This window comes from Mucilaginibacter gossypiicola (genome assembly GCF_900110105.1).
Lineage (GTDB): Bacteria > Bacteroidota > Bacteroidia > Sphingobacteriales > Sphingobacteriaceae > Mucilaginibacter > Mucilaginibacter gossypiicola.
Map to the genome: position 1 here is coordinate 288358 of NZ_FOCL01000005.1, position 57671 is coordinate 346028.

General features: G+C 44.8%; 49 protein-coding genes (2 of these 49 only partly in view). 32 read left to right on the forward strand and 17 right to left on the reverse strand.

Annotation, left to right across the window (positions count from 1 at the left end):
• From BMX50_RS18755 to BMX50_RS18770, 4 genes are all read left to right on the forward strand, one after another.
• Nucleotides 1–191 carry the 3' portion of a hypothetical protein gene (locus tag BMX50_RS18755; protein WP_091212079.1) on the forward strand. Its footprint begins 22 nt before the window's first position, so 191 of the gene's 213 nt are visible here — the last part of the coding sequence; its start codon lies beyond the left edge, outside the window; the stop codon is at nucleotides 189–191.
• On the forward strand, nucleotides 188–640 hold the full coding sequence (locus BMX50_RS18760) for a macro domain-containing protein (protein WP_091212080.1): 453 nt from the start codon (nucleotides 188–190) through the stop codon (nucleotides 638–640). The genes BMX50_RS18755 and BMX50_RS18760 overlap by 4 nt, the downstream gene beginning before the upstream one ends.
• 14 nt (nucleotides 641–654) lie before the next feature.
• The gene (locus BMX50_RS18765) at nucleotides 655–1851 is read left to right on the forward strand and encodes a hypothetical protein (protein ID WP_091212081.1); all 1197 of its coding nucleotides are present in this window, start codon (nucleotides 655–657) and stop codon (nucleotides 1849–1851) included.
• A gap of 418 nt (nucleotides 1852–2269) precedes the next feature.
• Entirely contained in the window at nucleotides 2270–2911 is a 642-nt protein-coding gene (locus BMX50_RS18770) for an HAD family hydrolase (RefSeq protein ID WP_091212589.1), read from the forward strand.
• Nucleotides 2912–2998: 87 nt separating this feature from the next.
• Here the strand turns inward: BMX50_RS18770 and BMX50_RS18775 are convergent, their stop codons facing one another.
• Both BMX50_RS18775 and BMX50_RS18780 read right to left on the reverse strand, forming a co-directional pair.
• Nucleotides 2999–3352 (reverse strand): hypothetical protein, encoded by a 354-nt coding sequence (locus BMX50_RS18775; RefSeq protein ID WP_091212082.1) that lies wholly within the window; start codon nucleotides 3350–3352, stop codon nucleotides 2999–3001.
• Nucleotides 3353–3699: 347 nt separating this feature from the next.
• Complete coding sequence (locus BMX50_RS18780) at nucleotides 3700–3897, reverse strand: hypothetical protein (RefSeq protein ID WP_091212083.1); 198 nt, start codon at nucleotides 3895–3897, stop codon at nucleotides 3700–3702.
• A gap of 212 nt (nucleotides 3898–4109) precedes the next feature.
• Between BMX50_RS18780 and BMX50_RS18785 the strand changes: the two genes are divergently transcribed.
• Nucleotides 4110–6146, forward strand: a complete 2037-nt coding sequence (locus tag BMX50_RS18785; protein ID WP_091212084.1) for an alpha-amylase family glycosyl hydrolase — start codon at nucleotides 4110–4112, stop codon at nucleotides 6144–6146.
• A 60-nt stretch (nucleotides 6147–6206) separates the two neighbouring features.
• Nucleotides 6207–6821 carry a DNA/RNA non-specific endonuclease gene (locus tag BMX50_RS18790; RefSeq protein ID WP_091212085.1) on the forward strand — a complete coding sequence of 205 codons (615 nt, stop codon included), beginning with the start codon at nucleotides 6207–6209 and terminating at the stop codon, nucleotides 6819–6821.
• A gap of 81 nt (nucleotides 6822–6902) precedes the next feature.
• Here the strand turns inward: BMX50_RS18790 and BMX50_RS18795 are convergent, their stop codons facing one another.
• Nucleotides 6903–7799: a hypothetical protein gene (locus tag BMX50_RS18795; RefSeq protein WP_143065215.1), complete on the reverse strand. Its 897-nt coding sequence runs from the start codon at nucleotides 7797–7799 to the stop codon at nucleotides 6903–6905.
• Between the two features lie 284 nt (nucleotides 7800–8083).
• On the opposite strand from BMX50_RS18795, the gene BMX50_RS18800 reads away from it, so the two are divergent.
• From BMX50_RS18800 to BMX50_RS18825, 6 genes are all read left to right on the forward strand, one after another.
• Entirely contained in the window at nucleotides 8084–8968 is an 885-nt protein-coding gene (locus BMX50_RS18800; RefSeq protein WP_143065216.1) for a hypothetical protein, read from the forward strand.
• 333 nt (nucleotides 8969–9301) lie between these two features.
• On the forward strand, nucleotides 9302–9637 hold the full coding sequence (locus tag BMX50_RS34320; protein ID WP_143065217.1) for a hypothetical protein: 336 nt from the start codon (nucleotides 9302–9304) through the stop codon (nucleotides 9635–9637).
• Nucleotides 9610–10389: a sensor histidine kinase gene (locus BMX50_RS18810; RefSeq protein WP_091212089.1), complete on the forward strand. Its 780-nt coding sequence runs from the start codon at nucleotides 9610–9612 to the stop codon at nucleotides 10387–10389. The genes BMX50_RS34320 and BMX50_RS18810 overlap by 28 nt, the downstream gene beginning before the upstream one ends.
• A 1-nt stretch (nucleotide 10390) precedes the next feature.
• Entirely contained in the window at nucleotides 10391–11029 is a 639-nt protein-coding gene (locus BMX50_RS18815; protein ID WP_091212090.1) for a response regulator transcription factor, read from the forward strand.
• 176 nt (nucleotides 11030–11205) lie between these two features.
• Nucleotides 11206–12507 (forward strand): hypothetical protein, encoded by a 1302-nt coding sequence (locus BMX50_RS18820; protein WP_091212091.1) that lies wholly within the window; start codon nucleotides 11206–11208, stop codon nucleotides 12505–12507.
• Nucleotides 12508–12577: 70 nt separating this feature from the next.
• The gene (locus BMX50_RS18825; protein ID WP_091212092.1) at nucleotides 12578–13060 is read left to right on the forward strand and encodes a hypothetical protein; all 483 of its coding nucleotides are present in this window, start codon (nucleotides 12578–12580) and stop codon (nucleotides 13058–13060) included.
• 69 nt (nucleotides 13061–13129) lie between these two features.
• Here the strand turns inward: BMX50_RS18825 and BMX50_RS18830 are convergent, their stop codons facing one another.
• Nucleotides 13130–14491, reverse strand: a complete 1362-nt coding sequence (locus BMX50_RS18830; RefSeq protein WP_091212093.1) for a Dyp-type peroxidase — start codon at nucleotides 14489–14491, stop codon at nucleotides 13130–13132.
• 5 nt (nucleotides 14492–14496) lie between these two features.
• The gene (locus BMX50_RS18835) at nucleotides 14497–15726 is read right to left on the reverse strand and encodes a hypothetical protein (protein WP_091212094.1); all 1230 of its coding nucleotides are present in this window, start codon (nucleotides 15724–15726) and stop codon (nucleotides 14497–14499) included.
• Between the two features lie 553 nt (nucleotides 15727–16279).
• Here BMX50_RS18835 and BMX50_RS18840 point away from each other — a divergent pair.
• The 3 genes from BMX50_RS18840 to BMX50_RS18850 all read left to right on the forward strand — a co-directional run bounded on the left by BMX50_RS18840 (nucleotide 16280) and on the right by BMX50_RS18850 (nucleotide 18738).
• Nucleotides 16280–17545 (forward strand): aminotransferase class I/II-fold pyridoxal phosphate-dependent enzyme, encoded by a 1266-nt coding sequence (locus BMX50_RS18840; protein ID WP_091212095.1) that lies wholly within the window; start codon nucleotides 16280–16282, stop codon nucleotides 17543–17545.
• Between the two features lie 63 nt (nucleotides 17546–17608).
• Nucleotides 17609–17845, forward strand: coding sequence for a hypothetical protein (locus BMX50_RS18845; RefSeq protein WP_091212096.1), 237 nt, complete (start codon nucleotides 17609–17611; stop codon nucleotides 17843–17845).
• 2 nt (nucleotides 17846–17847) lie between these two features.
• Nucleotides 17848–18738: an SOS response-associated peptidase gene (locus BMX50_RS18850; RefSeq protein ID WP_091212097.1), complete on the forward strand. Its 891-nt coding sequence runs from the start codon at nucleotides 17848–17850 to the stop codon at nucleotides 18736–18738.
• A 159-nt stretch (nucleotides 18739–18897) separates the two neighbouring features.
• Here BMX50_RS18850 and BMX50_RS18855 read toward each other — a convergent pair whose 3' ends face one another.
• From BMX50_RS18855 to BMX50_RS18870, 4 genes are all read right to left on the reverse strand, one after another.
• Nucleotides 18898–19296: a response regulator gene (locus BMX50_RS18855; protein ID WP_091212098.1), complete on the reverse strand. Its 399-nt coding sequence runs from the start codon at nucleotides 19294–19296 to the stop codon at nucleotides 18898–18900.
• 338 nt (nucleotides 19297–19634) lie between these two features.
• The gene (locus tag BMX50_RS18860) at nucleotides 19635–23906 is read right to left on the reverse strand and encodes an NACHT domain-containing protein (RefSeq protein WP_091212099.1); all 4272 of its coding nucleotides are present in this window, start codon (nucleotides 23904–23906) and stop codon (nucleotides 19635–19637) included.
• Nucleotides 23907–24086: 180 nt separating this feature from the next.
• A complete protein-coding gene (locus BMX50_RS18865; RefSeq protein ID WP_091212100.1) occupies nucleotides 24087–26474 on the reverse strand; it encodes an nSTAND3 domain-containing NTPase in 2388 nt (795 codons plus the stop codon).
• A gap of 308 nt (nucleotides 26475–26782) precedes the next feature.
• Nucleotides 26783–27049, reverse strand: a complete 267-nt coding sequence (locus BMX50_RS18870; RefSeq protein WP_091212101.1) for a hypothetical protein — start codon at nucleotides 27047–27049, stop codon at nucleotides 26783–26785.
• A gap of 90 nt (nucleotides 27050–27139) precedes the next feature.
• Here BMX50_RS18870 and BMX50_RS18875 point away from each other — a divergent pair, with 90 nt between their 5' ends.
• Genes BMX50_RS18875 through BMX50_RS18885 form a run of 3 tightly spaced genes read left to right on the forward strand, consistent with a single transcriptional unit; the run spans nucleotide 27140 to nucleotide 32569 of the window.
• On the forward strand, nucleotides 27140–27865 hold the full coding sequence (locus BMX50_RS18875; protein WP_091212102.1) for an ImuA family protein: 726 nt from the start codon (nucleotides 27140–27142) through the stop codon (nucleotides 27863–27865).
• Nucleotides 27858–29360, forward strand: a complete 1503-nt coding sequence (locus tag BMX50_RS18880; protein ID WP_091212103.1) for a Y-family DNA polymerase — start codon at nucleotides 27858–27860, stop codon at nucleotides 29358–29360. Before BMX50_RS18875 ends, BMX50_RS18880 begins: the two co-directional genes overlap by 8 nt.
• Complete coding sequence (locus tag BMX50_RS18885) at nucleotides 29357–32569, forward strand: error-prone DNA polymerase (RefSeq protein WP_091212104.1); 3213 nt, start codon at nucleotides 29357–29359, stop codon at nucleotides 32567–32569. The genes BMX50_RS18880 and BMX50_RS18885 overlap by 4 nt, the downstream gene beginning before the upstream one ends.
• Before the next feature lie 355 nt (nucleotides 32570–32924).
• On the opposite strand, the gene BMX50_RS18890 is transcribed toward BMX50_RS18885, so the two are convergent.
• From BMX50_RS18890 to BMX50_RS18900, 3 genes are all read right to left on the reverse strand, one after another.
• Nucleotides 32925–33164: a hypothetical protein gene (locus BMX50_RS18890; protein ID WP_091212105.1), complete on the reverse strand. Its 240-nt coding sequence runs from the start codon at nucleotides 33162–33164 to the stop codon at nucleotides 32925–32927.
• Between the two features lie 3 nt (nucleotides 33165–33167).
• Nucleotides 33168–33638 carry a hypothetical protein gene (locus BMX50_RS18895; RefSeq protein ID WP_091212106.1) on the reverse strand — a complete coding sequence of 157 codons (471 nt, stop codon included), beginning with the start codon at nucleotides 33636–33638 and terminating at the stop codon, nucleotides 33168–33170.
• A 138-nt stretch (nucleotides 33639–33776) separates the two neighbouring features.
• The gene (locus BMX50_RS18900) at nucleotides 33777–34673 is read right to left on the reverse strand and encodes a DUF72 domain-containing protein (RefSeq protein WP_091212107.1); all 897 of its coding nucleotides are present in this window, start codon (nucleotides 34671–34673) and stop codon (nucleotides 33777–33779) included.
• An 85-nt stretch (nucleotides 34674–34758) separates the two neighbouring features.
• Here BMX50_RS18900 and BMX50_RS18905 point away from each other — a divergent pair, with 85 nt between their 5' ends.
• From BMX50_RS18905 to BMX50_RS18920, 4 genes are all read left to right on the forward strand, one after another.
• A complete protein-coding gene (locus BMX50_RS18905; RefSeq protein ID WP_091212108.1) occupies nucleotides 34759–34986 on the forward strand; it encodes a hypothetical protein in 228 nt (75 codons plus the stop codon).
• 12 nt (nucleotides 34987–34998) lie between these two features.
• Nucleotides 34999–35772, forward strand: coding sequence for a DNA-formamidopyrimidine glycosylase family protein (locus tag BMX50_RS18910; RefSeq protein ID WP_091212109.1), 774 nt, complete (start codon nucleotides 34999–35001; stop codon nucleotides 35770–35772).
• 161 nt (nucleotides 35773–35933) lie between these two features.
• A complete protein-coding gene (locus BMX50_RS18915; protein ID WP_091212110.1) occupies nucleotides 35934–36962 on the forward strand; it encodes a DUF5677 domain-containing protein in 1029 nt (342 codons plus the stop codon).
• 157 nt (nucleotides 36963–37119) lie between these two features.
• Nucleotides 37120–38457 carry a hypothetical protein gene (locus BMX50_RS18920; RefSeq protein ID WP_091212111.1) on the forward strand — a complete coding sequence of 446 codons (1338 nt, stop codon included), beginning with the start codon at nucleotides 37120–37122 and terminating at the stop codon, nucleotides 38455–38457.
• On the opposite strand, the gene BMX50_RS18925 is transcribed toward BMX50_RS18920, so the two are convergent.
• The gene (locus tag BMX50_RS18925) at nucleotides 38454–40436 is read right to left on the reverse strand and encodes a DUF4365 domain-containing protein (protein ID WP_091212112.1); all 1983 of its coding nucleotides are present in this window, start codon (nucleotides 40434–40436) and stop codon (nucleotides 38454–38456) included. The genes BMX50_RS18920 and BMX50_RS18925 overlap by 4 nt on opposite strands.
• A gap of 160 nt (nucleotides 40437–40596) precedes the next feature.
• Between BMX50_RS18925 and BMX50_RS18930 the strand changes: the two genes are divergently transcribed.
• The 7 genes from BMX50_RS18930 (at nucleotide 40597) to BMX50_RS18960 (ending at nucleotide 48294) form a co-directional block, all read left to right on the forward strand.
• Nucleotides 40597–41898, forward strand: a complete 1302-nt coding sequence (locus BMX50_RS18930) for an AAA family ATPase (protein ID WP_091212113.1) — start codon at nucleotides 40597–40599, stop codon at nucleotides 41896–41898.
• The gene (locus tag BMX50_RS18935) at nucleotides 41879–42475 is read left to right on the forward strand and encodes an RloB family protein (RefSeq protein WP_091212114.1); all 597 of its coding nucleotides are present in this window, start codon (nucleotides 41879–41881) and stop codon (nucleotides 42473–42475) included. The genes BMX50_RS18930 and BMX50_RS18935 overlap by 20 nt, the downstream gene beginning before the upstream one ends.
• A gap of 358 nt (nucleotides 42476–42833) precedes the next feature.
• On the forward strand, nucleotides 42834–43949 hold the full coding sequence (locus tag BMX50_RS18940; protein WP_394332322.1) for an SAVED domain-containing protein: 1116 nt from the start codon (nucleotides 42834–42836) through the stop codon (nucleotides 43947–43949).
• On the forward strand, nucleotides 43936–45276 hold the full coding sequence (locus tag BMX50_RS18945) for an SMODS domain-containing nucleotidyltransferase (RefSeq protein ID WP_091212116.1): 1341 nt from the start codon (nucleotides 43936–43938) through the stop codon (nucleotides 45274–45276). The genes BMX50_RS18940 and BMX50_RS18945 overlap by 14 nt, the downstream gene beginning before the upstream one ends.
• A gap of 59 nt (nucleotides 45277–45335) precedes the next feature.
• Nucleotides 45336–45941, forward strand: a complete 606-nt coding sequence (locus BMX50_RS18950; RefSeq protein WP_091212117.1) for a hypothetical protein — start codon at nucleotides 45336–45338, stop codon at nucleotides 45939–45941.
• A gap of 37 nt (nucleotides 45942–45978) precedes the next feature.
• On the forward strand, nucleotides 45979–47064 hold the full coding sequence (locus BMX50_RS18955) for a hypothetical protein (protein WP_091212118.1): 1086 nt from the start codon (nucleotides 45979–45981) through the stop codon (nucleotides 47062–47064).
• A gap of 582 nt (nucleotides 47065–47646) precedes the next feature.
• Nucleotides 47647–48294, forward strand: a complete 648-nt coding sequence (locus tag BMX50_RS18960) for a TetR/AcrR family transcriptional regulator (RefSeq protein WP_091212119.1) — start codon at nucleotides 47647–47649, stop codon at nucleotides 48292–48294.
• A 10-nt stretch (nucleotides 48295–48304) separates the two neighbouring features.
• Here the strand turns inward: BMX50_RS18960 and BMX50_RS18965 are convergent, their stop codons facing one another.
• The gene (locus BMX50_RS18965) at nucleotides 48305–48922 is read right to left on the reverse strand and encodes a helix-turn-helix domain-containing protein (protein ID WP_091212120.1); all 618 of its coding nucleotides are present in this window, start codon (nucleotides 48920–48922) and stop codon (nucleotides 48305–48307) included.
• A gap of 780 nt (nucleotides 48923–49702) precedes the next feature.
• Here BMX50_RS18965 and BMX50_RS18970 point away from each other — a divergent pair.
• The 3 genes from BMX50_RS18970 to BMX50_RS18980 are packed head-to-tail and all read left to right on the forward strand — an operon-like array spanning nucleotide 49703 to nucleotide 55878.
• Nucleotides 49703–52984, forward strand: coding sequence for a SusC/RagA family TonB-linked outer membrane protein (locus BMX50_RS18970; RefSeq protein ID WP_091212121.1), 3282 nt, complete (start codon nucleotides 49703–49705; stop codon nucleotides 52982–52984).
• 16 nt (nucleotides 52985–53000) lie between these two features.
• On the forward strand, nucleotides 53001–54425 hold the full coding sequence (locus tag BMX50_RS18975) for a RagB/SusD family nutrient uptake outer membrane protein (protein ID WP_091212122.1): 1425 nt from the start codon (nucleotides 53001–53003) through the stop codon (nucleotides 54423–54425).
• Nucleotides 54426–54447: 22 nt separating this feature from the next.
• Complete coding sequence (locus BMX50_RS18980) at nucleotides 54448–55878, forward strand: TlpA family protein disulfide reductase (RefSeq protein WP_167668013.1); 1431 nt, start codon at nucleotides 54448–54450, stop codon at nucleotides 55876–55878.
• A 36-nt stretch (nucleotides 55879–55914) separates the two neighbouring features.
• On the opposite strand, the gene BMX50_RS18985 is transcribed toward BMX50_RS18980, so the two are convergent.
• From BMX50_RS18985 to BMX50_RS18995, 3 genes are all read right to left on the reverse strand, one after another.
• Nucleotides 55915–56208 carry a hypothetical protein gene (locus BMX50_RS18985; RefSeq protein ID WP_091212124.1) on the reverse strand — a complete coding sequence of 98 codons (294 nt, stop codon included), beginning with the start codon at nucleotides 56206–56208 and terminating at the stop codon, nucleotides 55915–55917.
• A 97-nt stretch (nucleotides 56209–56305) separates the two neighbouring features.
• Nucleotides 56306–56725 (reverse strand): MauE/DoxX family redox-associated membrane protein, encoded by a 420-nt coding sequence (locus BMX50_RS18990; protein WP_091212125.1) that lies wholly within the window; start codon nucleotides 56723–56725, stop codon nucleotides 56306–56308.
• A gap of 9 nt (nucleotides 56726–56734) precedes the next feature.
• Nucleotides 56735–57671, reverse strand: partial view of a lanthionine synthetase LanC family protein gene (locus tag BMX50_RS18995; RefSeq protein ID WP_091212126.1) — the final stretch only. It continues 1643 nt past the right edge of the window; 937 of the gene's 2580 nt are visible here — the last part of the coding sequence; the start codon falls outside the window, past its right edge; the stop codon is at nucleotides 56735–56737.

Genomic DNA, 57671 nt, shown 5'->3' on the forward strand with positions numbered 1-57671 from the left:
GAAAGAAAATTACGGTGGTCAACCTGCAGCTGGCCATCCTGCAGGCCGATGACTATCGCCACTACCAGTTGGGCGGCACGGCATATGCCGAATTCAACCGTAAACAGGAGGCATACTGGGAGGATTTTTACATTAAATTGCTGTTACTTGAAAACGAACTGAATCATAATAAACAAAAACCTGCACCATGATCATGTACCTAAAAGGAAATCTGCTGGAAGACGAGGCCGAAGCGCTTGTAAACACCGTCAATTGTGTCGGCGTGATGGGTAAGGGCATCGCCCTCGCGTTCAGACATGCCTTCCCCGATAATTATCTCCTGTACCGCGCGGCCTGCGTAGCAGGCGAGTTGCAGGTTGGGAAACTTTGGGTTGTCTCAGATTTCAACCTGATCTGCGGGCAGAAGGTCATTATCAATTTGCCCACCAAAAAACACTGGCGCAACCCCTCGCAATATGGCTGGGTGGAAGCGGGCTTGCAGGCATTGGCCGGATACCTCCAATCGAACCCGGTCGGGAGCCTGGCGATGCCGGCCCCGGGCTGCGGGAACGGGGGACTGGCGTGGTCAAAGGTGAAACCCTTGGTCGAAAGGTACCTGTCGGGGCTTGATATGGAAATCCGGGTTTATGAACCGGAATGAACGGGAGGCGATTCATGGTAAAGATCAAGGAAGGATATGTCATGTCGGCATCCGAGAAAGGCGAATTTGAAAGGCAGGATGCCCTGCCCCGAAGGACATCGGGGAAAGTGGATTATTATTTCAAACCGGAAACCAAGTACCCTGCGCGAATTTATGCGTTCATGCAGGCGGAACTGTGGTGCGACCGGAACAGAAGGCCTATGGGCTTATACCATGCCTTTCCTTTTTTGTCGAGGCCGATGAACAGGGAGGAACTGGAATATCACCATTTCAACTGGCGCCTGTGCTACCACCAGTATGAACGCTGGGACAAACTGCTCGTTGCGGAAGAGCGGGAAGCGGCGGAACTGGATAAGGAAGTGCCCGGCTCCGGCACGGAATTCCTTAAAAAACGGCGTTCGTTCCGCGACCTGTATCAGCTAAAAGGCCCTGAACCGCAACAGGCCGCCATGCCCCCGACTGAGCCCGTCGGGACAACTGTGCCGAAGCCCGCTGAGGCGGCGCACCCGCCCACAGTCATCGACCTTGATGGCAACGAGGATGAAGTTTTGGGGCGGATAGTCGCCTGCCATCACATTTTTTCTGCAGGTGCCATCAGCGAAGCGATGAAGCGGGAGCAACAGGGCGCGAACCGCAAGGTGATCTTGCTTGCCCTGCGTTTCCGCTACAGGCAGGCCGCTGGAGAAATTGACAGCCATAAAATGCCGGATGCCGGAGCGCTGCGCAAAAGGGCGGCGGCTGCCCTCGCCTGTACCAGGTGCAATTTCGTGAGACGTGTTTTTCAACATAACCCCTTGTTCGCCCCCGCAGAGATACGGCGGCGTTACCCCGGCTATGACGAAAGCATGCTGATCGCCGACACCAGGCCCAGGGCGAAAAAAGAACGGCGCAGGAAACATAAACCCGTTACTGACCTTCGGCGCTGCCAGCTGCAAAAACTCGCTTCACTGCTGCGGAACGGAAACCTTTCCCCCGCGGAGTATGATAAGACCTGCCACCGCATCGCGCTGCTGCAGCAGGCTCATGAAGAACGCAGCCCCATCCGCCTCTGTGTGAAACTCGAAGGCGAAACCAGCGAATATAGTTTTCACTGGAGGACCAGGGAAAATGTGATCAAATCTTTCGTCAGCCTCGCCAACAGCACCGGGATGACCCATGAATGTTTAGGCGGCCATTCCCGGGACATGGGCAGTTCTTCCTGTAGCTTTTGAAGACCTCCCTTCGGTACCCGGATCCCCGGGGCAGGTCGGGGGCTTAGTGTACCGGGATGTATTGTCCTTACCCCGGGCCTTACTCAAACGTTTGCGTAGAAATATCCTCTTGGAGAAAGTATTCTTATTTTGTTTAATTGTATATTTGATAATGATCGTTGGATAGTGTTGCCAGTATGATAATAAAAATAGCTTTTTTTCATGAAAGTTTTTTTGTTTTGCTGGTATGCTGTTTGGATGTTTTGGATCAAACAGGTCTTCGCGGCAGGCCCTCAGGATCTTTAGTTTTTTAAATGATGGTTGGTTAGCGTTCCGGATTGGTTACCGGAGCGCTTTATTTCAACTCATTCCGCAGGGTGGCCGGGAACGGCCGCCGGGGAAAAATTGCCGTCACGCTTCCGATAAATATTTCATACTTATGATAAATGACTACAATGCCAGGCTGGAAAAGCTGACAGCTCTGAGCAGCCCCTTTAAAGCTTATCTGTACGATTGCGACGGCACACTGGCCGACAACATGGCCGCGCACAAAGAAAGTTATATGCGCGTTGCCTGGGACCAGGGTTACGAGATGGACGGGGCCATCGTGGATGAGCTTGCCGGCCTCCCGGTTTTGCGCGTTGTCGAGGAAATCAACCGGAGATACGGTACCGGTTTCGATCCTGCCGTTTTCAGCGAACAGAAATACAGGCTTTTCCTCGACGAATATATCGACCGGACACTGCCCGTACCTCATGTGGTGGACCATCTGAAGGAACATGCAGGGCGGGTGAAGATCGGCGTGGTGTCCGGCAGCAGCAGGGCCGCGGTCGAACGCACCCTGCAGGTGCTCGGCTTATCCTCCTTCATCGATGTTTGTGTATGCGCCGGGGAAACGGCCTTCGGCAAACCTCACCCGCATCCCTTTTTGACTGCCGCCGCTTACCTCGGCGTGAAACCATCAGAATGCCTCGTATTCGAGGATGGCGAAGCCGGGGTGGAAGCGGCAAAGGCCGCAGGCATGAGCTGGGTGAGGATTGACCAGCTTGATGAACCGCAACTTAGCAACCCGGCGGCCTGATCTTTTGAAGTGTTCTCCATCTAAATACCCCTGTCACAATGTAAAGGAAGCCGCGCGGATCGTGCGGCTTTATCGATTTGATAAATATTAAATGCTACCTATATGCCATTGATCTCTGTATTTTATAACTCGGGAGAGGGCGGCTTTTTTCAATGTAAATCCGATTTCGCCGAACTGGAAGTCGCCGAGAAATTCCTGCAATCCAGGCTCTTTGTATATGACGGCTACCGCTTCGACTTCATGCTGGAAGACGGTAAGAAACTGTTGAAAGGAAAACCCCTGGAAAATACGCCCAAATACTTCAGGGACAGCATGCTCTTCGCCATCGATATCCCTTACCGAACCTACAAGCTTGGGATTTGAGTAAGGGAACAGTTTGTCAGGAGCTTGATTTTTCTGGTCGCAGTATCCATAAAAAAAACCATGCTTTAAAAGAAGCATGGCCTTGATGTTAGTTATTTAATACCCCTATTAAGATAACCTGATCATAATACGATTTAAAAGGGTAAATGGTTTTGTTTGCCGACCTCAAAAAACACAAAAAAAGCCCGGCTCGATGGCGGGCTTACGGTAGATGCAGGGCTGTATCGGGGTATTAAATTTTTTCAGCGGGAGTCGGACAAAGATAATTTATTAAGTCCATAGCCCATCAGGAAAACCAATGAGAATTTGTTAAAAATGCAGGGGTAATTTTGAAGGTTTGAGAATTTAGGGGAGAAAAAGGGGGATTTTAAACGGAAATCCGGACCGTAGCGGTAAAGCCTGAAAAAGCAGGGCTAAATGCCGTCTCAGACTTCGCCCGCTGCCGACATGACCGCGGCGATCAGCTCTTTTTTCATTTCCATCCGCCGGCAAAGGTGGTTCTGCCATTGCTCCCCTTTTTTGATGAAATTATAGATCGTATTGCACATTTTGATGCTGAGGCCATCGCTTTTCCGGTCGACGATGTTGAAGTAATAAACGCGGTTCTGGTAGTTTGCTTCCATTCGAATGTCGAGGCGACAAAGCTAAGGAATTCCGGAGAGATACGAACTTAAATTCTATTGCGATTATCTCAAAAATCAGCGGAATAAACTATATAGTTTTAAAACCTGTAGTTGTAATCTGCGTCTTCAATGAAATATTGCTAAATGTTTTGCAAGTAATTGTAATACAGTATTTTGTGTTTATTTTTAGGCCTAACCTAAACTCAGGCCGTATGGAAACAGCAATTTTTACGCTCAGATCTGCAAACTTTGTACTATGGCGGCTCACAGCAACGCTGCCACCCCCGGTTTTGATCATCGGGAGGTTCGTACCCGGTACACCGGATACCTTTGAAGAGATCCTGAGAGCGGATTTCAGGTTGCTTGCCCCGTTTAGCGATCTCTGGGTAGTACCCCTTTCCTCGCTGGACCTCCCCGGCAACGGCCATTACCATTACTGGTACGAAGTGGAGGATTCATCACCTGCTGCTTTAGGCAGGGTCGCCATTACTGATCCGCTCGCCTATACCGTCGACTGGAGGATCAGCAAAGGAGATTATGCGGCATCAGTTATCCTGGTAAAGGACGACCTGCTTTTGCCCTGTGACGCAGGCGGGGAAATTTTACGCTTACCGGACTACAGCGGCCTTGCTGAATTGCCGCCCAACAACCAGCTGGTGATCTATGAGCTCCCCACCACGTGGACAAGGATCAGGTCATCGGGCGAGCGCGAAGTGGCCACAGGGAGCTTTCGGGATGTCATCGCGCTGGTAGACCCGGCTATCACCGGCTCAGAGGCATTGGCCTTGCCGGTAAACGGCATCGGTCAGTCCTACCTGGCGGACCTCGGCGTGAACGCCATCGAACTCCTGCCGCCTGCCGACACGACCTATGACCGGCAGTGGGGATACGGCACAACGAATTTCTTCGCGCCGGATTTTGAATTGGGTTTCCCAAATGAGTATTCCTGGCCCGTTGCGTCACGGGATTTCGCCGCACTCGTGGCGGCTTGTCATAACGCGGGGATGCGGTTCATCGTCGACGTCGTAATGGCCTTCGCCCAGAAAAACGCCTACCTGCGGGCGGCGACGAGCGATTTCTTTATCCTGGATCCCTCCAAAGAACCCAATGACCCGGATGCGCATAATTCAAGGGGCAGCGGCCTCAGGGACGGTTTCGGCAGCTCCCTGTTCCGATACGCACGTTTCGTCAACGGTTATGACCCGGTAACAGGAGGCGCGGGCAATTATTCACCGGCACGTCAGCTCCTTAAATTGAACGCAGTACGCTGGGTGAAAGACTTTAATATTGACGGCTTCCGCCTTGATAGCGTGGAAAATGTGGCCAGCTGGGATTTCGTGAGGGAGTTCCGCGAAACGGCACGCCTCGCGTCGAAGGAACGTTTTGACGCTTCCGGGCAAACGGCGGCTGCGGAATCCCGCTTTCTCGTTGTTGGCGAGGAACTGAGCGAGCCATCCGGCCTGATCACCACCGGGCGGCTCGACGGCCTCTGGCATGAGAAGTTTAAAAGCTATATCCGGTACGCTATTCTCGGGCAGCATGCGGACGACGAGCCCAGCTTCGAGTGGACGGTGCGGAAGCTCATCGATTGCAGGTACCTCGGTTATACGGACGGCGCGCAGGTTATTCTCTATGTTACTTCCCATGATGTGGAGGGTTACCGCAACGAGCGCCTGTTTAATTTCCTGAACAATAATGGCGTCGCCGATACGAAAAACAGGATTAAACTGGCGTTCGCCTGCCTGCTGACCGCTGTCGGTATCCCCATGATCCTGGCCGGTGAAGAGTTTGCCGACCAGCATGACCTGTTCGATGCAGCGGGGCATGTCACCCAGAACGGCGGCAAGCAGGTCGATCCGGTGAACTTCAGCCGCGCGGCGGAAGCCTGGCGGAGGGAAGTGCTCGATCATGTAAGCAGGCTGGTGCGGTTCAGGACCGGAAGCAGGGCACTCGGGTTAAATGATACCGCCTTTATCCACACGGATTTCAATAACGGCAAAAGGGTGATGGCCTGGACAAGGGGGGATGTAACTTCCGGCGATTTCGTCGTCATCGTCGCCAATTTCTCGGATTATGGAACGCCCAATGCCGGTAACACCGAAGCGGAATACCGGGTGAACAACTGGCCGGCATTGCCTGCCGGTAAACACTGGCGGGAAATTACACAGGACAGGCCTGTTCCTGCGGAGTGGGCAGGCCGGGAGCCGGTTTTCCCATGGGAAGCCAAGGTTTATACGGTCGGCGTTTAAAGGGCCCGGATTATTTGCGGGGAGGTAAGCCTTATTTAAAAAAACTAAGGAAATTGCAGCATGAAAAAATGCCTCTTATCACTGTTCTTTTGCGCAGCTTATTTCCTGGTTAATGCCCAGGTGATCCGCCATCACCATTACACGACCTATTATAACGTCTTAAAAGGGGAACCGGATTCGGTAAGCTGGGTGCTTACTCCGGAAATGACCTCCTGCGGCAGCGTCCACCGGGATGACAGTTTCGCCCGCGACCCTGATCTGCAAAACAGCACCTTATCGGACGCTTACGTAAAATCCGGTTATGACAAAGGGCACCTGTTCCCTTATGCGGATGCACAATGCGATTCTGCAGACCGTATCGAATGTTTATATATGAGCAACATGCTGCCCCAGCTGCATGCCCTGAATGCAGGGGACTGGAAAACGCTGGAAACACAGGAAAGGGAATGGGCGGCGACGCAGGAGATCAGGATCATCGCAGGTGGCTTCGGATCTATAGGCACGTTGCCCTCCGGCGTCAACATCCCTGAGTCCTGCTGGAAAGCGATCTATGTCGACCATCACTGGAGGGCATGGATCATGCCCAATGCAAAAACATCCAAGGGGCATCCTTACCCAACCTGGGAGGTGAAGGATATCACTCGCTTTGACCAGATCACCGGCTTGAAACTGTAAACCGGAAGGATAATAAAAACAAAGGCAGGACATGAGGAACCATGCCTGCCTTCTTAAAAAGGAATTAATGGACTTATGCGGTCACTTGTTTTCACCGGCCTCTGCACGGGTATCGTTCCGGGAAAACAGCGAGATCCCGATAGCCAGGCCTACCCAGGGGCGGCCCTGGTATTTCCAGTCCCTGCCCAGGCTTCCGGGGATATAGTCGGCACCGATAAAGGCACCGATCTGGAAATTATCGTAAGCGTACAGGACGCCGACATTGAAGCTGAAAGCCCCGGCACTGGTCCCGGCCGGGCTCTTGTTGCTTTTCTGGCTCAGGCTGTCCGTTCTTACATTGGAGATCCCAAATCCGCCGATATAATTGATTGACTGGGGTACTGTGCTTTCGATCTGTTTCCTCACGCCCGCCACAAAGCCGAGGTTCAGCTTTTCTTCAAAAGAGAACTGCCGCTCTTTACCGTTACCGAAACGCAATTTGATAGGCAGTGTCATTACACCCCAGGTGAAGTCTGTTTTGGGCCCGTAGTACGCGAGGCATGAACGATTGAAAACGTCCGGCTTAATAGCGAATTCCTTATAGTTCGCCCACTGGCCGATATAAACCTTGTCTTTCTCTGGCTGGTAGACATTGGATTGCCGGATGGCATCCCGCTGATAGACACGTACGCTTTTTGTTGAATCAGTCTTTGAGGAATCCTTTTTCGCTGAATCTTTATTCGGGGCATTGTACCAGCTCGTACGGTAACGCCAGAAGGTCACTTTGATATTATTGTCCTTGTCGAAACCGGTTACACTGAATTTGGTGCCTGCGCTGGCCCGGTAGGTAAGCGCCGTGACTGCTTTGTTGGAGTCGTTCACACTGTAAACGGGTATGAAGTCGGGCACAATAATATACATTTTTCCGACAATGGCTTGTCCGTAACTGCTCAAGGTTAATAGCAATAAGATGGCGGAGAGGATGAGAATTTTTCGCATGGCTGTATGTTTAAAGGGTTAAAATGAATATAGTCGTTGACGCGGCCGCTGCTCTTGTTACCGGGTGCTAGGTCTTCAGTATCCTGCGGGCAGGGGCTTTATTTTTTGACAAAGTTCCCTGGAATGCACTCTCCGGATGAGCGTCAGTTCACCCTTTTGCGGAGGGTGTTTTTACGGTAGTGGAAAACGTGAATAATACCTGCTGATAGATTGGTTTTTTTTTGAAGTTTTGCTATGGAAAATATTGATAATCAGGTATATTTAGAAACCTTAAACTTACACTCATGAAAAGACTTACTTTGTTATTAACTGCAGCCACATTAATGATGGCGTCGAAATGTCAGAAAAACTCACCGGTCTCCCCCGCTGCGTTAGCAGTTCCTTCAGATCTGATTAATACGACTCTTGACGGCATTCCTATGGTGAAAGCCAAAACCATGATCGACGAATTCAAATCGGTCGGATGGGACCAATTGGTACCTCAGAGGACCAATTATCACATAAGCGCTAAGATGTTCAAGGCGATGATTCAAATGCTTGTAAATGAGCGAAAAGCAGAAGGAGTCGCTGTTCACCCGATAGATGGAATAAGGATTTATTTCATTAAGGATCCTTACAGCATGACTGGCCCGTTAATAACTTTTGTATCTACCAGAAGAGATAGCACGCAATGGAAAAAAGATACGTCGAGGAGCGTACATCAGGATTATTATCAACATAGTGGTTCTGATCCCCTTTTCAAACTGCCTAACTTAACTGCGGAAGTTTTTCACGACGATAATAAGAAAGGTGCTCTACTTTATAAACGCACAATTTTTACGAGAAAATATTGCTTCTGGGCGTCAGATTATGTCAGACGTGATACCGCTGAAATGATGGCCCGGGCATTTGCAAAGGGCTTGAAGCCAACGTTTAATACCTATAGTGTCTGGTATCGATTAGAGTTGTTTGAAAACATAGCAAGCAATAGTTTTGACGGAGGGCTTCGTCTTTACGTAGCTAATCATATTAAATATCAAAAAGACCGGAATACCTTTTTGATCATTCCGACGAAAAGGGATGTGTCCAAGAAGAGATATGTTGATGATTTTTCATGCGATTCCGTTAAAGCATTTTTTGTTACACCTGCCAATGATAATGGTGAATTATGCCCGCACCACTGTAATTAATTCTACGTTATGGCGAATTACATGACGATGAATACGGTAGCGGAATGCGTATGCTTTATTCTCGCATTCATTTGCCTTTTCACAGATGAGATTTTAGCGTGGCGTTGCATGGTCGTATTTATGTTGGTGACGTGTGCCGGAGAACTGACAGGGATTTATGTTCAACTGCATTCTGACAACGGAAATAATCACTGGGTCTATAACACACTGCTTCCTTTTCAGATATTTTTTATTCATTTACAGTATTTTCATTTGTTAACCCCGTTCAAAAAATACCGTTGGATGCTTTTGTTGGGTTGCACCGCTCTCATTGTTAACTTTTGGAATGATTTGATGCATACAGGTTTCTTACTGTTCAGTGTACATACCTATGCGCTGCTGGCAGTATTCAATATCAATTATGGGCTAATCTATTATTATTTGAAATTAGATGATGACCGTTACGAAAATCTTATATACTCCGCTGGTTTTTGGTGGGTGGCAGGGAACCTCTTCTTCTCTTTCGGAAGTACGATCTCTAACCTTTTCGATGACCAGCTATATTCAATAGAGTTATACGGTCATCATCTTACCTATTATATTTTCCGAGGACTTAACCTCATCCTTTATAGTACCTGGTCGTACGCTTTTTATTGCAGAAGATGGAAAAACCTGGAATTAGCTTCCTGATCCTTTTGACTACTGTGATCTTTCTGATCGCGCCGGCATTCCTGGTCGTATATGTGATCGTTTACAGTCGCAAGAAGAAAAAACTGCAGGATGAAAAAGCAGAGATGCAGCTTGTGTATGAGGCTGAGCTTTTGAACAGCCAATTAGCCATGCAGGAGCAAACAATGCAAACTATCGGTGCTGACCTTCACGATCATATCGGCCAGTTGCTCAGTTTGACATCACTGACTCTTGGCAGCATCGAGATTCGGGACGATCATCGGTCCGCTGAAAAAGTGAATTCAGCAATCGAGATCACGAGCAAATGCATTGCGGAGTTGAGACACCTCGGTAAACTTATCCAGGGTCAGCAGATCACTGAGGAAGGATTGTACAGTGCTTTACAGCAAGAAATCGCCTGGCTGGAAAAGACAGACCGGTTCAGGATCAGGCTTTCCTTTGACGAAGTGCTGAATTCAGTTACCAGTGAAGAAAAGAACCTTATCATTTACCGGTTAATACAGGAGCTTGTGAATAATATCGTTAAACACGCCGCCGCCAAAGAGATTGAAATAAGCTTAACCTATAACGAAGGCAGGCTTCACCTTTCAGTAAGTGACGACGGGAAAGGCTTTGATCCTGAAAAACCGGGAAAAAAGGGGATGGGTATGTTCAATATTCACAAACGGATCAGGTTGCTGAATGGGCAGGTGAAGATTAATTCCAGCCCGGATGAAGGCACGAAAGTTTCGATAACTATTCCCTATCCATGATATGAACGAAAAAATAAACATCGCGATCGTTGATGATCATACCCTGTTTAGAATGGGGCTATCGAGCATATTGCATGAGTCACCAGCTATTGACGTCCTTTTTGAAGCAGAGAATGGGCGTGAGCTCCAGCAAAAGATACGCGAAAAGACTCCGGATGTTGTATTGATGGATGTTAATATGCCGATTGTGGATGGCTACGAAGCTACGTCATGGCTTAAAACAAATTACCCCGGTGTAAAAGTCCTTGCGCTCAGTATGTACGAGGATGACAACAGTATCATTAAGATGATCCGATGCGGGGCCGCCGGTTATGTGCTGAAACAATCCCGTCCCGGCCAGCTGGTCAACGCCATCGAAATGATCTATTCAAGTGGCTTTTTTTTTAATGAGCTGGTTTCTGCCGGTCTTAGGCGGAATGTACTCAGGGATGATTCTACCTCCAGGCTTTCCGACCGGGAAAAACAGTTCCTCGAAATGGCCTGCTCTGAAATGACCTATAAGGAAATAGCTGATAAAATGTTCGTCAGCCCCAGGACGGTAGATAATTACCGTGAAGCATTATTCGAAAAATTAGGTATTAAATCGCGGGTAGGGCTTGTCCTCTATGCAATCAAGAATAATTTCTATAAGATCATCTGACCTGGTCACGGCTGACCGCTTTCAAATTTTTATGTGCCCTGTTTGGTAGGTCATGACCGCCCCGATAACCGACAGGTTATTTTCTCTTTTTTAATACCGTAAAAATACGGTAGTGTATTGTTAATCAGTAGTTTAATTTTGGTTTATGTTTTACACTTCTAAAAAACGATATCATCATGGGAAAAGGTTTCTGGGATTTCAAAAGTTATGACGAGCAACGCTGGTTCAGGTTCCTCGTCCTGAAAACGGTCATTGTGGCGCTGCTCTATTTCTTCGCCCATATCGCACTTAACAGCTGGGTGCCGAAGTATAGTTATGAATATACCGTGCTCGACCAGGATCAGCTGCAAATGATCAACCGGATTTATTCGGACGCGTCAAAACCTAAAGCCGATGCCGGCAAAGGCACTGCAAGTCCCACATCATCGACAAGTCCGAAGGCTAAAAAAGGAACCGGTACCGCAGCAAAAGCTGATAGCCTAAAGAAGAAAGATTCTGCAGCGCTTGCCTCACTTCCCGCTGATACGGGTGCAGCTAAATCATCGGAAAAAGGACCTGGTCCTTCACAAGGCATGGATACTTCACGGATCAGAAAGCCGGTTTGTATGCAGGTGATGGATTACCTGGATAATATATTTGAGAATAAGATCGAACCGGGTCAAAAGACCAGGATCATGGGCTTTCTTTGTGAGCTGAAAGCGGAAGACGCCCCGGCCTTTTTAGGTAAGGTACGTTTTGAAATCCGTTCCTATTTCTGGCTGACCGGCCCCTGCGTTTATGTCGAAATAATATTCTGGTCTATCCTTGGCGTACTTGCCAGCCTGTTGTTTAACCTGGGCGTGCTTAGCAAAAATGCAACGACCGACCTCGGGAACCCGCAGTCCTATTTCGATTCTTCAGAAATTCCGTTCCAGGTTGCCAAAGTACTTTACGCCCCGATTTGTACTTTGGTCGTAATCCTCGGTTATAATTATTTCAGCAACCAGAATATCGTTGATATCAGCTCCAGCAAGGGCGTCCTGGTGTTTGCTTTTATCTGCGGGTTTTATAGCAGCAGGGTTATTGCGCTGATGGACCGCCTCAAAGAGGTGTTGCTTCCGAACAGCGGCACAAGCACGCTCCCCGGGACGCCGCCGGCACCCGGAGCGAACGCGCTCATCGCCTCGCTGACCGTGAAAGCTGTGCCAGCCGACGCTTTGCTTACCGCAGCGGAAATAGCCACAGTTGGCGCAGACTGGCTCAATCATGTAGTTGTAACCCTGAAGTCCACGGTAACCGGAGCTGTATTGACCGGAAGCCGGATGGCCATAGACCCTCCGGGCAGCTTTACCTTTAAGGATGTACAGCCGGGCAATTATACCATTACAGCTGATTTTCAGCACCCTGCGGGAGGGGCACCTATTCACCTGGAGGGTACAAAGACCGGCCAGATCAGCAGTGGTAAAGCAGCAGTGGAAGTAAAACTCGAAAGATTGTAGATAAGCGTAAGGGCTGATCGGCCAGTTTTCGTTGCAGCGCAAAAGCGAATAAAGTATTTTTACCCGCAGCATGGAAGATTTAATGCAGATAAAACCGTTCTCTTTTGATGAACATAACGGAAAGTACCGGATGATCGTACCGAAATCGATTTGCGATAACCTCTTGTTGTCCCACGTGGGCGGCGAGGGGTTATTGCTTTGCAATAAGGACGAACGCTTACTTGAAGAGCTTAAAACAAAGATCCTCTTTGAAAATCAAAAAGCGCTTATTCGTTACAGGAAATTACATGCTAAGCGGCGGTCGAAGCTAATTCTTGGTTTTACTGTGGCCTTGGTGATCTGTATATTGATCGTTTTTGAAAAGGATATCATCCCGGGCGAAGCCTATAGATGGCCTTTTAACATCGCTGCAACGATGCTGATGGGAGGCTGCCTATACTTCATTTTTATGAGCTACGTAACGATCGGGCAGCTACGCGGTGCCGGTTCGCTTGCTGACGACCTGGACCTGATCCTTTTACACCGCGACATCAGGGAAAACTTTCAATGCTGATCACGCGCAGCGGTTTCCGAATGAAGGAATTAAAATATGCCGTTTCGTGCATGGCTTCGGAGCAGGTGACTATCGCGCCAGTGCATTCAACGCCGCCATCCCCGGCATAAAAAAATATGCGCCGCCTTTGATAGTTGTAAACTCGGTCAGGTTGTGTATCCTGGTCCTCGCCGGGCAACCTTGAATGGAAAACATGCCGCCGTCGTTACGTAGCCCTATCAGGGGATCCGATTCCTTGTTCAGCGTCGCAAAGTTTGGATTATTTACCCATGTCTGTTGTACGAATTCGAACTGCCGTTCTATGTTGCTGTTAATACAAATAAAATGCAACCCGCGCTCTTCGCCGTCATTATGGTAAACATCTTTCGTTCTGTCGCCATACGAACGTCCACGGCGGATGATCCGGTGTCGCCTGACGGTAAGCGCGGACATTTCAGGATCATCGAACAGGGAATCCCTTGGATTGCTGCGCCTGATGTGGGCGCCGATAGGGCACTTTAAACCATCCTGGTCAGCACTGTGAAAGCTGAAATTGTTCTCTTCATTGGTGCCGCCCGGGGCAGGGTCGCCGTTTGGATATTCCGAGAGCGGTGCGCCGCTCGGCCACCTGCCAACCATTTTGGAAGCAAGTTTTTCTTCGTCAGTTATCGTACCCTGTGCGTTAAGGCCCGATGCTGTCGTTTTGATATAGTTCCAGAATTTATGTACATGCTGTTCTATCTGGCGGAACACCAGATAAGTACCGTTTTTTCCGAATTCCTGCATTTCTGCTGTGCGCGGAAGCGGATCTCTTTTCTGCATTTCATTTTCATAACCGAGTATGAACTCACCTGCTTTAAGCTCAGTAGCATGCCCGGTACGGTTTTGCTGCCTTTGTTTCTGGTCAGTCCCCTCGATTGCAGGCTGGCCGATCCCATCCAGGAAACCGAAATGTTCTTTAGCATCGGGCTGCCGTCCGGCCGGAAGTATTTTGATCAATGCCAGGCCATTACCCGCCGAAAATTGGTCGATAAGCCTGTCTGCCTTGACCTTCAGCATCGTTTCATCAGTGGCAAATAAAAGCAGCAGCATATCCACGGAATTATCCTTATGGCCCCAGGCCCAGTATTTGCTGTCGCTATTACCCGTATCCCCCAGGAGTTGTTGTCTTGTTGCGGAGACCATACCATCCTGGAAGGCAGGCGAAAAGGTAACCAGCTCTGCTTCCTTAATGCCGAAGGCTTTTAAACCGGTTGAGGTAAAAGCAATATTAAGGCTGAAGTCAGTTTTGCGGTCTTTGCCTGTCGTAACATCGGGGATGAGCGAGGCAAGCCACGGTTTAGCGCTTTGGGCATCGGTTACTTTCAATAAGAAATAATTAGCGCAGGGCATTTTGCTCGCGTAAGAACTCAATACAAAACCCTGTATGTCCGGAAAGTTTAATGTTGCCATATCGGTTAAAAAAGTTTAAGCCAAGCTTCTGTTTCAGTATCAGTTAAATTGGCGGGTATCGCTTCCCGTATTTTGCTGTCCTTATCGATATTCTGGACGGTCAAATCCCTGTAGGCGCTGTACCAGACAAGTGAAGGCACCTGGTGATTGCGGGAATAGGCCTTGAACTGCAATTCGTCGCGTGCTCCGTCCAGTATCAGGAAACGGGTTGAGGGGAAGCCTTTTGAATTGCTCCAGATCCCTGTAAGTCCCCTTGCAGCCTTATCGATGAAATCATCAAGATAGCTGATCCAGCTTCCGTCATAATTGCTGAGAAACAGCATTTGCTGACCGTTGTTAATGACCGACCAATGGGCGAAATGGATGCTCGGGATACCGCTGAGTTTACCTTTTGTGGCAGTACGTGCGATCAGGTTAATGGCAAACAGCACGAACTTTAATAAGTAAAGGCGGAATTTCGGCGATTTGATATCGGTCACCACGGCAAGGTGATTTTGCGTGATCTGGTTTTCGGTAATAATGAACTGTGAAATATCGGCTGCAGATGCCGGTTTGTCATCGGGGATATCTGTTTTTTCCAGCCGCCGTAGGATAGGAATGGCAACCAGAGCGGGAATGATCAGCAAAGGTCCGCACACAAGTCCAAACAGGACAAGTTTAACCCAGGGCAGGACTTTTTCCGCTACACTTTGATGCGGCGGGAGCGCTTGCGGAATCGGGATCGTCGCCAGGAGATCCTTTCGCAGCGCAGGCGCCGTATAGCTTGCAGGAGGTTTTCGGCTAAACAGGTTGTCGAGGTTTTGCTGGAGGGTTTCCCTGAGCAGCTGGTTTTCTCTGACCACCTTTGCCTCCCGCCCGACGTTACCGATATGGAAGGCGTTCGGTCGGACGATCCTGCTTTGGAGATAATTACTGATGTACCCTGCGTTCATCGCCTGCTGATCGTAGCCCTTGCAGTGGCGATAGATTTCATGCAGCCCGTGCCCAGCCACGGTAGTCAACTCATCAAGATAGACCGAAACATCGCCATCGAAATTGTTTTCGAAGATTAACTGGGGATTTGCAGATTGTTCATTGGCGATCACAAAACTTGCGAAATGGACCAGGGTAACCTCCTGGAAGCTGATGTATGGGTTTTTGAGGAGGTTTGCGTGGATCACCGCAAAGACTTCCTTCAGCTTTTCCGTTTCAGCACCTTTGATGTCTGCAATAAAAGTCAGGACGGTTTGCTTCATATGCCGTATGTGTTTACAAACTGGTTAATGGAATAACAAATAACGCTTGTCAAATCAACGGCAGCAGGTATCGAAAGGCCGTATATAGGTTTCGATATAAAGATAAGCGATGTACTTCATTAATTTATCAGAATTTGAGATAATATTCTGTAAATAAGAATGTTCTGATGTTTTTGATTTTAAACGGATTTAATCCGCAACTCTGATAACAAGTTCCTGCAATTGTTCGGATTAAGCAGGAATTGGCTGATTATTGATTTCCCCGTTGCCATCCGCATTTACAAAAGGAAGCGTTCGGGGAAGATTTTTATTCATTTTGTCCGGCACCTTCCTTATTTCTTCGCTTCCGTTGCTATTTGATTAAACGGCAAGCTAACGTTGATGATTTTTAGTTAAAATCAGGCTCGGATGTACTGAAATTCTCATAAAAAACAGCCGTTTTTATCATTCAAATTAAGGATATTATAATAATTGTTTAAAACACATTTTATTTTTCCCTGTGTGGGGAAAAATATTTAATTTAAGGTTATTGATTTACTTAAACCACGACCTTATGAAAACAAATATTGATTTCAACAAAGCCAGTTTCAAAGATTTCGAGAACATCCCTGACCTGAACGCTTTCGAGCGTGCTGAGGCTTTTTATGAATTTACCGGTTATATGGAGTCCCATGGCCACATGAACTACCGCTTCCTGACCTTAGGGGGCTGCGGACCTGAAATGTGGGTAACTTCCCCGTTTCATAAAACGCCGCAGAAGTGCGTAAGCCTAGTTTCCAACGATTACCTCAATTTTACGCAGCACCCGAAAGTGAAGGCCGCCGCCATCGAGGGTATCGAAAAATATGGCACCGGGGCCGGGGCTTCACCGCTGATCGGGGGGCATCACATTTATCACCAAATGCTGGAGGAAAAGATTTCTTCCTTTTTTGGAAGGTCGCCGGATTCAGCGATCATCTATACCACCGGGTACACTGCAAACAGCGCGACGATCCTGGCTATGCTAAAAAAAGAGGATGTTGCCATTGTTGACATGGCCGTCCATGCGAGTGTCTACGAAGGCTGCAAAGAAACGCAGTTGAAAATGTTCCCGCATAATAACCTCGAGATGCTCGAACGGATATTGAAAGAAACGAAGGACAAGCTCACCCGCATGGTTATCATCGATGGCGTGTATTCACAGGATGGGGATCTCGCCCGGATGGAGGAAATATACGACCTGACCAAACGCTATGGTGGTTTCCTGATGGTGGACGATGCCCACGGTATCGGCGTGCTAGGGAAAAACGGCAGGGGAGCGATCGAGCTATGCGGTATGCTGGATAAAGTCGACGTGATTTCCGGTACACTGAGTAAGGCCTTTGGCCATATCGGAGGTTTCGTTGTGGCCGATCCTAAAATGATCAATTTTATAAAATACCAGTCGCGGCAGCAGGTATTTTCTTCCACCTCGACCCCTGCAGCGGCCGGGCTGCTCAAGGCGATCGACCTGATCGATGAAGAACCGGAGTGGCGGCGGCGCCTTGCAGAGAATGTCGCCTATTTCAAAAAAGGGCTCCTTAGCCTGGGGATGGATATCGGGAACACCGAGTCTCCGATCATCCCGGTTAAGATCGGGGACGCGCATAAAACAGGTGACGCGGCGCGGTTGTTACTGGAAGCCGGTGTCTATGCGAACGCTATCGTTTACCCTGGAGTGTCCCGGAAAAACGCGCGTATCAGGACAAGCCTCATGGCAACACATACACAGGAACACCTCGACCTTGCACTGAATGCTTTTGCTTACGTCGACAGCAAACTGGGAATTGCGGCCGCATAAACCGGGACAGTAACGGGAGAATGGGATTTTTGCGAATCGGGTAATTTTGCCTAATTTTAATCAATGCAAACGGAAACGGAATTCACCATCGAGCTGCATGATATTACCTTTTGGGTGACCGGGCACGAGTTGCAGGGCATGCAGGTATATCATATCCGTTTTTCTGATGACAGGCCCCCGCTCGTAATCTATGAGGCGCTGGGTGGTAAAAAGACGTTCTGGACATCGGTACCGGAGGGAAGGCAGGTAGAGGCGGAGTTCTTTGGTGCGCGGATTGCAGCATATTTAACAACCAGGTAATTATGTGTTATTATAACGGGCAAAGGGTGACGAGGGCGGAGTTTATCCAGCTCAAACAACTGGAAAAAGCGGTTAAGAACTATGACTTTTTAAATAAAGGCGTGATCAGCGGGTTCAGCGAAGATTTGGTTGCTGTACTGCTCCCTAATGATGCTAAGACTAACTTTGATATTGTGCAGATGGAGTGGGGCTTCCTGCCTGCTTATATCAGAAACCGGGAACATGTGCAGAAATTCAGGCTGGGATATAAGGATAGTAAAGGGAAATGGCATACCGGTTATACTACGCAAAATGCCAAAGCTGAAAACCTGTTTATCAATGAAGAAGGTACAAAAGAATCCATTTATGCGGAAGCAGCCCGCCGTCGCCGTTGCCTTGTTATTTCCACAGGTTTTTATGAATGGCGGCATGTCTATCGTAACCATAAAAAGACAGGTCGTCCGTTGAAAACACCGGATAAATATCCCTATTATATTTCGGTTACAGATCAAGAATACTTTTATATGGCCGGGATATGGCAGGAGTGGATTGACAAAGACACAGGAGAGGTTAGCAAAACGCTTTCAATTGTTACTGCGCCCGCTACTGATTTGATGGAAAAGGTCCATAATTCCAAAAAAAGGATGCCGACAATATTGAGCAATGAACTGGCCTGGGAATGGATGATGGAGGAGATTAGTGATGACCGCATCCTGGAAATTGCCAAAACGGGTTTCCCTGCTGAGCAGATGAGCGCCTGTTCCATTTCAAAGGAATTCCAGGCAGCCCTGGATCCTACGGAGCCTTTCGACTACCCTGAATTGCCGGCATTGGAACTGTCCATTGCGGACGATGAGCCTGCGCAGGACAAAGGATTCGATCTTTTTTCGGGTTTCCACGAATCTTTATTTTAATTGAATTTAGGCGGCCTTGGGTCGAAAAAATGATATGGCTCCAGCGGTTAACATAGAGGATAGCTTTGACCATGATGCGTAGTTTGGCTTAACAGCATCTGCTGGTTGGAATTTATCAATGAAAAAAACAGGTCAAACAAAGCTGATGCCGGTTTTAGGCTAATTGGGACTGCAGGAGTTGTAATGCGGCGACAGCCAGGCTTGTATCTTGCTCATGAAAAAGTCAACATCAAAAGGCTTGGTTATATAGTCATCGGCATTGCCTTTCTCTGCCGCTTCTTCAATGCCGTTTTGTGCGGAGATCAAAATCACAGGGACCATTCTTGTTCGATGGTCCTGCTTAAGTTTTTGACAGAGTTCATGACCGTATCCATCGATCAGCCAGTCATCAAGCAGGATGAGATCGGGTTTGAACCCTGTCAACCGGTTAAAAGACTCGATGTCACAGACGGCTTCGACCAGGTGTCCCTGTTCTTCCAGGATGAACCGCATGATCTGCAATACGTCATCATCATCGTCGACTACAATTATTCTTTTTTGCATGGGAACTTTATTCATTGGCAGGAAAAACGGTCACAGGTAAATCTTACAACAATTTGGAGTAGGAATAGTTTGTGCAGTGTATTGCTGAAATACTTTTGCCGCCTTTAATGACAAGTTAATTGGATAGTCTGCGGCACGCGATGGTAGTACTTTGACTGCCTGAAATCGCTTTTTTTAGATGACGACCTAAAAGATTAACATGGCCTGAAGGAATAACTTAGGCCGTAACTTTTGCAGTAAAAAGTCGATTACAAAAAAGGTTGTGTAATCGACTTTTTGGGCTTTAGCAATTTTAAGATCAAAAAAATTTGTTAAAAATCGCATAACCGAAGATAATTCAATTGGTGTAACCCTTAGTCCAATATTAAAACATCGTTGACTTCTTTTACCGCGTCATATACGGATCTGTTTTGTGTTTGAGAGAGATAGAAGCTGTATTCCATCCGATCGATCATTGGATTTAAAAAATTAATGTGTTCAATTTTGCCTGTATTTTCATTTATGAAATGAAGTAATTCTTTTTTAACACGGCTTAAATTAGGCTCTGAGATAAGTCCGATATTGAAGATCGCATCCGATACCATAGAATCAAAACGGTTGAAATCATCCATGAAGTATTCATCAGTCTTTGCCTTTTTTAGCAACGCGATCAGTTCCGGTAAAAAATTTATATCCCTGATCCACCTTAATTGAACTGCCTCGTGATAAAAATCAAAATCTGGACCGGCTTCATATAGCAGAAAATCAACGTAATATCGTGTTCCTTCCGGCATGCCTTTTTCCGTCAAATAACGGGCCGCTCTGAACTTTTGATCAAAGGGATAATCTTCCTTTACTAATATATTCTTTAGGTAATTAATCAACTCATCATGAATTGCCGGGCGGTCTTTAATATGTTCGACTATTTTCCATTGTAAATCATCAGAACCTATTACTTTCAGCAGGGTCATCAGCGATTTCTCGCTTCCCGGGGATTCTGCGAATGCGTTTAATACCGAAGTTCGGACATAAGATGATTTATTAGATTGGGAAAGGTCTTTTAAAATCTGTAACCATGCGTCCACGAGTTTGTTGTCTAGTGCATAAAGGGCATTGTTGCGCCAGGCCCGATCAAATTCAATCCCTTTATAAAGATTCTGAAGAATACGTTGTTGTAGTTTTTGGGTGCCTACAAGGTGTTCTATTGCTTCAAAATCAAGACTTCGTTCTTCATTGTTTTTTTGCTCATCGAACAACGTAAAATCTAATACTTTCTGTTCATCCGTAATGATCCTATATTTTTTGATATAAAACCACAGAATCGTTGCGGTGCCACTGTAGGTAAAATAGTTGGGGTTTTCGGCCGCGACTTTTATTGCCCCTGAAATATCTGTGTTGAGAATGGTGTTTTTTACCCATTCCTCGATCTGCGTTTGTTGTTCAGAAGATATTACCAGAGCAGAATTCATTTCAATCTTGCTCTTTATTTTACTAAACCGGTACCGTTCAAAATCAGGTTCGCGATTTGTAAATCGTATGGCCCGCTCGAGCGTTATCGTCTCATTTCGTCTGGTGAAATCTGATAATAGGTCGAAAATGGCGTCCGGCAGGATATATTTTTCGTTTAAACCATAATAGTTGATCTTCCACACATCATCCCAGTTAACTTCGGCTTGTCCGTAATCATCAAAGAACTGCCTTAATGCTGCCCGGTAAGCCTCTTCTGAAAAAAATAAGTTAAAGCTATCCTGCTCACGCTGGCGGCGTAGTTCTATATAATTGATTTTTGGTACGGTAGCAAGGGCCTGGGTTTTGTTGGTTAGTTGTTCCGTAAGGTAATTGATTTCTGATTCATAACTATCCCTGATCCTTGTTCTGGTAATATTGTCATAAAGTTCCAGAAGGTCTTTGTTCGTGGTATTTCGTGCCTCATACTGGCTGATCAGATAGTCCGTCATTTCAGGCGTCAGAAGTGGCTGCATAAGTAGACCCTTTTCAAAGGGATCAATTTTATTATCTTCAAATAGCTTTTTGAAAATCATGTCACCAGCATTAACCTGATTAAAAAAAGCTGCTATTTTCATAGCCATTGCTTCCTCTGATACCCTTCCATATACCAGGTAAACTTCATAGACATCATCAATGATAGTCGGTTGAGTCTTAGCGATGACCCGGACATTATCCAGTATCTTCTCAAATACCTCACGCCTTTCAAAAAGATCGATGATTTTTCTGTTAAACGGATCTTTAAATACCTGCAAAATCTTTTTTAGCGCCTGATAACCTGTTACCAGACCAAGGCCTTCGCGCAACAAAACACCTTCATCCATAAGGTGAACTTTTTCCCTTTCTGTTTTGTCGAAGTCTGATAATAAGCCTGCAAGGAAATAATCGATGTAATCATTAATCAACGCAGCGTTTATAATTATAGAATATAAAGCCGCCCTGATGTATTGATTACCAACGTTGCCAAATAGTTCCATCAGATAATCGATGGTTTCCCTGTTAGCCAGCCCGAGTCCCTCAAGCGTATGAACAGCATCGAAAACTGCATATCCGTCAGCTGAAAACTCCACTATAAAGTTTTTTATTCCGCCTACAGTTTCGTTGAGAATCGTCCCATTCAATTTAAGGTAGCGGATTACATGGAGTGCATTAAGACGCGTGATTCGCAGATTTTCGGAATCGTTTAGTTCATTCAGCAAATATTCAGCTCCTGAATCCTGCGGTGTAAAAATAGCCAGTTCCTTTTCGGTAAATTTATTGGAGCGAAGCCAAACTTTCTGTTCTTTATAATATGCAAAGATCCGCTTAAATAGTTCAAAACGTGTTGTTTCATCTACTTTATCAGCTTCAATTTTTACCAATACCTCCGGTTCTATTTCAAATATCCAGTTCACGAGGGCTTTCCGCTGCTTATCATTGATAATACTCATTAGGAAAAACAAAGTATTTACCCAGCTGGGCTTGATCCGTTTATTGTTAAAGGAAAGAAATGCTTGAATCTTTTCAAGAGGCAGCGTCATCAGCGCACTTGCCGCGAGGTATTCCTGAATATTATTATGATCAAATCCCCAAATGCCGGTACCCGATGACTGAAAAGCAGTCGCATATTTCAACAATTCGAAATCTCCAGGTTCGGGTATAATGATCTGGAGCTCGTCGTAGGTCACGTAATTGCGCCCCATCGCCTCCATACTGAGTGCAAGTCGTTTTAATATGTTCTGTATCCGCTGTTTTTGCGCCTTTAGATTGGTAGTAAATTCAAAATGCGCCTGATCGAGATTGATTCGCTCCTGGATAAACATGTCCATGATTTCAACCCTGTCGACCCTGAGATTTTGGTGCGTCTGAAACTGTTTAAGCAGCAGGTTCAGGAAGAAAGGTTGTTTGCTAAGTTCTGTAAAACCTTCTTCACGAGCAGCCTTAACAAAGGCCATAACGTCGACATTATAATATCGATCCGCATAACCATATAATTTATTGCCCGGAATATCGGAAAAGAAATAAATACTAAATTCAGGTAAAGTTCCCCTTGAGCCATTTTCAGGAAAATGATAAAAGTTCGTCCTGCAGGAAATAACCATCCGCAATTCGGGGTATTTATCGGAAAAATTCAGTACTTGCCTTACAGCCGTATTAAAATGCTGTGGTTGTACTTCATCCAGGCCATCCAAAATGATTAAAGCATTTCTTTCTGGGATCGAATCCCATCCGGATGGAAGGAAGTCTTCTATGGGATCCTCAACGTAGGTGTTCATCTTCTGGTAGACCGGTATAAATGGCGTATCCTTCCTTGCATAAAAATGGGCAAGCTGCCCAAGTTCGATGGATTTTCCGGAACCCGCATTTCCGAGAAGTACTATTCTTTTTTGTCCAGTTATCAGACTGTTCAGTGCAATTTCGGGTCCTTGTTCAAAAAATATATCCAGCTTATTTTTCTGATCCTCAAATGCAACCAGAGATCGCTGGATAACAGGATCCGCCATATATGCCTTTGCAATAAATGTTGTCGGGTTTAAACTGATAAAGCTGATTTCATCAGCTTTTGGCTGTTCCAGAAATAGTTCCTTTTCCTTAACCAGTTTTTGGGTTTCCATCCTACGTACCCATTCATACAAAATTGAATGGACCTTATTGTTGAAGTCAATGCTTTGTTGTTTGTTTGGAATCCTTAAGATCCAACCAAGTGATTTTACCTCTTCGTAAAATTCCAAGACCCGCATATGTTGTTTAGTTTCACTAAGGGTCCCAGACGCTTTAGGCTCCTTAAAAAACAGGTACATATTTATTTGTTGGCCATTCCGGTATTTTAGTAAGGCCAATCTGAACTCCTCTTCAGTCCCACTTTGATATTCAGTATTTGTATCTGGGTTAATTGCACCGGTCGGCGTCCCGAAGCGCATCCACAACATGCCGAGATAAATATCGTAATCTGAGAAAACCTCGTTGATCTGTTCCTGGGCACGACCATCCATTTTTGCAACAATGTCACGCCAATCCAAAGCTTTAAAACGAATGGAAGAATTTGTTATGAAAAGAGTATTATTGATGCTGTCAATAATTGCCCTGACCATATCCTTTTCTTCAGTAACGTCACCAGGACAGGAAATAAAAACTCTTACTTCAATTATATTTTCTTGCATGACAGGTTTAAATCAATTCAAATATAACAACAATCTTGATCCACAAAATAGTTAACGACGTCTTATCGATCGGTCCATATACGTGTTTATTTGACGAATGTTGACAATATGGCCGTAAAAACCGGGTAATACATGGTGCAATTAACCCTCCGTCTTTAGAACAGGAATAATAATTAGAAATTAAAATTGTGGTCCCCGTGCGGCATCCAGCCATGGATCATTAGGGTCGTAGCTTCCGGTAAACAATTCTTCTATTTCTTTTTCAAAGTTGCCCGCGCCTGAATCAATAGACTGTTTATTGATCAATGTGTTTCGTGCTGCTTGACTGGCTGCATATTCCTGGTTACGTTCGATAAGTGCTTCCAATTTATCATCTTTGTAATAGTTTTCTTCGAAAAAGAAATCATCTTCTATCGCAAATTTGTAAAGGAAGTCCGTGCGTTTAATTTTGACATCATTTTTAGACAACACCCAATCTTCCTCACATAAAATCCCTTCTTTGTCATCATTTACCCAGGATTCAGTTTGCCACCCAATGTAAAATTCCAGATAACCTTTCACTTTATCGTAGAATCCAGGCTTTTTTATAAAATCATCAAATACGTAACCATACTCATTAAAAATGTTTAGCACATCCTCAAAATCATCTTCGATTGCTGCTGTGTCAAGTAATTGAAAAATAATTTCATCCCATTGCTTTTCAATAAAGGCTTCCAACGGACTGTGTGGGGCAGCCCTTATCACCAATTTTATAAAATAGGATCTGTTGTCTTTATCAATGCTATTGATCGGGTACGTTGTTACTATAGTTAGGATTTGGTGGTCTACCGCCTCTGCAACCTGTTCATTTAAACTGAAAAGCTCATTAAGTAACGCACATTTTCTTAACTGAATGTCAACAACTTCGACATCTAAAGATTTGATATAATCGAAAACCTCCAGTAAATACCTTGCAAAATTTGATGTCTCTTCCTGTAGTGATTGCAGTTTACTGGTGTTATACACAAAAAAGTGCTGTTTTACTTGTTCGAGCTGTTCAATATAAGCGGTTCCCTTGATCAATTTCCAACGTGCTTCCTCGTTCTGAATGAAATAGTGATTTAGAAAATCATTTATAGATGGATTAATGAATTCAATGTGTTCTGACTGGTTACTAATCGTTACTTCTTTTTTTAGAATTCCGTCCAGTAATTTTTTACAGGCATTTTGAAAAGGGTTTGCTTTTGGCTGGCAATTAAACGCCCGTACCTCATAATCCAGCATGATATCGAACATTTCCTTGGTATGAAAAGACTGTGTATTCGCTTTTTGGAGGTAGATTATATGTAAAAGTATCTTTTCTTCAATTGTCAATTGTTGTTCATATGCATACCGCCATACCTCCTCAGGATATTGGAGCGTATTCACTACAAACGCCATGAATTGATTTTCCTGAATATCCGAGCTGTTATTTGCTTCCGTTATGAATTCAACAAGGCGTGGATTATAGTTTGGATGGGAGATTATCCTCCAGTATTGCTTTTTTGAAAATATTTCATTTTTATGCGCCTCTTTAAGATTGGCATGATAAAGGTGATTATAGAGTATTTTGGCTTTATCAAGTTCATTGTACTTTCCGAGTTCTATTTCTTTTCGGGCGATATCTACCTTGACCCTTTTCATCTTTTCGTACCTGTCCATGGCCGTCCTGAAGATAGTTGTGCGGGTAGTCAGGATCAAATACTTATTTTTTGTATCCTTGATTCGTTCCAGAAAATTCACGAAGCCAGATTCTGAAGTACGCGGATTGGTTATTTCTAAATAATTGGCGCCAAGAAAATCATCAAAATAAAACACCTGTTTCACTTTCGGATCACTTACGAAAAGTTCTTCGGCATCTTTGATATCGGAGTCTACATAAATTAATTGATGATCTTTAGACATTAGATGATAGGTCAGAAAATTGGCCAAAGTAGTCTTTCCAACACCTGGCTGACCCGTTATCAGAATGTATTTATGTTTCGTCAGGATGTCAAACGCATCATCATAACTTTGACTATGGCAGTAAAGTTGAATCGTCTTCCTTATTTTTTGCTCCGCAAATGCAGATCTTCCCAACACAGCATTGCGCAATACGGTTTGTAATACATTCGTTCCAGACAACCATAACTTATACCATTTCCTTTCTAATTCGGCATCTGTTTCTAAATATTTGTTCAGATCCTCTGGCCCAAAAATATCATTAGCCGTCTGCATATACGGGCGAAATAAGGCAAAAAGCTCATTCTTATACTTATTGCTCAAAGGCACTGAGGTTACAATAATATAGCGATCTGGATTTAGTAATATAACTTTGGGCTTTTCTTTGGTAGTCAGATCCGCAAGCAGTTTTTTATAACCAGACTTTAAATAATGTTTTGCCTGAACGACTACGGCGTTCAGATTGACTGATGAACAACATCTCAAATCTACACCCTGATCCTGGCCTCCTTTAAAATCCTGCAAATCGAGTTCGAATTTATTATTCAAAATATCGCGGGACAGCCGCTCGAATTCTTTGTCATTTAAAGTAGAAAAATCGTATGCCATTAAATTTTTAAGGGAAAGAATTATAAAAGTAAGAATTAGTTTACTTTTTTGAAGGTGTCTAACTCTTACTCTGTTTTTAGCACCCAGGTCCCTGCAGTATAATCTCCTTAACAGAATGTCAAACAAGGTTTGTTAATTTCCTTGTTCTGTAAACGAGCATAGTTTATTTTAATGGCGCTTCCGCAATAGAAGTCTGCAGGAATTTATTTCCTTTTTCCGTATTGTTGCGCTCGGAAAATATTCCAGGAAATCGGAGGACAAGCCTTTGCTTTGCCCTGCCCCCGGAAAAGACATAATTGCTCCATCGATTATAGCTTTAAGCTTTTTAATAACTGGTCCATTTCTTTTTGGCTGCCGGTCAACTTTGCGGCAATGTCTTCCTGATCGTCAACGCTCAGCAACCGCCCGTCATAAATCCAGTTATGGTCTTCATCGAATAAGATCCGGCCCAGGTAAATTTCGTTTAAAAGGTCGAAAAGGGAATACGTCGCATCTCCGTTGGGAACGATGCGTACCCAGCGTTCCGAACCTGTTTTGACCGTTTCCGGCTTATCTGTGAATAACTTACTTCTCATTGAAAACAAAAGTGGATAAAAAAATGTAAAAAAGTATAATGAAATGCTAAAAATATTAGCATAGTTTTGTAGTCCCCAAATTGATCGGTTATGACAGGCGCAAAAGAAGAAATCATCAGCAAACTCCGGCAGGATATCCTGCAATGGGAGGGATTCCGGCCACCGCTGCCGGGAATGGCGGGAAGTTTTGAATTGGGACCGCTGGAACAGGCTTTTCCCAATGACGTTTTCCCTACAGGGACGGTCCATGAGTTCATCAGCCTTTGCCCGGAAGATACCGCGGCCTGCGGCGGTTTCATAGCCGGGCTCGTAAAGACATTGCTGCAGCATGGCGGCGCATGCCTGTGGATCAGTGCTACCAGGCGCATCTACCCGCCGGCATTGAAGCTGTTTGGAGTAGATCCAGATCTGGTCGTATTTGTTGATGTGCCGCTCATTAGAGATGTTTTGTGGGTAACGGAAGAAGCGCTGAAATGTGAAGGCGTCGCCGCTGTGATCTGCGAAACCGGTGGCATGAACTTTATGGAATCAAGACGCCTGCAGCTTGCCGTGGAAAAAAGCCATGTAACCGGCTTCATCCTTCAGAAAGACGCAAAAAGGGTAGGTACTACAGCCTCGGTAGCCCGATGGCGGGTCAGGCAGGTGCCCAGTGAACCCCGCCCGGGTATGCCTGGTGTAGGCTTCCCGCGCTGGCAGGTCGACCTGTTAAAAGTCCGGAACGGGAATCCCGGGAGCTGGACGGTAGAATGGTCGAAACGTAAATTCCGGACAATTATTCCCATCGAACCTGCTGAACAATTGCGGTATTATGCCTAAACGTTTCGTATCGATTTGGTTCAGGCACCTGCTGACCGACTGGAAGAAAATACGTCAGCCCTCCCTGAAAGGAAAGGCTATCGTATTTGCTGAACCCAACCACGGCCGGCTCGTTATTACTGCGACCAGCGCGGAAGCGGAAAAATATGGCGTAATTGCCGGGATGGTCGTGGCCGACGCGAAGGTCATCGCACCCGGCCTGGAAGTGTTGGATGGGAAACCGGGGCATAACCTGAAGCTCCTCAAAGGACTTGCAGAATGGAGCCTCCGTTATACCCCATTGGTGGCAGTCGATCTGCCGGACGGCCTGCTGCTGGAGGTTACCGGTTGCACCCACCTGAGGGGCGGCGAACGGGATTTTCTGAAAGATCTGACCGGTCGCCTGAAGGAATTCGGGTATGACGTAAGGCCCGGTATGGCGGATACCATAGGCTGCGCATGGGGCGTAGCGCGTTGTGCCCCTTATGATCTCATTGTACCGGAAGGGGGGCATCGTATGGCCATGATGCCGTTGCCACCATCGGCTTTACGGCTTCCGACAGATCTGTTGATCAAGCTCCAAAACCTGGGCCTCTACCAGGTCAGCAGCTTCATTCATATACCCCATGCCGTACTGCGCCGAAGGTTCGGAAAAGAAATGATCTTGCGGATGCTACAGGCACTTGGGCAGGAAGAGGAATTCCTGGTGCCCCTTAAAGAGCCGGTGCCTTATAGTGAACGATTAAATTGCCTGGAACCTGTGAGTACGCGTCCGGCCATCGAGATAGCCCTTAAAACTTTGCTGGATAACCTGTGTAAAAGGTTGTATGGCGAGGGGCGCGGATTGAGGACCGCGATCATGACCTATTACCGGATCGACGGTCAGTCTGGAAAGGTAGCTATCGGCACCAATTCTGCAAGTCATCGCAGTGAACACCTGTTTAAGCTTTTCGCCTTGCAACTGGACACCGTCGCCCCGGGCCTGGGCATCGAACTTTTCGTACTCGACGCTTTCCAGGTAGAGCCTGTGAATGAGAAGCAAAACGACCTGTGGGCCGCGAAACCAGGGGCGGACAGTGAAGTAGTAACGGAAATGCTTGACCGTATCGCCGGAAAAATTGGAACTGAAGGCATCAGGCGTTACCTGCCTGATGAGCACTACTGGCCGGAACGTACTGCCCTGCCAACCCACGAGATCCGGAAAAAACCGGACAGTGAATGGCGCAGGGATAAACCCCGGCCGATGCAGTTACTTGACAACCCTGAACCGATAGAGGCGACTGCGCTCACCCCGGACTACCCGCCGATCCTTTTTATCTATAAGGGAAAACGGCATGAAATTAAAAAAGCGGACGGTCCGGAACGCATAGAACGGGAGTGGTGGCTGGAGGAAGGTGAACACCGGGACTATTATATCGCCGAAGACCAGGACGGGAGGCGGTACTGGATCTTCCGGTCCGGGCACTACAACGGGGAACAATCGGGGCACTGGTTTTTACACGGCTTTTTCGCATGAGTTACGTTGAACTACAGGTTACCAGCAATTTCAGCTTCCGCAGGGGCGGATCACACCCTGAAGAGCTTGTCGACCAGGCTGCCGACCTAGGTTACGATGCCATTGCCATTACCGACCGTAATACTTTTGCCGGCCTGGTCCGGGGATACGTGGTCGCAAACGATCGCAAGATCCGCCTGATCCCCGCGGTTCGCCTTGACCTGCTCGACGGGCCCAGCCTGCTGGCCTACCCGACTGACAAAGCCGCATACGCCCGTTTGTCGGCCCTGCTCACACGCGGCAACTTTCGCGCAGAAAAAGAGAAATGTTTTATCTATAAAAAGGATGTTTACGAATTCGCTGAAGGCAGTTATTTCATCGTCATACCGCCTGCCTCGCTGACGGAGGACTTTGAATTCGAACTTATTTTCAAGCACGACCTTGCTGACTATGAGCGAAATTTAGGGGATAGACTTTTCATAGCGGCAACCAAATATTACACAGGGGATGATGCCAAACGTCTTTTTCTGCTGGCAGAACTCGGCGTTCCGATGGTCGCAACCAACGATGTACATTACCATGACCCTTCAAGACGGGAATTGCAGGATGTGCTCACCTGCGTCAGGGAAAAATGTACGATCTATAATGCCGGCTACAAACTCCACCAGAATGCGGAACGCCATTTGAAGGCGAAAACCGAAATGGAACGGATTTTCCGGGCTTACCCGGAGGCGATAGCCAATGCCCGGGTCATTGCCGATGCCTGCATCTTCGACCTGAAAAGCCTGAAATATGTTTATCCAAAAGAGCTGATCACCGATGGCCGGACACCTGATGAACAGCTTGCGATGCTGGCCTGGCAGGGCGCTAAGAATTTTTACGGAGAGCAGCTTCCGCCCAAAGTGGTGAAACAGATCGCGTTTGAACTTGATTTTATTAAAAAAACGGACAATGCCAATTACTTCCTCACCGTAGAGGATTATGTCCGCTGGGCCAGGGAACATGGTATCCTCTGCCAGGGTAGGGGATCCGCTGCTAATTCTACCGTCTGCTTTTGCCTGGGTATCACTTCCGTTAACCCCGATAAATTCAACCTGTTGTTCGCGCGCTTCATGTCGGAAGAACGCAACGAGCCGCCCGATATCGATGTGGACTTTGAACACGAAAGGAGGGAAGAGGTGATCCAGTATATTTTCAACAAGTTCGGCCGTGACCGGGCGGCGATCCTGCCCACTGTTACGGTACTCCATCAAAAAGGCGCGATCCGGGATGTGGGCAGGGCTATGGGTTTATCGGTAGACACCGTTAACAGGCTGTCCAACGCGATCTGGGAATTCACGGATGAATGGTTCGAGGAGGATAAACTCAGGGCCCTCGGACTGAACCCCAAGGATCCGCATATGTTGAAAGTATTAAGCCTCACGTCGCAGCTCATCGGCTTTCCGAGGCAGCTCGGCCAGCATACCGGCGGTTTCGTCATTACCGAAGGACAGCTGAGCGACCTGTGCCCCATCTTCAAAGCGAGGATGGAGGACCGGACGAACATTGAATGGAACAAGGACGATATCGATGCCCTCGGCTTTTTAAAGGTCGATGTTCTCGGGCTCGGGATGCTCACCTGCATTCGTAAAGCTTTTGACCTGGCCAAACAGCATTATGGATTAGACCTTACCCTGGCCAATATTCCACAGGATGACCCGAAAGTTTACCAGATGATCACCGAGGCTGATACCCTGGGCGTGTTCCAGATTGAAAGCCGCGCGCAGATGTCCATGTTACCGCGCATGAAACCGAATTGCTTTTACGATCTCGTGATCGAAGTGGCCATAGTACGACCCGGACCCATACAGGGGGATATGGTGCATCCCTACCTGAGACGACGAACGGGTGAGGAATCGGTGGATTATCCCTCGGACGAGATTAAATCCATCCTGGAAAGGACATTGGGCGTGCCGCTTTTCCAGGAGCAGGCCATGGAAATCGCCATCGTCGCTGCAGGTTTTACTCCTGCCGAAGCGGATCTCCTGCGACGGAGTATGGCCACTTTTAAATTTAATGGCCTGGTCACCAAATTTGAACATAAGCTGGTCAATGGCATGGTGGAACGGGGATATACGAAAGACTTCGCTCAGCGGATCTTTAAACAGCTGGAGGGTTTCGGTAGCTATGGTTTTCCGGAAAGCCACGCAGCCAGTTTCGCCCTCCTGGTCTACGTATCCTGCTGGCTGAAATGTTATTACCCGGACGTATTCGCAGCTGCCCTGCTGAACAGCCAGCCCATGGGCTTTTACCAACCGGCACAGATCGTGCGGAATGCCGCTGAGCATGGTGTGAAAATCCTTCCGGCAGACATCAACCTTTCTCAATGGGACAACACGCTGGAGCGGAAATGGGGTAACTATTATGCGCTTCGTTTAGGGTTCAGGCAGGTTAAGGGCGTCCGGGAAGATGAAATGCAGCGTCTTGTTTCGGGCCGTGTAAAGAAATATACTGCTGCCAGTCAGGTTTGTGAAGCGGGCGTTTCAGTCGCTACGCTTGAACTGCTGGCCAATGGGGATGCCTTCCGTTCCATGGGTATGGACAGGCGCCAGGCACTTTGGGATGTCGCAGCCTTGAAGGATCGCCCTATAGCGGCTTTTGAAGGCCAACCATCGGAAAGTGAGTTTGAGCCCCAGGTGCAATTGCCGCTGATGTTGCCATCAGAACATGTCGTGCAGGATTATGCGACTACAGGGCTTTCGATCAAAGGCCACCCGGTAGGCTTTATAAGGGAAAAATTAAACATGTTGAATGTGCTGCCCTGCAGTAAATTAAGTGAATGCGAGGAAGCACAGTGGATCAAGGTCGCTGGCCTCGTACTGGTCAGGCAAAGGCCTGGTACCGCCAAAGGCGTTTGTTTTATTACCCTGGAAGATGAGACAGGCCAAAGCAATCTGGTTGTATTCCCGCAGGTATTCGATAAGTACCGCAAGGAAATACAGAATTCCCGTCTGCTGATGGTCGAAGGGAAGATACAAAAGACTGAAGTGGTGCATGTGATCGTCCGCCGATGCTTTGATTATACCAAACTCCTGGGTAACCTGACTGCGGTCCAGAATGACCAGCAGCCGGTACTAACATTGTCCCGTGCTGATGAAAAAGCTTCACCCTTTGTGCCGATGGATAAGAAAACGCAGGTTCGCGGCCCGGCACCCGACGATTATCTTGATAAGGGAAGGAACTTCAAATAGCACCATTGAAAATAAGGGAAGGCAGGCGAATTATGCCTAATAATTCAATTTCTTAAAACCTGTGTGTTTAAACATCCGTTTAAATGTTATGCCCCTTTCTATTTTTCAAAACGGTTACAAAAAGCCCATGATCTGCCCTGAATGCAGGAGTATTCAAACCAAAAGGATTCCCAAGGAAACGGTTATCAAAATAGTGTTTTTCTGGATGCCCGTGAAGCGCTATAAATGCCACCAATGCGAGCACAAATTCTATACGAGAGAAGAGTAATGGTGTTAAAAAAAGAATTGACGGTTAAACAGACCTCAACATGCGAGAGCGGCAATGATGTTTACAATTCACACCTAAAGAACGCGCTCAGAAACTGCTCAGTTCCCCGTCGATCTGTTCGCCGATAGCATCAATATCGTCCTGAGTAAGCTCTGTTTGCCCGATATGAATATAGTTCCCCTCGACCGTTTTGCAGATGGTCAGGGTTGATAAATTATCTCCCCTAAGTTCAAAACACGGGCCTTTGTGTTCGGGCAATTCTGTTTCAGAAGCGACAATATCACAATGTGTGCTCCCAATAATGCAATTAATCCTGATCGTATCCATGGCTCATCTGTTATGTTGCTCAATCCGCGAAGTAATATTATTTAAGACTTCGGCTTCAAGCGGCTCTCCATCGATCTGTTCCCATTCCTCGTTGTGCTCGATCACAGCGATGACCTTACCATCTTTCTCAATGCCGAAATGGCCTTCGTTATCGGTAACGCGATAATGATGCTCGATGCCTCCCGAATTCTCCGTAAAGGTGAACGAGTCCAACGGCTCCCGTTCCCGTATAAACTCAACGATCTGTTCCTGTTCAGCCGGATTAAAATGCTCGCCGATGAACTCCCATTGTCCGCTATCGTCCCAATGAAAAGCGATTTCGCCCAATTCCTGGCCTGCCCTGTCTGTTTCGGTGAGGCGGTAAACGCCGGTAAAATGTTCGCCGCCAGGTAAATCTATTAATACCGGTTCAATAGTGACGGTAAGCTTCGCCCCATCACCCTGATCTACTGTGAAGGTTGATAAATTGATCATAGCCTGTTTTATTGATAAAACAAACCAGGGAGGTAAAGTTTTGGTAATGTGATTTTTCAGGGTATAATTATCAAAACTCCAGTAATATATGGGTATTAACCAGCGATGATTTCCAGTAAAGCCGGTGCATCCCCTGGGTTAACCGGCAATGATATTCGGCGGTTTTATCGAAGTCCCCAGCCTGGAGTTCAATTGATTGATAAAGTAAACACATGCTTCGGGGACATGTTTTTCATCGTTCTGATGCATGAAAAACCAGACCGTTTGGAGCCCCTTTTCCTTCCAATCCTTTAACCTGTCTGCCCAGTCATCCATTCTGCTGTAATCGCTGTCTGCCAGGTTATTTCCCACGAAGCGGATGACCGCATCAGTGGTAGTTAATTCCATATGTACACAATCCCTTCGCCCGGCCGTGTCGGAAATTACTGTGCCTATATTAAGATCATCTAACAAATGGAACAAATCAGAGCGGTGATGAGTATTGCCGAACCAGTCCTTGTGCCTGACCTCCACATGAACTTTTATCGTCGGTGGCAGTGATTCAAGGAATGCCTTGAGCTGAGGGAAACTTTTGGGCGTAAAGCCTTCTCCGAGTTGTAAAAGTAATGGCCCGAGGTGGTTCCCAAACCCGGTTGAACTTTGATAAAACTGAATGGTCTGTTCTTCAGCATTGGTCAAACGGCGCATGTGGGTGATGATCTGGGGAAATTTGGGACAGAACTTAAACTCTGGTGATTCCGAGACCTGTGCGGCCCACCGGTTTATTACTTCCGGCTCATAGATGCCGTAAAATGTCGGGCCGAATTCGACGGTATTGAAGTTCTGACCATAAACTCCAAGGAAGTTTTTATCAGGCAGCCCATGGGGATAAAGTATGCCCTTCCAGGTTTTTTCACCCCACTTTGAAGCGCCGATATATACGCTTAAATCACCACCTGTGTTTTTCGATTTTAAAGTATTGATCGTCGATTGACTATCTTGTGGTAATCTGAAATCAATCTCATTTAATGAATCGCCAGCGCGCCCGAATTCCATATAGGCAAAGTAAGCAGTAATGACATAAATTCCTGCATATAATATTAAAATCTTTAATGATTAGGCCAAAGGCCTATATTTGATTATGGAAAGTGAGACACCTTCATTCAGATTCGCATTGGAATATGCCGGCGAATCGGTCAACTGTGAAGTCGTCATGAAATCAGCATGTTACGATATTTTGTTCGATGATAGGTGGATGGCCTCCATCGAGCATACCGATGATTTTACGTGGATACAGGCATCTGGAGTTATTTTACCGGAGTCGATCATTGATGAGATAGGCCTCCGGGTAGAGAGCGAATATAAATAACGAATTGAAATTATGCCCGAAATACCAGATTTAAACATATTCAGCAGGAACCTTGCTAAACGGCTCGAAGGAAAGAAGTTGTCCCTGATAACAATTCTTATTAACCGGCAACTCAAGGTCTCGGAAGCCGTATTGAAAGAGACACTCGAAGATCAGACTTTAACTGCGATCAAACGGATTGGAAAGGAATTGAAATTCGAATTTCAGAACGGCCATGTTTTGGTCATCCATTTGATGTTGCATGGAACGATGTATTGGTATGAGGGGAAAAACGAGAACCGCTTTACCATCGCCGAAATGCTGTTCGCCGACGGCACCGGACTGGCCATTACCGACTGGCAAAAAGCTGTCATGCTAAAACTCGATCCGGAACCGGTAGCCGTGCCGGACGCCCTCGATATACAACCCGACTATTTAAAAAAGGCATTGAAAAATACAAGCCGGAACATAAAAACGGTATTGACCGAGGGTAAAACGGTACAGGGCATCGGGAACGCTTATGTAGATGAAATTCTCTATGCCGCAAAGATATCTCCATTTTCAGCAGCGGATAAAATTCCTGAAGACAGGATAGAGGTACTGTTTAAAGCGATCGGCACAGTTCTAACCGATGCCGAAAATCACATATCGCAGAATTTCCCGGACACGATTACGGAAAAGGAGCGCGATTTCCTCAAGGTGCACCGCCCAAAACAAAAGCTTACCCTTGCCGGAGAAGAGATCCTCAAAGCAGAGATCGATAAACGCAAAACTTATTATACGGCAGAACAGGAATTGTTTGAATAAGGACATCTTATTTGAGTATAATTCGGCGGGTTGATAACCGAAGATCGAAGAATTTCGTTATAAGCTTACGAAAAAGCGTGCCGTGAACACATCGAAAAAATGAAGCATCGTTTAGACTTCATTAAAAACATGAAAATCCCCCGGCGATAAACCTGAACCAAATGGAAAAATTCAAAGATCTTGTTATTAACGACCTGGAAAATCTGGTCGAAGAATTATTGGAAAAAACCCGCACTGACCTTGGTGTATCTGTCAAGGATTTTCAAGAGGTGTTAAAGAAGAACAATGAAATTTTCGATATTGTTGACACTACATTGAGTGAATTTATAATCAGTCAGCAAAACACGGATTATATCGACGACTGGCGAGCTAAATCCAACACTAATCAAAGTGTTATAATGAACGAGCATAAGGCTATGTTCCTTTATTATTTCATGTTTGTAAATGGGGCATTTGTGGTCTTTAACCGTATCAAAGATGTACTCAATAAAACCACAATAGATATTTCAGATCTGATACCTATCTGCATTCTCGGTACCCTGGCCAGAATGTCTGACGAGATCGGAACTTTGTTATCTGTCGGCGCGACAAAGGCGGCACTGTCCGCCTGGCGCTCATTTTATGACCATGCGGTCATTGGTATGTTCCTGATGAAAAGAGATTCGCCGGATCTGTACAAGAAGTTTGCGGACTACAGCCATCGGGATGTCAAACGCAAAAAAGACTTTTTCGATAAGCATAGGGAAGAATTGAAATTTCCTGCAATGGAAGAAAAAAGATCAGCCGCGATCAGCGAGCGTACCGAGGCGCTCAAGGAACAATATGGCACCGATTTTTTTAAAGACTACAATTGGGCCAAAGATCATCTTTCCGTAAGGCCCACATTCCTGGCAATCGAAGAAGAAGCAGGGATGAGCCGTTACCGGTCATTTTATATTTGGGCCAGTGATTATATGCATCCTAACTTTAATGCCATGGCCAACTTCAACAACGAGGACAAGGTAATCCTTGATAAGATTACAGAACCGGTCATGGAAAAAGAATCGTTTATCGACCCTATGCAATTAACCCTGGGGATCTTCACAGGTTTTCTAAATCTCTTCATGCACAAATATTCTGTTGATCATCAGTATGCTACAAACATGAAGGTGTTCAACCTGCTTTACAAAAAAATGTCCGCCGAATTCTAACCCGGCGGGGCGGGCATTATATCGGTAAAGGATTACCTTTATGGTCATGCATTCGATACACCAGGAAATAAACGATCATCTCCTAAAGCTTCACCACCGGCAAATAAGGACATTACCCCGGTGGGATTTGATCGCAGAAGCGATCAAATTGGCGAAAATGGAGCCGACTTTTGAAAATAAGCGTTTTGTAACGATGTTGTATTACGCCATTGACGACCTGTTCAAAGTAGTAAAAAATAGCTGGATCACTTATGAAAGCATTAATGAAACCGACCGCACGTTAACGATCGTCAAACATGATATTTTTTCTAACAAGGTAGGTACCGAGCATTCAACCCCCGTCACATTTACGCCCAGGGCGGACCAATGGGAAATATCCTTTGCCGGAAGGTCATTGGAAGAATTGAATGTGGATCGGGAGGCAATGCAAACGACCAAATTTCAGTATGAGTTTTGCGAACTCAGCGATCAGGGGCCGTTGACTACGGAGGAAGTGCTGGATTATTGGCTGAACAGCAAATATTACAACGATTATTATAAAACCGCATTTGCCACCGTTGTCGATAAAGATTTTGCCAGGAATACATTTGAGCGTTATATCGAACGGATTGAAACCATTGAAAAACGCAACGACAACTTTTCGATCAATACGGAACACAACGGCCGGCAAGCCATCCTAAATTTTATTCAAATGCCAGATTTTGTAACTGAAATTAGAAAAAGTCCGAGGGAGGAATATGTAAAAGTATTTCTTCGGGATAAAACAAGGCTACCCGAGATCCAGATCATCCTCAGCAATCTTACTTCCGTAAAAAACGTCAACATTACCAAGAATAAAGAGGATGATCTGACGGTCTATCACAGTAAACTCTATTCCGCTGAAGAATTAGAGAAAGATATCAAAGCGACGCTTAGTATCGTGTTCAAGAAAAATCCTGGTGACCCTGTGATCATAGAAGACGTGCTGAAAGGTATTGGCGAAAATACTTATCAAAGAATTCTCGACCTCATCTACTATTTTGGGCAAAATCTGGAACATATCAAGAACGTATATAGTCATTTTGACGAGGAAGCATTCAGGTCATACTTTTTGCCCTTTTTAAACACGATGTCCATATCGCATTCAGCTACAGGCGAGACATTTCATAAAATGGGGAAGACAGATCTGCTGATCCAGAACCTGAAAGGTGAAACCGTATTTATCGCTGAATGTAAAGTCTGGGGAGGTGCCGGGCAGATCCATCCGGCATTGGATCAGTTGTTTGAGCGTTATTTGACCTGGCGGGACGCCAAATCTGCGCTGATCGTTTTCAATAAAAACAATAAAACCTTTTCTGATGTGATCGAAAAGGCAATCGAAGCTACTTCCACACATCGGCTCTTTAAAAGTTTTACCGGTAAGTCGCGGGAGAGTTCAGCCAGTTTTATCTTCCAACATCCCGAAGATGAAGGTAAAGAAGTACAGCTTGAATTGATGTTGTTCAATTGCATTTAGTAGCCCCACGACGTGAGCAGATGGTCCATAGACTCACTAATTACCGATTGGATCCCGGTTGTCTTATTTTTTAAAATGAATTTTACCGGTTGCTGGTAATATAACGACGGGTGGATCGGCATGCGAAACGGTTGTTTGACCTCAATGTCAGGGTGCTTGCAGCGTTTATAGAACAGGTGGTAAGCTGAAAGCTCCCCTATCACATTAAGCCGGCAATCACCAGGAATATCCAACGCATGCATGAAGGTAGCTGCCAGATTTTCCAGTTGCAGATCATCAAGATTAACGACCATCAGCATCGGATGAGTTTCAAATTCCTGTTGCTTTGCGTCCCTTTGACTGGTAAGCAACGGGATCTGGAACTCATATTCGTCTACGTCCAATTCGTGTTCCATGCTTTGTTTAATAACCAGTAACCTATCCCTATCCATCCCGTCATGATAACCATAAAAATTTCGTCCCAGGTCGATCAGTTCAAGTCCGTAACATAGACTTTGGTAGGCGTACTGGAAATAACTGAGGTCGCGAAACAAATCTGCAGCCGACAGGCTTAATTTGATATGGTTAAGAAACAATGCCTCATCATGAAAGCGAATGTCAGCTAACAGTGGCATTTGCGATATGACATCGATTTCCTGCACAAATATGTAGCGCGTACGGAGATAAATAGTATGCGCTTTTAAAAGATTATCCTCCGTTTTTTCGGCAGTATTGAATAACCTTTCCAAACCGCTATTTAGCTCTGCCTGCATCTTTTTTAACAGTTCATCCTTTTTCTTCTGCGCCTGGGAGATGGTATTAATGCCCATCGCCCGCCGTATCGCTAATTCGTTTAACTGGCGTTGACGATGATAGGCGATCAATTGCGCAAAGTTTTCTGCATTCCAGACTTCCAGTAATTGTTTAGTTTTAGGGTCTGCCGAAAGATTATTGATCTTGATGAATACTTCGCGGATGGATTGCTCCAAATGTTCAGGCACGTCCTGCAGATATTTAATACCGCCTAATTCGTAGAAAGTAATATTGATCTCCAAAAGGATCTCATTGTAGCTGGCGCCTACCTGTTTCTTTAATTCTCGCGCACCATTGAGAAATTCCGTTATAGTTATTTCATTTAGCGATAGCTGGTTCTTTAAATGAGAAAATGCGATCAGCTCGCGGTGTTCGTCGGGAACATCGCCATGCCTGGCTAGTTTACGGATATAGAATTCGGAATCAGCATGTTTTCCGGCTTCACCATACGCTATTGCTGCTATGATGAGCAGATCTGTAGACCGGATAATATCCCGATTTGGCACCTGAGCAATAAGATTGTACAGAAAATACATATCATGGCTATGCATAAAGGAAAAGCCATGCTCGATCAGTAGTTTCTTTACATGATCGGGGTTATTAAAATCGTACTTGAACTTGCCGGTCTGTTTGAGCACAGGATAATTGTATTTCTGGCCGTAGGAGGATAAGATAAATGCAGCCTTATCAAAACGCTCTGCGAAAACCTGATGAATCTTCAGGGCTGTTTCGTGTGTAAGCCTGTTTTCAACAGGAACCCGGATGTTGACAGCATCTTTCATTCGCCAGTCATCATTCGGGCGCTCATCTACCAAACGATTATGGATTTGGTCGGCCATATCATAATAACAGACATGGTTCTCCACATCGTATAATATCATCAGCCCGGTCCCGATTGGCCTGTTAAGCAGATAATTCAGCCGGGAGGTTTCAAAGGAGTAGGAAATGAATTTCCCATTGGCGACCAGCTTCAGTTTCTCGATACTTTTAACCTGGATACCGAAGCGTTGATTGCTTGCATTTGACCCGCCGGTGATCAGTTCAGCGTCGAAGTCGCAGCCTTTATCGGGAACATCTGCACGCAGGATCAAACCGTTGCCCTGGTTCAGGTAGGCTTTTAACGCATTCTCTGAACGCTCGCTGTAAACGGAACACTTATCTATCTGCGGAAGATCTGTGAGAGCCATATATCGTTTGTTTTAGAAAATCATGTTAAAATTAAAATTCATGCATAAATCAGCGTACGCCGTAACTAATATCCGAATAATTATTAATTTTTGCACAAAAAATGCAAAATTGTTATTTTAATCGGATTTGTTATTATATTTGCCTTAAATCTATTTTACTATGTTAGTCTCATTTGCAGTAACCAATTTCCGTTCCATACGCGAGCGCGTACAAATCGATATGGTGAAAAGCGGGCAATCGGGTATGGTATCTAATTATTTCAAATGCGGTAAAAAGCAATTGCTGCGTTCCGCTGTTATCTATGGCCCTAATGCTTCCGGAAAAAGCAGTTTTTTGCGGGCCATAAAAGCGGCTGAATACCTCGTTTTAAATTCAGCGGATTACAAACTCGATGAGGATATTGAACCTTATGAACCTCATACGTTGGATCGGGGTTGTCGGACCCAACCTGTCGTATTTGAGATGAGTTTCGTGGCTAATAAACAGCAGTACGATTATTTGATCTCCGTTACCGAAAAACGGATTGAATCGGAAGAACTTTATTACTATCCGGCCAATTCCAGGTCTTTGTTGTATTCACGGGTCGCAGAAAAGGAAATCAAATTCGGTGATTATTATAAAGGCCCGAAAAAAGTGATCGAAAAGTTATTGTCTCCAAACCAGCTATTTCTTTCCAAGGCTGCCGAGAATAATGTGGACTCGCTGATGAGCGCTTACCGGTTCTTTAGCAAAGGGCTGACCGCTTATCCGATGATAGAAGAATACGCTGAAAGCAATATCGCCCGGCTGTATGCGAAACGCCTGGCTGAGGATAAAGATTCTAAGTTTTCGAAACGTTTCAACAAATTGATCTGCGCGCTCGATACCGGTATCGCATCCGTGTCGGCCAAAGAGATCGAGTGGAAAGATGGTATGTTACCCGGAAGTTTGCCTGAAGATATCAAAAAGCAGATCAGGGAGGATTATAAATATGAGATCCGTACGCAACACTTTGTTTTTGAACAAGGCAAAAAAGTGGACGTACAGACCTTTGACGTACGCGATGAATCCGCAGGTACTAAAAGCCTTTTTGTGATCGGGGGAATTATTTTAGAGGCCCTGGATAATGGGCGCGTGTTGGTCGTAGATGAGTTTGAAAAGAACCTGCATCCAAGTATTACGCACTTTTTGATCCAGTTATTCCATAACCCGATCGTTAATAAAAAGAATGCGCAGCTCATATTTGCCACTCATGACATCACGCAGCTTTCAACGGATCATTTCAGACGCGATCAGGTTTGGTTTACGGAAAAGAACGAATACGGTGCCACCTCGTTCTACAGATGTTCTGAAATACCGGGTATACGCCTGGGAACACCATTGGATAAATGGTATGCCAGTGGCAGGTTCGGCGCGACGCCGATCATTAACGATGTTGACTTTTTAATTGAAATGCAGGCGGATGATGAGGTTGAGGCTTAATGAAAGGATCCTCATTCTGTGTGAAGGAACAACAGAATACCTGTACGCCAGATCGTTACAGATGGAATTGCCGCGCAGTTTGCAAAGGGCAGTTTCGATCGAGATATTCTTTCAAAGTCAAAACGATCCAAAAAGCCTGGTTTCAGAGGCACGACGCAGAGAACGGGCGGCGCAAAGTGAACGAAATCCTTATGATACGATATGGGTGTTTTTCGACAATGACCGCTGGCCTCAACTGAGCCAGGCTTTTGAACTGATCGAACGGTATGGCTACCGCGCTGCTTATTCGAGCATGTGTATAGAACATTGGTTCATTTTGCATTTTGAACAATGCGGCCGCGCTTTCGCTAACGGAGAGGAGGCGATCAGATATCTACGGAATCTCTGGCCGGCTTACCATAAAACGAAGGTGAACGCTTACCATGAACTAAGGGAGCGGTTGAATACGGCATTAAATAATGCGGTACGCATCAATCAGAACCAGGATGATACCTTGCCCATACATCGGCGCAACCCCTACTTTACCGTGCAGGAGCTGGTCGATTTTTTTGAGCAACTCAAACTAAAGGATATATAAATAAACTGTTTATGATAAAGAATTAAGGATAACGACAGGAATGAACAAAAAAAGCCCGGGTGTGTGGTAGCTCCCGAGCGATTTTTTTTCATTCGCACAAGGTGAGTTGAACGAATAAGAGGTTTTTCAGGTCCTCGTTTGTATTCAAACGCACAAAAGTAAAAATAATTACTTATTGCGCAAGATACTTCGCTCCTACCTCCCTGTGCCTTTTCCGGCCACTGTCAGCCGGGTAATTTTTAATAAATAAGGAGGTAAATTGAAAAACACCAATGACAATGAAGATTTAATTGAGACGGATAATTACGTCGTTAACAAAAGGCCGCCCATCTCTCCCGAGGATCGGCTCAAACTGTGGGTGCGCTCTGGGGGCCGTTGTGCAATCTGTAACAAATATCTGTTAGAGCTTAATTATGATGTGAATATCGGCGAAATGGCCCATATCGTGGGCTGGTCTACGGCTAAGCGTTCACCCAGAGGGGATGCGCCTTTACCGGCAGAGCAACGCAACAATGTAGATAACCTGGTATTGTTATGCGCCGAGCATCATAAGATCGTGGATACCCCGGAATTGCTTAAGGAATTTACCGTAGAACGCCTGATCGGTCACAAGATCGCGCATGAGCAACGGGTTTACCACCTGACCGATATGAAGGCAGATGATTCTACCGTGGTCTTACGTATGTTCGGCGGTATCAGAGGCCTGTCCGTGGAATTATCCAAAGAGCATGCCCGCCAAATCGTTTTCAGTGATGCGGGTAAATTTGCTTTGTTCCCGGATAGTTTTGACAAACACGGTATTGAGATCGACCTGCACCAGTTGCTTGATCCCGAAGACAGCTGGGATGCTTATTGGCAAATGGGAGTTAAACTGATCGATAAAAGCTTGCAACCTTTGAACGAAGGGATCAAACAGGGGCATATACGCCATGTATCCGTATTTACATTGACGAGGATACCGCTGATGATCTATCTGGGTTATCAATTAGGTGACAAGATCCCTATGACGATCTACCAAAAACATCGGGGCAAAACTGAGACCTGGCTTTGGTCAGCTACCGCACCCGTGGAAAAATTTGAATACCGGCAATTGGCATCGGCAGGTAATGATAAGGTCACATTGATCTTATCATTGAGCGGGAGTATTGGTTTAGACGACCTGCCGGCTGAGCTAAAGGAAGGCACGAATATTTTTGAGGTCCGTCCGGTTGATACCATTCCTAACCGGGATATTTTTCTTAATAAGTTATCCGCGCAAAATTTTACCAAGACGTTCCATGACCTGCTGAGCGGTTTGGAAATAACGCACAAGGGATGCAGGCAGATCGATCTGGTACCGGCAATTCCGGTCGCAGCAGCAGTGAGCATCGGAAGAGGTGTGATGCGTCAGGCGCACCCGGCCATCATGATCTATGATCGTTCGGCCGGAATTTATAAACCAACTATAAAAATAAACGGACATGAAACTAATTGAATACTTTAAAAATTTCCTTGATAGATCGGTCAATCTGAACAGCAGCAGGATAACCTTGCTGGATGAACGCACGACCGCCATTACCAACTTTCTCAAAGAAAGTGATTTGCTAAAAGACAACTTTGTGGACATTATCCCGCAGGGTTCTTACGCGCATAAGACCATCATTAAACCGGTACGCAGCACGGACGAGTTTGATGCTGACGTATTGCTTGAACTGGAAGAGTTCGAGGACTGGGAGGCCTGCGATTATGTAGAGAAATTGTATGAGCTATTCAGAAGCCGCGCTATTTACCGCGAAAAGGTCGGTCGTAAAACCAGATGTGTAACCATTGATTACGCCAACGATTTCCACATCGATATCGTTCCTTATCTTAAGCGGCATGGCAGTAATTATGTCACCAACCGCCGTGATAACAGCTATGAACTGACGGACCCTGAAAAGTTCACCGAATGGCTGGATGAAAAGAACCGGGTGACCAAACATCATTTTGTCAAAGTGATCCGCTTATTGAAATACCTGCGCGATTACAAACGGACCTTCGCGATCAAGTCCATTATTTTAAGTACGATCGTTGGTGAACAGGTGAATGATGTTGCGCTGTTGGAAAACCCCAACTGCTACGATGATATCCCGACGACGCTTTACACGATCATGAAAAAGCTGAAGGCTTATGTTCAGCAGTACCAGATCATGCCCACCATTAATGATCCCGGTCAAACCGGTGAGAACTTTGGTGATCGGTGGCATCAGGACGGCTGGGCCAATTTCCGTAATAAGATGATCTTTTATGCGGATAAGGTAGTTGAGGCCTACGAAGAGTCTGATAAAGAAAAGAGCCTGACTAAATGGCGGGAGATATTTGGCGAGGATTTCAAAAAAGCAGAGGCGGTAAACGAACAACGCTCAGAGGCTAGTAACACTGCCCTGGTACGATTCGATCAAACCGAGCAACAAATCACCGACCTGGGGATACCTGTCAATATGAACCCGGTTTATCAGGTCAGGATGATTGGCCGGGTTACAAAAAAGACCGGCTTTCGCGAGTACGACCTGAATACACAAGGCAATAAGGTTTCTACGGGAAGGTATATTAATTTCCGGATCTCCAGGTGTACTGTCCCCCAGCCTTATCAAGTTTACTGGAAAACACTGAACCGGGGAAATGAGGCGATCAATCACAATTGTGTACGCGGTCAGGTCGTATCCGGCGGCGAGACGCATCAGGAACCAACCAGCTTCCGCGGCAATCATTACGTAGAATGCTTTATTGTTAAAGACGGCATTTGTGTAGCCAAGGACAGGCAATCAGTAATTATCATATAAACAACCCGCTACAAGCTGCCCCATCAAAGCAGCTTGTAGCTTCTATTTATTTTTACAATATGAACGAAGCCATTATAATTGGTTGGCCGGAGGAAATCGAAGACCTGGATGCAGAAGATATTATCGCATTGGATTCCGAAACGCTTAGGATAAAAAGCATCAGAACCAGCTCAGAAGGGATGATGGCCGCACTGGAGTGGTCACTTCCAACTGCATACGTGGTGATGTTGTCCGGCTTATTCTTTAAGTCTTTCTTAGAAGAGGCCGGAAAAGATGCGTATCAAATGTTAAAGACGTGCATAAAAAACTATATCTTAAAGAAAAGACAGATTAAAACGCGGCTATTGGCGGCGAGTTCATCGCCAAAAAAACTTTCGCCGGATTACGATCAATCATTAACGATCACACTCAAAGCCAGGTTGCATAGCGGGCTATTGGTTACCGTTCTGGTTTCCGAGAAAGTCGAGCAGGCAGATGCCGATGATATGCTCGAAGGAATGTTTCATGTCCTTCAATTGCTTTATGAAGACTGTCAGGAAAAAGCACCGGAACCAGCACCAAGTAACAATGTCAGACCCGAAGAAATATATCTGCTGGCCGATCCCGAAAACAAAAAATGGGATATATACACATCCAAACAGCTACTCGAAAAATACAAATCATAACAAACTTTAAACTTGATCCTTTTTAATATTAATTATCATGCCGCCACGCGATCCCAATAAAACCGCCCGCAACAAAACAGTTGAACAAATGAAGCAACAGCTTCGTACCATCCTTCCCGCTACCTTGCGTGAGGTTGACCGGGACAGTGAAGCATCACTGAACGCCTTCATCGGCAGCAAAACCGGTGATTTCATCAACACCTACCATGAGGTGATGCGAACGCCTGACGAATACATTACCAAGTGGCTGGAGGGACTGGAAAAAGGTTTAGCAGAGGGTAAACAGGGTCGCTGGCTGAATATGTACGAACATCTGAAGGATAGACGCAACAAAAAGTTTCGGGAATATACGGAGCTGTTCTTACGGCGGTCGTTTTTTAAACACTACGATGAATATGCCCGTGTACGTCCCGGAGAAAATGAATCGGAGGTTTGGTTTGGCTTGAACGATGCTGATTACGGATTGCTGATCACACCGTGGTTTCACGAGGGTACATGGCGAAATGACCGTTCTGAGATCAGGGTTTTCCCTGAAGCCTATTGGACTATAGGACACGTTTTAAAAACCGGGTTATGCATAGAGGGCAATAAACGCCAAATGACCTTCAGTAAGGTATCAGACTTGTTGAGTTTTATGTATGCACAGATCAGGCTCACCAAATCTCCATATCAGATCGGACTTTATGAGCGTTACATGGATTATGTTGATGGTTTTTCCAATCCACTGCAGATACCATTTTTAATCCCGGAATTGCGCTATGACAATAGCGGAAAAAAACATAAACACAGGCTTGATTTCCTGGTAATCAATCCTTATACTATGGATAAGATAGGTATTGAGTTGAGCCCCTGGTCTACCCACGGCCAGTTTTCGGGAACGAATGCTTCAGGTGCAAAACGAACTATCGGGGAAATGAATGACGCAGCGCGGGAGTCTTTTGAGAAAGATGCTGAAAAAGCGCGCGCTTATTTCAAAAAATACAACATTTTTACGTTGACCTACACCGACAAAAATCTGGGAGAACTGGACAGCCTCTTTGCAGAGTTAGTGAAGTTCCTGAATCCTTCACAACCACCAGCCCAACTGTCGCTGCATTTGATAGATGATTATTTCAAGCTGTAGAAAGTATACATTTTAAATTCCAACTGTTAATGAGATAAGGACCGCAACTGGTGATTCTTGGAATTGAACATGAATACGTTCGGTCACTAAAAGATTACCGGACATTATCGCTTATCGTTTAAACAGCACGCAAGTCATGTTTTGATCAGATCGAAACGATTTGCTGGAACGCTTGGATCTTGTAAATTTCAATTTGTTTAGCATAAGAAATAGGGGTATATCAAATTTTGAGTGTCATTGATTTTTGTTTTGGAAAGTTTTTATAGTACTGCAGGCAAAGCATTATCTGTTACATTCTACGGAAGCACAACGGTCTTCGCACATGCATATACAACAGAAGTCCTTTAAAAGACATCTCCTAAAAGAAACCACAACGATACGTAAAGGAAATATTTCATTACAAATTATAAATATGGCTATGGGTATATTGTTGTTTCCGAGCTAAATCATTTATACGTTTGTTAGAAAGGAAGTGCATTGTGGGTAATATATTCTATCAAATTTAGCCTTTAAACTGAGTATTTATATAGTTTGATTTAATTCACAAAAATCGCATCTTTCTGTACCAATTCGAAAACTATCATGGCCAAACAATATCTAGGAAAGGAACAATCGATGTGTAAGCTCGTTGCGGCGGTTGGTATCGTTATACGGGCTAAAGGATATAAAGGCCTTACAGGTACTAACATTGCAAAAGCTGCAGGATTAAGCAAACGGTTGATCTACATTTATTTTGAATCTGTAGAAGACTTAATTGAAACATATATCCGGCAAAAAGATTATTACGCTGGAGCATCGAGTAATTTTCCTCATTTACAGAGTTCTAAACAAAATAAAACCTATCCAATTTTAATTGACTTACTAACCAATCAGCTGGAACAGTTTTATAAAGATGACGAGCTGCAAAAAATTGTTTTATGGCAGATAAGTGAACGCAGTAAGGTAATGTTTGACGTATGTGAGGAAAGGGAGAAATTGGGAAGCAAATTCTTTAGGTTAGCCGATCTCGAATTCAAAGGAACTTCCGTAGACTTAAGAGCAGTTACTGGCTTATTAGTTGCGGGTATTTATCATATGGTTTTGCACGCCAAATCTACAGATAGTTTGTTTTGTGAAATTGACCTTAACACCCCTGAAGGATTAGAACGAATTAAAAAAGCAATAATAGATATTTTAGGGAATACTTATAACAAAGCAATCTCCGAACGAAAAACCAACAGCATAAATTGAATATAGCTATTTAGCTTCTTAAGCTTAGAATACTTTTACCTGATAGGGAAGTTATATATTTCTGATTAGGATTGTTTCGATTTGATGGATCCGTAAGTTCAAGCCAGCCATAATCAATCAACTTCCCAGCAACTCTTTTTAACGTGTTAACACTATCGTCCATCTCAAGTAACTTAGTTAATATTTCGTGTCGGCTTTTGGCGGTGTGACAGAAAATAAGAATATCGATATACCTCTGTGCAGCCTTTGAGCCTAAATTATATGAATAATCATGATTCTCAATAATTTTTACTTGTTCTATAACTTGATCTATTCTTGCTTGCCGGATATTGAAAATTATCTTTTCCGAATCATTTGATGGGTCTATAAGGCTTAAATTAAGCCAATCTTCAACTTTTATATTAAATTCAAGTAGGAGATTTCTAAATGTTATTAAAGTGAGGTTCTTTCCGTTTTCGTAAGCGCTGTATTGAGAACGGGTCATACCCGCAATGTTGGCGAAAGCCTCTGGAGTGGGAAATCCTGCCTTAACTCTTAGTGTCTTTATAAAAGCTCCTAATACCAAATAAAAAGCCTGATTGTCGTTATTGGCGTCACTTACATTATTGCGGTTGTCCCTTTTTGCCATCGCCTTAAGTTGGCAATAAGAAAAAAAGCTGTCATCCTATTTAAATAGGAATAAAATTTTGTCTATATATTTATTATTCTTAAATTTGAAATAGGTTAATTATTAGAAATAGAGCTGCTTTATAAATACTTAAGGTACATTAATTTCAGAATTAGCTTATTCTTTTTGATTTATTATTTGGTGTTATTCAAGAGTCTCTTCTGCTAAATTCTGACAAATGCATTCGAGGGAGACAATAGGTTTAATGCCCATAAGGATATTTGTGTATTTTTGTACGCACTATAGCTTTATGGGCCCTATTGTAATCCGTTTCGAAAGGCCGTCAGAAGCCCAGCAGGGCGGTTGTAGGGCCCGGCTATAGTGCTTATCAACTATGACTCGTTTTTTAAATAATCGGGTTATGTTGTTTCAGAATTTCAAATTATCGCACTTTCTTACAGCTTACTTTAAATGTATTGCAGACAGCTTTAGCTGGCATTATTTGTTAGGTACCTCCTATAAGAAGCACATATCTTTAATCTTTTCCTGGTCATCAGTTCTCGCGGCTAAAGGACAGCCGGGAATAATTTGGATGAATACCGGTTTGCCGGTATTCATTTCATTATCTCTGATCAGCCGGGTCATTGCCGTCTTAAAAATAGTTCCCTATTTACAGGCATTTTCTACACCAGTCAATTTCACCCAGTTCGACATCCTGTTCGCTCGTAAGCCTAAAAACCCAGTTTAGTTTTTGGCAATTGCATGTATTAAACTTTTTCCCTAACTCCTAACACTATAAAAATGAAAGCTATTTTTTGCTTAATGGGCTTGCTTTGCCTAAAATTTAAGCGTTTTATACCACCTCTTGTTTTTTCTATATCACTGATATATTGCGTATTTTTAACTGAAAATGTCGTTTCCCAACAAGGGAACGCAATTTATTCCGGAATTGTAATTGATTCTGTTTCAAGGAAACCACTGGCAGGTGCTACGATCACCAACCCCTATAACGAAAGCCGCGTTTTTACTGATGGCTTAGGCCGGTTTTCAATTTCTGCACCAAGGCGGGGTGGTTTTTTAGTGGTTACTTACATCGGTTATAATAGCACAAAGTTCAGTTACAAGCAATCCGGTTCAGATTTCCTCATTCAATTGACCCCAGTTACCTTAAATGTCGCTGAAGTCTCGGTATCGACCGGCTATCAGTTAATTTCCAGAGAGCGCGCAACGGGTGCTTTCGCCCATGTCGACAGCGCGCTGTTAAATCGCAGGGTTGGATCCAATGTTATTAACCGGCTGGAAGGTGTCGTGCCTGGTTTATTATTTAACAGGAGTACTATTTCGTCGGCAACCGGCGGTCTGGACCTAAGCATTCGCGGACATAGTACGCTATTTGCAAATGATCAGCCTCTGGTCATTGTTGATAATTTCCCATATGACGGAGATATTAATAATATAAACCCTAATGATGTCGCCAGCATATCCGTTCTTAAAGATGCTGCTGCTGCCTCCATATGGGGCGTCCGGTCCGGGAATGGGGTGATTGTCATCACAACAAAGAAAGGGAAATATAACAGCGCATTATTGGCAGACTTCAACGCGAATATCACGGTGGGTGACAAGCCGAATGCTTTTTATGACCGATCGTTTCTCGATAGCAAGGACTTTATCGACGTTGAAAAGCAATTATTCAACCTTGGTTATTACGACAGTCAGCTTAGTGATTCAGCGCATCCTGTGGTTTCCCCGGTTGTTCAGTTATTGGCCGATCAAAGGGATGGCAAAATTAATCAGGCTGCCGTAGATAAGGAAATTGATAAATTCATCGGAACCGATGTTCGAAAAGACATCGAGCGTTATTTATACCATAAAAGTATCAATCAGCAATACAGTCTAAACCTGCGCGGCGGTAATGAACGTAGCACATACTACTTTTCTGCAGGTTATGACAATCAAATTGGAAACTTAACAGGAAATAACAATTCAAGACTTACGCTCAACGCGCAGAATGTTTTTAAACTGTTGCCTGGACTTGAAATGTCAGTTGCTTTGAATTATATCGAAGCACATAATACCAATAATGGAATCGGCAATCTTACAGCCGGCGGACAATACGGACAGATCTACCCATATGCCCGGTTGGCGGATGATTCAGGTAAACCAATGCCGATAGTCAAAGATTATAATTACAGCTGGATAACTGATGCTTCCGCGCAACAGGGTTATCTAAACTGGCAATACAATCCATTGGATGAAATTCATTATGCCGACAATACATCGGTATCGCGGGAAACACGGATCAACACATCGCTGAAATATACATTTCTGAAAAATTTGAATGCTGAAATCCGTTATCAATATGAAACTGCAAACACATCCGGAAAAAATTATTTCGATAAGAACACTTACTACACCAGGAATATAATAAACGAATTTACTACAGTGAAAGGTGCGGCGATTACGCATATAGTACCGGTATCCGGAATTTTGCAGCAATCAGAGAACGCACTTGCATCGCAGCATTTCAGGGGGCAGCTGAATTATCATGTCAATGAAAATGACCGGCATGAAGTGACTGCGCTTGTAGGAGCGGAGGTGAATGAAACCGTTACCAATAGTAACGCTAACACCGTGTATGGTTACGATAAGGAATTAGGTACTTATCAGAATGTCGATTTTAACACATATTATCCTCTTTATCCTTCAGGATTCTATTCCCAGGTACCGGGAACACTCGGGTTCAGTAAATTTACTGATCGATATCTTTCCTATTTCGGAAATGCGGCCTACACTTTTAAGAGGCTATACACCATTTCTGCAAGTGGCAGGATCGATAGGTCTAACTTGTTCGGCGTTAATGCCAATCAAAAATCGGTACCCCTGTATTCAATCGGTGGGGTATGGAATGCGGCACAGGAGGGTTTTTATTCGATCGATTTTCTACCGTTACTGAAACTAAGAACCACATACGGTTATAACGGCAACATTGACAAAAATGTCGTCGCGGTTACCACCATTAAACGGAATACAAGTGATTATTATACGCCTGGTCTTTCAAATTCAAGCATCGCCAACCCAGCGAATGCGGACCTGCGATGGGAAAAAATCCGGATGATCAATTTTGGACTTGACTTCGGATTTAAGGATCGGATTTTAACGGGCAGTTTTGATATATTTTTCAAGAAGGGTATCGACCTTTTTGGTGATTCTCCACTCGCCCCATCAACTGGTTTTACGATGTTTCGGGGGAACACAGCTAACACTAAAGGCCATGGTTTCGATCTTGTACTGAATTCCAACAATCTCGCAATAGGCAATTTCCGCTGGCAGTCGACATTCCTGATCAGCCGGGCAGTGGATAAGGTTACCAAATACAATCTAAACCAGACGGCTATAGGTTCACTTTCAGACGGTTCTGTTGTCCTTCCGATTACAGGTAAGCCACTTTTTGGCATTTACAGTTATAAATGGGCTGGGTTGACTCATGAAACCGGCGATCCGCAAGGTTATTTAAACGAAAGTATCAGCACAGATTATACATCAATCATCGCAAGTACAAAGCTGGCTGATCTCGTTTATAATGGCCCTTCGAGACCTACATCATTCGGTTCCCTTAAAAACACATTTTTTTATAAACAGCTTTCGATGTCGTTCAATCTCGTTTACAAATTCGGCTATTACTTCAGACGGCCTTCAATCTCCTATAGCGGGCTTTATTCAGGATGGTTTGGTCATTCGGATTTTACCAAAAGGTGGTTAAAACCCGGGGATGAAAGCTATACCGATGTTCCTTCCATGCAGCTTCCACCCGTAAACGACGACCGTGAAACCTTTTACAGTTACGCGTCAACCTTAGTCGATAAAGCCGATCATATCCGACTGCAGGATATTTCCCTTAATTACAGTTTAACGCGATCTGTTTGGAAAAACTTGCCGGTTCGACAACTGGATTTTTACGGGTATATCAATAACATAGCGATCCTCTGGCGCGCCAATAAGGAACATCTTGATCCCGATATGTATTCAGCTTCTGCCTATCCGATCCCCAGAACGTACGCCTTTGGCTTTAAAGTCGGGCTTTAATCATTAAAAAAATATTATGAAAACAGCAAATATCTTTATTCAGTGCCAGAATTACACCAAACATTTATATAATAGTATACAAAGAATGCTGCTTGCTTGTTCACTGCTTTGCGTATTGAATAGTTGTAATAAGCAGGATGATTTTCTTGCCGCGAAAACAAATTCTGCTCTCGCGGTTCCGGTAACACTGGATGATTATCAGTCATTGATGCAGAATCAAGGCGTCCTCAATATCAAAGATCCGGCATTAGGACAGATAGCGACAGACGACTTTTATGTAACGAAACCTGTGTGGAGCGCGCTCGCTACCACGACAGAAATTAAAGGTTATATATGGGATAAAGTCGTTTATGATGCCGGGGCGAATATTTTGGATTGGTCATCCGCATATAAGGCAATATATTACGCCAATGTGGTTCTCGATGCACTTCCTAAAATTAAAGTTAGCCCGTCGGAACAAGGGAAATATAATGAAGTTAAAGGTGATGCTCTTTTTTACCGGTCCGTTGCATTATACAATCTCGTCCAGACATTTGCGATGCCCTTTGACAAAAAAACAGCTGAATCCGATCTTGGAATACCTTTACGATTGAATTCCGATTTGAAAGCGCCCTCAGTACGTTCCTCCGTGAAGCAATGTTACGATCAAATTCTTAGTGACCTTAAAATTGCGTTAGCCCTGTTGCCCCAAAAAGCAGCAGTAATAACTTCTCCCTCTCAATTGGCGGCACAAGGTTACCTTGCGCGGATAAACCTGGCCATAGGGAATTATGATCAAGCATTTAAATATGCGGATTTATGTTTGAAGGATTTTGATGTGCTCACGAATTTCAACGACTTGGTCCCTTCTTCGGCTTCTCTTAGTAACACATTTTTGACTGAAGAAATATTTCATGCTACGCTGCTAAACTACGGTATAATAGCGCCAAACTCGAAATCAATAACTGATTCCGTGCTATATGCATCTTATGAGGCAACTGATTTACGCAAAACTCTATTTTTTAGGCTCAAATCGGGATTGCCTTATTTTAAAGGCAGCTATGATTTTAAAGGGAATCTTTTCAGCGGTCTGGCCAATGATGAAATTTATTTGATAAGGGCCGAATGCCTTGCAAGATTGGGTGATAAAAACGGAGCGCTCACTGATTTGAACAATCTGCTTTCAAACAGGTACGTCAGAGGGGCTTTTGCCCCGCTGACAGCAGTAAGTCCAGAACAAGTTTTATTGCTAATACTAAAGGAAAGAAGAAAGGAATTACTTTATCGGGGACTTCGATGGACTGACCTGAGACGATTTAGTAAAGAACCTCAGTATGCCGTTTCGTTGTTTCGAAACATTGACGGAAAAACCTATTCGTTGGAACCGAAAAGTCCAAGATACGCGTGGCCAATTCCTGATAATGAAGTCCTGGTGAATAATCTACCGCAAAATCCAAGATGAAATGCCAAGAAAGATAAATTCAATGAAAGCAATATTTTTAATATCACTGGCTTGTACTATTTCTTTTGCTTACCAAGCTTTTAGCGCTACGGCATCCGGTATAAACAAGCAGGCGGACTCAGCCGTCATCACTGGTTGGATTAAAGAATTGAAAGATGGCGATACCATTCTGATGAACCTATATAAATTTGGTGAGTTTCAGGGGTGTGATTTATCAAAATCTACTATTACGAGCCAAGTAAAAAGGGGACGTTTTTCATTTCAGATTCCCTTGAGCAAGGATCCCCAATACATCGACTTGTTAGCACCCTCGCCAGCAGAATTTAGAATCAGTTCATATCTTATTGAACCCGGTGACCGAATTCTTGTGAGCAATGCGGGTGGGCGAACGCGTTATTGCGGACATGGGTCTGAAAAGTGGCGATTAAAAGAAGAAACGGATAGATTAATACGCAACTATGTCCCGGGCAGAATCCTGAATGGTCATCAAACAGGTAAATTTATTGGGTCTTTTAACAGATATATTGAAAAAGTTTGCAATAAAATTGCAGGCGAACGAAGTCAGATTGGTGTTATTGCAGCAGACATAATGATTGCTGACCTGATTGGAGTGGCAATGCACATGAGGTCTATGGAATTGTTTGACTATTTCAAAGGCGTTTCTACAAATCGGACTGATTTACAGAATTATGATCATTTATCTATAAACCGCTTCAATCCCGATGCGAAAATATTAAAATATGCTGACTATTACGCATTTGGAGTCATTGAGGAATTTAAACTGGATTCCTGCTTTTTGACCGGTAAAGCATTTGTTGTCGAAATTGCCTACAGGTATTTAAAAAAACGGTATTTCAATGCTCCGGCCTTTCGTGACAGGTTACTGACTTTACTACTTTATACAAGCAGAAAAGATGGGCTCAGGCGAAATGTCCTTGATGATGCAATAGCAACTGTAAAAGATCCATTATTTCTTCGCTTACTTGATGAACTTAGGCAAAGGTCGGCTAACGGAGCTATTGCGGCGGACTTCGCTTTGCCTGATAGTTCAGGAAAACTGGTGCACTTGACGGACTTCAGGAACAAAGTTATTTTGATTGATTTCTGGTTTTCAACTTGCGGTCCCTGCAAATCGCTCGGTGTAATCTTAAACGATTTGGAGAGAAAGTACATTGGCAGAAATGTAGTTTTTATTTCAGTTTCTGTCGATAAATCAAAAGATCGTTGGATAAGCGCGATAAGAAAAAAGGAATTTGTCACTGACTACAGTATCAATCTTTTTACGGAAGGCAAAGCTTTAAATCATCCACTTGCTAAACATTACAACATCAACAGCTGCCCGACTTTGTTGCTCATCGACAGCGCCGGTAAAATTAATAACAGTTTCGTTGAGCCGCATGAGGACCATGGCGCCGGCCTTATATTGGCTATTGATAAGATGTTAATGAAATGAACGAAAGCTTCCCAAACCGGGAAGCTTTCCTGTTTGTTAATTACGGAGTTGCCCTTCGCTGTCGTTTTGAACATTTGCGCCGGCCGGCAATTTATCCTGATAAGCGGCACCAGTCACATCATAAGTCGATGTAATTGTACATGCAGCATTTGGAAGCGCCGAGGTATTACAACCATCGGGCGCCGATGTAAACCAACGAAAATGTCCTGCCGACGAAATTCGCCCGTAATAAAGCGTGCCGAAATGTTTCTTCGGAGAGTTAAAGGCGTAAGCGCTTCCAATACCCGAAACTGCTGCCAGGGCCATCATGGCCATTCTGATTTTTTTCATGCTATTTAATTTAAGTTATTGATTTCCCGGTTTTACCTCAGGACCGGAAATAACCTGATTTCGCGCGTGAAATATTTTTGCTATCAATTGATCTGAATTAAATATCGATATGCTGTTTAGTGAGCTTTAAAGAAAGGAAGCCAACACCGATAAATACTATATTCAGTGCGAGATGGCCAGGCCACCTAAGCTTTGTAAGTAGCCCACCACAAGGACATGGCATAAATGGAAATAATTTTAACAATGCAAAGGCGATGTATATGCTGAAAATGGTCATCAGTGTTAAAAAGCAATAAAGCCCGACAATTCTGCTTTTCTTAAAAATAATTAGCAGGGCCGTAAGTATTTCGACAGGGGGCAAGAGAAGAATAACGACGGGTCTGAAAACTATGGGTATTGGCTGGTTGTTCATTGCCCGTACGAATGCGCTATGATCAGCAATTTTGCTAAAAGCTGCATATAAAAACAGCAGGATTATTAGCGCATTTATGAAGTCAGCTAAAAATTCTTTTTTCATATTGTAGAGTTAAATAATTGAAAATTTGAGATTTTCAGGTTTCAAGTAATGCATAAGAAAATGAAGGATTCCTGCCTGCCCGCTCAGTAAGCCTGGTATAAAATGCGCATCCTTCACAGGCATCCAGTAACGCGAGCTAGTGTCGTAAGTGGATCCGCTGTGCAGAAGAAATTCAGCAATTGCATCTGCACGGCGCTGCCAGTTTTCGTCACCGAAAACCCGGTAGGCCTCCAAATAGACTTCGCCAATGCCGCCAAGACCATTCTCAAATCCGAGGTAATCGGTATCGGGATAATCTGGATATGCATTTAAAAGTCTATAGACGGCATCTTTAATGTGCTTTTCTTTTTTAGATTCATAGGCCCTTATCAACATGAGTGCTATTCCATGGAACCCGCTTCCAAGTCCGGAAAGAGCGATACCGAGGTCTGGCATCACATTGAGATCCTGCCGCAGTTCAGAATCCAATAATCCGAGAATATAATTTACACCATTGGAGATTAGCTGATCAGCTGTTTTTGACTTGTAGGTTTTCTGATACTCGATCAGAAAACAAAGAATTCCAGAAGTTCCGTGAAATAAGCCTGGCGGAAGCAAATAGCCGTGTTCATGGGAAGAGTACCACGACCCATCTGTATTTTGGGTACTCATGAAATAATCAGCGAGCTCAGAAAGTAGCCGTGATGCTATACCCGGTTCCAGGAACGGAAGGCATTTGAGTAATGCTATTCCGTACCCGGCCTTTCCTGTTGCCAGATCACTTCCCTTGGCAGGTTCAGAGAGGAACAGTAAAGTTAATTGAGACCGGGTAACGTGGTCAGTCGTTATCATGCTGGCATCCAACAAAGCCGCTATTAACAAGGCGATTCCGCTATTTCCATTAAACAGGTCAACTCCTTGTTTACTGGCCTGCCATAGATAATTATTGCTCAATTTTCTGAAAAGA

What these genes read in the sequence shown, in the direction of transcription:
- BMX50_RS18760 (WP_091212080.1), top strand. Translation starts at nt 188, where the DNA reads ATGATCATGTACCTAAAAGGAAATCTGCTGGAAGACGAGGCCGAAGCG.
- BMX50_RS18765 (WP_091212081.1), top strand. Translation starts at nt 655, where the DNA reads ATGGTAAAGATCAAGGAAGGATATGTCATGTCGGCATCCGAGAAAGGC.
- BMX50_RS18770 (WP_091212589.1), top strand. Translation starts at nt 2,270, where the DNA reads ATGATAAATGACTACAATGCCAGGCTGGAAAAGCTGACAGCTCTGAGC.
- BMX50_RS18775 (WP_091212082.1), bottom strand. Translation starts at nt 3,352, where the DNA reads ATGCTTCTTTTAAAGCATGGTTTTTTTTATGGATACTGCGACCAGAAA.
- BMX50_RS18780 (WP_091212083.1), bottom strand. Translation starts at nt 3,897, where the DNA reads ATGGAAGCAAACTACCAGAACCGCGTTTATTACTTCAACATCGTCGAC.
- BMX50_RS18785 (WP_091212084.1), top strand. Translation starts at nt 4,110, where the DNA reads ATGGAAACAGCAATTTTTACGCTCAGATCTGCAAACTTTGTACTATGG.
- BMX50_RS18790 (WP_091212085.1), top strand. Translation starts at nt 6,207, where the DNA reads ATGAAAAAATGCCTCTTATCACTGTTCTTTTGCGCAGCTTATTTCCTG.
- BMX50_RS18795 (WP_143065215.1), bottom strand. Translation starts at nt 7,799, where the DNA reads ATGCGAAAAATTCTCATCCTCTCCGCCATCTTATTGCTATTAACCTTG.
- BMX50_RS18800 (WP_143065216.1), top strand. Translation starts at nt 8,084, where the DNA reads ATGAAAAGACTTACTTTGTTATTAACTGCAGCCACATTAATGATGGCG.
- BMX50_RS34320 (WP_143065217.1), top strand. Translation starts at nt 9,302, where the DNA reads ATGCATACAGGTTTCTTACTGTTCAGTGTACATACCTATGCGCTGCTG.
- BMX50_RS18810 (WP_091212089.1), top strand. Translation starts at nt 9,610, where the DNA reads ATGGAAAAACCTGGAATTAGCTTCCTGATCCTTTTGACTACTGTGATC.
- BMX50_RS18815 (WP_091212090.1), top strand. Translation starts at nt 10,391, where the DNA reads ATGAACGAAAAAATAAACATCGCGATCGTTGATGATCATACCCTGTTT.
- BMX50_RS18820 (WP_091212091.1), top strand. Translation starts at nt 11,206, where the DNA reads ATGGGAAAAGGTTTCTGGGATTTCAAAAGTTATGACGAGCAACGCTGG.
- BMX50_RS18825 (WP_091212092.1), top strand. Translation starts at nt 12,578, where the DNA reads ATGGAAGATTTAATGCAGATAAAACCGTTCTCTTTTGATGAACATAAC.
- BMX50_RS18830 (WP_091212093.1), bottom strand. Translation starts at nt 14,491, where the DNA reads ATGGCAACATTAAACTTTCCGGACATACAGGGTTTTGTATTGAGTTCT.
- BMX50_RS18835 (WP_091212094.1), bottom strand. Translation starts at nt 15,726, where the DNA reads ATGAAGCAAACCGTCCTGACTTTTATTGCAGACATCAAAGGTGCTGAA.
- BMX50_RS18840 (WP_091212095.1), top strand. Translation starts at nt 16,280, where the DNA reads ATGAAAACAAATATTGATTTCAACAAAGCCAGTTTCAAAGATTTCGAG.
- BMX50_RS18845 (WP_091212096.1), top strand. Translation starts at nt 17,609, where the DNA reads ATGCAAACGGAAACGGAATTCACCATCGAGCTGCATGATATTACCTTT.
- BMX50_RS18850 (WP_091212097.1), top strand. Translation starts at nt 17,848, where the DNA reads ATGTGTTATTATAACGGGCAAAGGGTGACGAGGGCGGAGTTTATCCAG.
- BMX50_RS18855 (WP_091212098.1), bottom strand. Translation starts at nt 19,296, where the DNA reads ATGAATAAAGTTCCCATGCAAAAAAGAATAATTGTAGTCGACGATGAT.
- BMX50_RS18860 (WP_091212099.1), bottom strand. Translation starts at nt 23,906, where the DNA reads ATGCAAGAAAATATAATTGAAGTAAGAGTTTTTATTTCCTGTCCTGGT.
- BMX50_RS18865 (WP_091212100.1), bottom strand. Translation starts at nt 26,474, where the DNA reads ATGGCATACGATTTTTCTACTTTAAATGACAAAGAATTCGAGCGGCTG.
- BMX50_RS18870 (WP_091212101.1), bottom strand. Translation starts at nt 27,049, where the DNA reads ATGAGAAGTAAGTTATTCACAGATAAGCCGGAAACGGTCAAAACAGGT.
- BMX50_RS18875 (WP_091212102.1), top strand. Translation starts at nt 27,140, where the DNA reads ATGACAGGCGCAAAAGAAGAAATCATCAGCAAACTCCGGCAGGATATC.
- BMX50_RS18880 (WP_091212103.1), top strand. Translation starts at nt 27,858, where the DNA reads ATGCCTAAACGTTTCGTATCGATTTGGTTCAGGCACCTGCTGACCGAC.
- BMX50_RS18885 (WP_091212104.1), top strand. Translation starts at nt 29,357, where the DNA reads ATGAGTTACGTTGAACTACAGGTTACCAGCAATTTCAGCTTCCGCAGG.
- BMX50_RS18890 (WP_091212105.1), bottom strand. Translation starts at nt 33,164, where the DNA reads ATGGATACGATCAGGATTAATTGCATTATTGGGAGCACACATTGTGAT.
- BMX50_RS18895 (WP_091212106.1), bottom strand. Translation starts at nt 33,638, where the DNA reads ATGATCAATTTATCAACCTTCACAGTAGATCAGGGTGATGGGGCGAAG.
- BMX50_RS18900 (WP_091212107.1), bottom strand. Translation starts at nt 34,673, where the DNA reads ATGGAATTCGGGCGCGCTGGCGATTCATTAAATGAGATTGATTTCAGA.
- BMX50_RS18905 (WP_091212108.1), top strand. Translation starts at nt 34,759, where the DNA reads ATGGAAAGTGAGACACCTTCATTCAGATTCGCATTGGAATATGCCGGC.
- BMX50_RS18910 (WP_091212109.1), top strand. Translation starts at nt 34,999, where the DNA reads ATGCCCGAAATACCAGATTTAAACATATTCAGCAGGAACCTTGCTAAA.
- BMX50_RS18915 (WP_091212110.1), top strand. Translation starts at nt 35,934, where the DNA reads ATGGAAAAATTCAAAGATCTTGTTATTAACGACCTGGAAAATCTGGTC.
- BMX50_RS18920 (WP_091212111.1), top strand. Translation starts at nt 37,120, where the DNA reads ATGGAGCCGACTTTTGAAAATAAGCGTTTTGTAACGATGTTGTATTAC.
- BMX50_RS18925 (WP_091212112.1), bottom strand. Translation starts at nt 40,436, where the DNA reads ATGGCTCTCACAGATCTTCCGCAGATAGATAAGTGTTCCGTTTACAGC.
- BMX50_RS18930 (WP_091212113.1), top strand. Translation starts at nt 40,597, where the DNA reads ATGTTAGTCTCATTTGCAGTAACCAATTTCCGTTCCATACGCGAGCGC.
- BMX50_RS18935 (WP_091212114.1), top strand. Translation starts at nt 41,879, where the DNA reads ATGATGAGGTTGAGGCTTAATGAAAGGATCCTCATTCTGTGTGAAGGA.
- BMX50_RS18945 (WP_091212116.1), top strand. Translation starts at nt 43,936, where the DNA reads ATGAAACTAATTGAATACTTTAAAAATTTCCTTGATAGATCGGTCAAT.
- BMX50_RS18950 (WP_091212117.1), top strand. Translation starts at nt 45,336, where the DNA reads ATGAACGAAGCCATTATAATTGGTTGGCCGGAGGAAATCGAAGACCTG.
- BMX50_RS18955 (WP_091212118.1), top strand. Translation starts at nt 45,979, where the DNA reads ATGCCGCCACGCGATCCCAATAAAACCGCCCGCAACAAAACAGTTGAA.
- BMX50_RS18960 (WP_091212119.1), top strand. Translation starts at nt 47,647, where the DNA reads ATGGCCAAACAATATCTAGGAAAGGAACAATCGATGTGTAAGCTCGTT.
- BMX50_RS18965 (WP_091212120.1), bottom strand. Translation starts at nt 48,922, where the DNA reads ATGGCAAAAAGGGACAACCGCAATAATGTAAGTGACGCCAATAACGAC.
- BMX50_RS18970 (WP_091212121.1), top strand. Translation starts at nt 49,703, where the DNA reads ATGAAAGCTATTTTTTGCTTAATGGGCTTGCTTTGCCTAAAATTTAAG.
- BMX50_RS18975 (WP_091212122.1), top strand. Translation starts at nt 53,001, where the DNA reads ATGAAAACAGCAAATATCTTTATTCAGTGCCAGAATTACACCAAACAT.
- BMX50_RS18980 (WP_167668013.1), top strand. Translation starts at nt 54,448, where the DNA reads ATGAAAGCAATATTTTTAATATCACTGGCTTGTACTATTTCTTTTGCT.
- BMX50_RS18985 (WP_091212124.1), bottom strand. Translation starts at nt 56,208, where the DNA reads ATGAAAAAAATCAGAATGGCCATGATGGCCCTGGCAGCAGTTTCGGGT.
- BMX50_RS18990 (WP_091212125.1), bottom strand. Translation starts at nt 56,725, where the DNA reads ATGAAAAAAGAATTTTTAGCTGACTTCATAAATGCGCTAATAATCCTG.